The sequence below is a fragment of the Methylobacterium sp. 2A genome (assembly GCF_009806555.1).
Classification (GTDB): Bacteria; Pseudomonadota; Alphaproteobacteria; order Rhizobiales; family Beijerinckiaceae; genus Methylobacterium.
This window is the reverse complement of record NZ_VUOK01000058.1, coordinates 226,006-281,746: the sequence shown is the minus strand read 5'-3', so window position 1 is coordinate 281,746 and position 55,741 is coordinate 226,006. Positions and strand designations below refer to the sequence as shown.

Below are 55,741 nucleotides of genomic sequence, written 5' to 3'. Positions count from 1 at the left end.
TTGCGCGACAGGGCCTGCACGGCCCGCGGCGCGTACATGCCCTTGTCGCGGTAAGCCTGTTGTGTCGCCTCGGGCTGCCGGTCCATGAAGGTGTTGCGTAGCAGCTGAATCGTTGCGCCCGGCTTCCCGAGAAACCGTTTGAATTCCGTCAGATTCCGCAGGACGACCGCCATCGCAGGTCTCCTCGCTTGCCCGGTACGGCCCGCGTCGCCGCGCCCGCACCCACTCGATCCGTCGAGTTGAGCGATTCCCATGACTGATTGCGTGACCGGGCGAGGGGTGCCACGGCACATATCAACAGATTCGGCGACTTATGCCCAGATTCTGCGAATCGAGGGCTCGGAGAGACTCTCTCCGAGATCGGAATCGACTCTGCGTACGGCGCTGAATCCTGTCGGCCATCCGTGAAGATTCGGAATCGATTCCGGAAAGTCCCGCCAAGCTTGGCCCCAGTGAGTCCGATTCGGCTGGACTTGACCCGCTTCGCCAAGTGGCGCGTTCTTCCGGGATGCTGCTGCAGTTCTTCACGGCCCTGCGGGACGCCAAGGTCCCTGTCTCCTTGAAGGAGTACCTGACCCTGCTGGGCGCCCTCGACCGGGGGCTCGCGGAGCACGACGTCGAGGCGTTCTACTTCCTGTCCCGCACGGCGCTCGTGAAGGACGAGGCGCATCTCGACCGGTTCGACCGGGTGTTCGGCACGGTGTTCAAGGGGCTGGAGACCCTCGGCGAGGCGGTGGGGCCGACGCCCATTCCCGAAGAGTGGCTGCGCAAGCTCGCGGAAAAATACCTGACCGAGGCCGAGAAGGCGGAGCTGAAGGCGCTCGGCTGGGACAAGCTGTTCGAGACCCTGAAGCAGCGTCTGGCCGAGCAGAAGGAGCGCCACCAGGGCGGCTCGAAATGGATCGGTACCGGCGGGACCTCACCGTTCGGCGCCTACGGCTACAATCCCGAAGGGATCCGCATCGGCCAGGACGGCAACCGCAACTTCCGGGCCGTGAAGGTCTGGGACAAGCGGGAGTTCAAGGACCTCGACGACGACCGGGAGATCGGCGCGCGCAATATGCGCCTCGCGCTGCGGCGCCTGCGCCGCTTCGCCCGGACGGGGGCGGCCGAGGAGCTCGACCTCGACGGCACGATCCGCGCGAGTGCCCGCCAGGGCTATATCGACGTGAAGCTGCGGCCGGAGCGGCGCAACGCCGTGAAGGTGCTGCTGTTCCTCGATGTCGGCGGCTCGATGGACTGGCACATCGAGCAGGCGGAGGCTTTGTTCTCGGCGGCGCGCTCGGAGTTCAAGCACCTCGCGCATTACTATTTCCACAACTGCCCCTACGAGGCGGTCTGGACCGAGAACCGGCGGCGCCACGAGGCGAAGACGCCGCTGCTCGACGTGATCCGCACCTATGGCAGCGACTATCGCCTCGTCTTCGTTGGGGACGCCTCGATGAGCCCCTACGAGATCGCCACCCCCGGCGGCTCGGTGGAGCACTGGAACGAGGAGGCCGGCGCCGTCTGGATGCAGCGGCTCCTCGACCACTTCCCCAAGGCGGCGTGGCTGAACCCGGTGCCCGAGACGCATTGGGGCTACACGCAGTCGATCGGGATGGTGCAGCGGCTCGTCTCGGGGCGGATGTTTCCGCTCACCCTGGAGGGGATCGACGCGGCGGCGCGGGCGCTGGTGCGGTGAGAGCCAGCAAAAGGAGCTAGGGCGTCAAGGGCTGTCCGGGTTCTGGCCCGGTCCAAACACGCGAAGTCCGTCGACCGTCGCCGTGCCTTCATCGTCTGTGACGGCGTACAGAATACGGTGACCCGCTACGCTGCGAGACCGTATTCCTTCAAACTCGCCTTCTGGCCACCTCAGCGGATGATATCGTAAGTCACGAACGGCTTCGTTGACCCGAGCAAGCCGGTGTGCCGCCTTTTCCCCAGCCCCGGGTTGGCGAAGCCACTGCCGTATATGAACAAGGTCGGCGGCGGCCGCACGGGAGATTCTGACGCGAAACGCCATAGTCCGAAGTCCGCAGGCAGGAGATCAGGGCCTGGGCGAACTCGCTGAAGCCTCAGGTAGCTCGACAGCCTCTCCGCTTTCCCAAGCCGCGAGCCATGCATCCACATCCCCATCCGCGATGTATCGACCATGCTCGATATCCGCCCTGGCGACCGCCAGCATCGACGCCTCAGCTTCGAGGCGCGCCTCACGCTGCTGTGCGGTCTGTCCGGACGGCTCCACATCCCCTTCCCGCCGCACTCTGGCTATCGTCATGCGCAAGCTCCCAGAGCGTCATCCCGAAACATGGCGTCGCCTTTCAGGATATGATGAACCCCACGCTTGAACATAGCGCCGCGCGGATTTCACGGAGAGTCGAATGCGACTTCGCGAGCACCGTGCAAATCGGAAGCGAAGCCGAACTGGGCGAAAGGCGCTTCTCGTGCGCGGCTCAACACAGGATCACCTTCGCGCGTGTCAGACCGAAGGAAATGCCCGTCCCGCTGAGGCAGCGCCTCCTCGCGCTTTAGCCGGATGGCCGGTTGCCTACCCCTGCTGCGACGGCGTCGTCACCCTGAGCCCGTCGAGCGCCGGGGTGATCTTGATCTGGCAGGAGAGGCGGGAATTCTCGCGCACGTCGCTGGCGAAATCGAGCATGTCCTGCTCCATGTCCTGCGCCTTGCCGACCGCCTCGATCCAGTCCTCGGCGACGTAGACGTGGCAGGTGGCGCAGGCACAGGCACCGCCGCATTCCGCGTCGATGCCCGGCACGTTGTTGCGCAAAGCCGTCTCCATCACGGTCGCGCCGACGCTGCCTTCGACGGTCCTCTCCGTCCCGGCGTGGTCGACGTAGGTGATCTTGGGCATGCTGAGGCTCCGGGCTCGCGTCGGGCAAAACCAGTCCAACGGGCGGCGTGACTGCTTGGCGGTTGAACCCACGGAATGCAAGCGCGGCGATTGACGCCCGTCCCGGATCGATCGCCGCATCGCCGCGCGCGCCGTTCCGGAGCGATGCGCGCGGCCTCCGGATACCGGCGACGCCCTCAGGCTCGCCCGGCCGCGACGGCGCGGAGGGCCGCCTCGACCGCATCCACCAGCTCGTCCAGGGGGGCCTGTCCCTCCCCGCGCAGGCGCGTCTCCGCGACAGCCGCCAGCGCATGGACCCGCGCGGCCCCGACGCCCGCGGCCGAGCCCTTGAGCGTGTGGGCGAGGTCGGCGCGCTCGCTCCGCGGCAGAGCGGGATCGGTCAGACGGGGCAGGAGCGACCGGCACTGGCCGGCGAACAGGGCCAGCACCTCGCGGGCGAGATCGATGTCACCGCCGGTCTGCGCGTCGAGGGCTGCACGGTCGATCGGTGACCCGTCGGCGCCCCCGGATTCCGTGTTCTCTGGGGATTGCGGATCTGATCCACACAATTCACCCCCTGATTCGCCCGCGGGGGATCGCGCCGGACCCCTCCCCTGCGGCACGATGTGGAGGCGGTGAGCGGCAGGGTCGGTAACCATTCGGTTAACGTTTTCTGGGGCCGACCGGGGGCTCGGGTATCGGCAATCGCTGCCCAGGTCTAATCTTGTAATGGTAAACGGGGTGTTGCGTCTCCGGCATCAGCCTCCCCCAAGGTGCCGGTGAACCCGTGTCACGAGGCGTTGAATGGCGACCGAGAAGAAGCTGAAGGACCCGGCCGAGGCCGCGCTCTCTGCGATCGAGCAGGCGCTGAACCTCGACGCCCTGACGCCCAACGGCCTCGAAGGCCGCGCCGAGCCGCGCCTGCCCGACGTCGGCGACGCCGATCCGCTGCTCGACGGCGGACTCGACATGGGCGGCCGGACCATGCCGCCGCGCCTCGATCTCGATCCGCCGCTCGCCTCCGACCTGCCTCCGCCCGGCCTTGATCGCCCGCGCCGCGAGGGTGGGCTCCTGCCCCCCGACCGGTCGCTCGTGGCCAATGACGACCGGCGCAACATCGGCATCCTGCAGCAGACCCTGCGGGTGCGCTCCTCGCCCAAGCCCTATCTGTTCGCCCTCGCCGCCGGCCTCGCCTGGATCGGCGCCCTGGTGCTGATCGCCTGGACGAAGTCCGGGGGCGACCTGCGCGGCGTCGTGGCGGGGCTCTCCGCGCTCCAGGCGAGCGTGGGGGCGGCGGCCCTGTTCGGCCCGGTGGTGCTGTTCGTGATCGCCGCCATGCTGGCGGTGCGCGCCCAGGAGATGCGCCTCGTCGCCCGGGCGGTCGGCGAGGTCGCGGTGCGTCTGGCCGAGCCCGAGAGCTTCTCGACCGACGCGGTGCTGACCATGTCGCAGACCGTGCGCCGCGAGGTGGCCGCGGTGGGCGACGGCGTCGAGCGGGCGCTCGCCCGCGCGGGCGAGCTTGAGACTCTGGTGCGCGGCGAGATCGCCACCCTGGAGCGCGCCTATTCCGACAACGAGATCCGCATCCGCTCCCTGGTCGAGGAGCTGGTCGCCCAGCGCGAGGCGATCGTCACCAACGCCGACCGGGTGCGCAACGCCATCACGGGCTCGCACCAGAGCCTGAGCCAGGAGCTCGAAGGCGCCTCCGACCGGATCGTGACCGCCCTGAACGGCGCGGGCGAGCGCGTGACGGGCGCCCTGGAGACCCGCGGCGCGGCCATCACCGCCTCCCTCGGCGAGGCCGGGGACCGGGTGGTCGGCCTGATGACCGCCCGCGGCAGCGACCTGATCGACACGCTGACGGCCACCAGCGAGGCGGTGCGCGGCAGCCTGCAGGAGGTCGGCGCGGACCTGACCCGCGCCTTCGAGAGCCGCGCCGGCGAGGCGACCGGCGCCTTCGAGGCAGCCGGCGCCGCCCTGGCGGGCCGCCTCACCGAGAATGCCGGCACCCTGGCCCGCAGCATCGAGGAGACCGGCGCGCAGGTCGGCGCGGCCTTGGAGCGCCAGGCCGGCGCGGTGCGCGAGAGCTTCGAGCGCTCGGCCACCGGGCTGGAGAGCGTGTTCCTGTCGCGCGGCTCCGAGCTGACCGACCGGTTCGGCGCGATGGGCGCCGAGATCACGGCGCGCTTCGCCGAGACCGGATCGGCCCTCGCCCAGGACATCGCGGGCCGCGGCACGGCGTTGCGGGCCGAGATCGAGACCACGGGTCTGTCGGTCGCCGAGGCGATCGAGGGGCGCGGGCGCGACGCGCAGGCGGCCCTGGCGCTCGCCGCCGGCGGCGCGGGCGAGACCCTGGCGGTCCGGGCCGGCGAAGTCCGCGACGCGCTGATCGGTACCGCCGAGCGGATCGCCGACGCGCTGACGGAGCGCGGCGGCGCGGTCGCCGAGCGCATGGACGGCATCGCGGCACGGCTCGACGAGACCGTGACGGTGCGGGCCGCGGATCTGGAGACCCGCGTCGCCGCCGCGGCCGAGCGCGCCGGGACCGGCATCGCCGAGCGGACCGACACGGTCGCGGCGAACCTGGAGGCCGCCTTCACGGCCCTGGGTCGGGGCTTCGAGACGGGGGCTGCGGCCGCCGTCCAGTCCCTGCGCGGCACGGTCGAGGGCCTGTCGGGCGAGATCGACGGCCGCACCGCCGAAGCGGTCGCGGCGCTCCGGCGCGGCGCCGAGGAGGCCACCACCGCCCTGCACGGGACCACCGAGGCCGCCACGGGCGCGGTCGAGGCCCGGACCCTGGAGGCCGTGCGGATCCTGGAGCGGCGGCTCGCGGAGTCCGCCGCCGCCCTGGGGGCGCGGACCGAGGAGGCCGCCGAGGCGCTGCGCGCCGCCGCCGAGCAGACCGGCACCGCCGCCGAGGCGCAGACCCGGGACGCCGCCGCGCGCCTCGCCGCAACCCTGGAGACCCTGCGCACCGCCTCGACCGAGGTGGCGGGCGCCGTGGAGGCCGAGACCGCCGCCCTCATGGCCCGGTTCCTCGAAGCCGCCGACCGGGCCGGCACGGATCTCGGCACCCGCGGCACCGAGGCGGTCTCGGCCGTCCGCGCCGCCCTCGACGACCTCAACCGCGAGCTCACCGCCCGCACCGGCGACGCCACCGGCAGCCTCGCGGAGGCCGCCCGCGCGATCTCGGCCGACCTCGCCGCCCGGATCGGCGAGATGGAAGCGGCCTTCGGCGAGCACGGCCGGAGCGTCGCAGAGCTGCTCGCCGGCCACGCCGACGAGACCCAGGCCCGGATCAGCGTCACCGGCCGCGACATCGTGCTCGCCGTCGCGAGCCAGGGGGCGCGCATCGCCGACACGCTCAGCCAGACCGGCGCGAGCTTCGCCGAGACCGCCGACGGGCGGGTCCGGGCGATCGACGAGACGCTGGGCAACCGCCTCGCCGCCCTGCAGGAGACCATCGCCCGCGGCGACATCCTGGCCGACCGGATCGGCCGCGACACCGCGGCCCTCGGCGAGACCGTCGGCGCCCGGCTGGAGGAGATGGACCGTCTGCTGACCGGCAAGGGGCAGGCGGTGGCCGAGACGATCTCGGCCCGCGCCCACGAGGCCGGAACCCTGATCGAGACCCATCTGGGCAGCCTGGAGGAGCGTTCCGCACGTCGGGCCGCCGAGATCGGGGCGGCCGTGGCGGAGCTCGTCGGCCATATCGACAGCCATCTCGGCGACCGCGCCCATGCGGTGGACGAGACGCTGCGCGCCCGAACCGACGAGATGGCGCGCATCATGGCCGAAGGGCATCGCGGCTTGGTCGAGATGCTGGAGGGCCGCACCTCCGGGCTCGGGCAGGACATCGCCCGGCACACGGGCGAGATCGCCCGCCGGATCGAGGAGAGCGCCGGCCAGTTCGATTCCGGCGTGGTCAGCCGCCTCCAGGCGATCGCCGAGACGCTGGACGAGCGCGCCCGCCTCGTGGACGAGAGTTTCGGCGTGCAGGCCTTCGAGGCGATCCGCGTGATCGAGGCGCGCACCCGCGCGGTGGATGAGGAACTGGCCGGCCGGACCCGCGACCTCGTGGCGACGATCGCCGACCGGACCGGCGGGCTCGACGGCGCCATGGCCGAGCGCGTCCGCGCCCTCACGGCGACGATCGAGGAGGCCACGCGCGGCCTCGAGACCGCGCTGTCGGCCCGCGGCGAGGCCCTCGTCCGTCTGATGGACGAGCGCACCGAGAGCGCCGACGCGACGTTCGCCGCCCGCGCCGAGGCGGTCCGCACCGCCTTCGCGGAGCGCGCCGATCTGCTGGCGCGCGAGATCGACGAGCGCATCGCCAGCCTGTCGGGCGAGCTCGACGAGAAGGGCCGGGCTGTGTTCGGGGCGATCGGCGGCCGGATCACCGAGCTGGCCCGCCTGTTCGACCGGGGCGGCACGTCGCTCGCGGAGCTGATCGACCAGCGCGGCGAGAGCGTGCTGGCCAAGCTGCAGCAGACCATCGCGGATGCCGAGCGGATGCTCGACGACGGCGAGGGCCGCCTGGGCCACACCCTGTCGAGCCGCACCGCCGACATCAGCGGCCTGCTCGACGACGGCGTGCGCACGGTCCACACCTTGCTGGACGACCGCACCAACCAGATCCGCGTGATGCTGGACGGTCACGCCGGCACCCTGGCCGCCACCCTCGACGGCCGCATGGGCCCGATCAAAGACGCGCTGGACGGCCGCGGCCAGGCGCTCGTCGCCGCCCTGGACGGCGTGTTCGGCACCGCGACCGGCGCCCTGGAGGACCGGACCCGGCAGCTCGGCAGCCTGTTCGACGAGCGGCTCGGCCATCTCGAGACCCTGGTCGAGGGGCGCGGCAACCGCCTCGCCGACACGCTCAGTGCCCGGGCCCAGTCCCTGCGCACCCTGTTCGAGGAGGCTCAAGGCGCCCTCGACGCCCTGGTGGAGGGCGGCGGCGGCCGCTTCGCCGCCACCGTGGATGCCCGCATCCAGTCCCTCCGCACCGTGCTGGAGGAGGCCCCCGCCGCCGTCTCGGCGCTGGTCGAGACCCGCGAGCGCCAGCTCGCCGCCACCCTCGACGCGCGCACGCAGCGGCTCCAGACCCTGTTCGAGGAGGCTCAGGCCGGCCTGCGCGACCTCGTGGATGTCCGCGGCCAGGAAGTCGCCGACGCCATCGCGGCCCGGACCGAGGGCCTGCGCACGACCCTCGACGCGGCGCCGACCCAGATGGCGGACGTGCTCGACAACCGCCTCTCCGACCTTCAGGGCCTGTTCGAGCGGGCGCAGGGCGAGATCGACCGCCTCGTGGATACCCGCGGCCGGCAGATCGCCGGGGCGATCGAGCAGCGGACCCAGGCGCTCCAGGCGACCATCGACCATGCGCACCCCGCCATCGCGGGCCTGCTGGAGGCGCGCGAAGATCAGATCTCCGAGACCCTGCGCGCGCGGACGGGCGAGCTGCAGGCCCTGTTCGACCGGGTCCAGACTCGCCTCGGCGCCGTCGTCGAGGGGACCGGCCGCGACGTGTCCGAGCGGGTCGATGCCCGGATCGCGGCCCTGCAGACCACCTTCGAGGAGGCGCGCGCGGCGATCGAGGGGCTGCTGGACGACCGCAGCCAGGCCCTGATCGACACCGCCCACGGCCGCACCGGCGCCCTGGTCGAGGTGTTCGACACCCGCCTGCGCACCCTCGACGAGGTCGTGCAGGAGCGCGCGGCGTCCCTGGCGCAAGCCGTGGCGGCGCATAGCGAGGCCCTGGCCCAGGACGTCGATGCCCGCGCCGACGCCTTCACCCAGCGCATCGACAGCCGGATGCGGCTGTTCGCGACCCTGGTGGCGCAGCGCGCCGACACCTTGGCCAACGCCTTCGACGACCGCCACGAGGCCTTCGCGAGCCTCGTGGACGAGCGCACCGCGAACCTCGTGGCCGCCCTCGACGAGCGCGCCCGCGCCCATGCCGAGCAGGTCGACGCCCACAACGCGGCCCTGGCCGAGACGCTCGGCCGGCGCGAGGCGATCCTGGGCGGCCTGATCGATGCCCGGATCGAGGCGCTGGGGGCCGCCTTCGAGCGGCGCACCGAGGCCCTGGGTGCCCTGGTGGATGCCCGCGGCGAGGCCCTGTCGCGTCGCCTCGCGGAGAGTGCCGAGGCCCTGGTCCGTGGGATCGAGGAGCGGGGCGGCGCCCTGCTCGCCGGCCTCGACGACAGCGGCCGCAATGTCGGCGACGCCCTGGAGGGGCATGTCGAGCGCCTGCGCGGCGCCATCGACGGGCCGATGCTCGACCTCGCCCGCGCCCTGGCCGACCGGGCCGAGGCGATCGAGCGGGCGCTGTCCGAGACCGGCATGCCGCTGGCCGAGAGCCTGCGGGAGCGGACCGAGGAACTGGCCGTGCAGTCGCGGGCCTCGGCCGAGCTGCTGCGCGCCGCCATCGAGGACGGAGCCGGCCGCACGCTCTCGGAACTGTTCGAGACCAACGACCGGATGGGCCGGGAACTCGGCAGCCTGCTCCAGCGGATCGAGGCTGCCAACCGCGCCCTCAGCGATCTCGTGGCCGGGGCCGACACCAATCTCGGTGCGATCGAGCAGGGTCTGGCGGGCCGGATCGAGCAGGTCCAGACGGCCCTGGAGCGCATCGCGGCCGAGACAGGCCGGGCGAGCGCGGGCGTCTCGTCCCAGGTCGAGGCCCTGCGCGGCGCGGCCGACGGGGCGCTGAGCGAGGCCTCCCGCCTGGCCGAGACCCTCGACGGACGGGGCCGCTCGCTCGCGGAGCAGACCGGCGCACATGTGGCGGCCCTCGATCGGGCCGCCGCCTCGCTCGCCGCCATCGAGGAGCGGCTGGGTTCGGCCCTGTCTGGCCGCGAGACGGCGCTCACCCAGGCGCTCGCCGCCTTCGAGGCCCGCGCCGCCGCCCTGGAGCAGAACGGCAAGGCCCTGGAGCGGACGATCGAGCAGACCCTGCGCGCCGCCGAGGAGCGGGCCCGCAGCGTCGGCGAGACCCTGACCCGGACCGCGGAGGGCGCCGGCGCCTCGGTGACGAGCGCCTTCGCCGACCTGAAGGAGAGCGCCAGCGCCGAGGGCGAGAAGGCCGCCCAGGGCGTGCGACAGGCCCTCGAGGAGGCGGCGCGCGACATGCGCACCGGCTTCCAGGAGGCGCAGGCCAGCTTCGGCGACTCCTTCTCGGCGCTGCGCGAGATGGCGGGCTCGATCCGCGGCGAACTCGACGCGACCCGCGCCGAACTCGCCAAGGGCGTGCTCGAACTGCCCCGCGAGACGCAGGACGCCACGGGCGAGATGCGCCGGGTGGTGGCCGACCAGATCAAGGCGCTCAACGAGCTCTCGTCCCTGGTCTCCCGCTCCGGCCGCACGGTGGATGTCGCGCAGCCGCAGGCGCAGCGGCGGACCGCCGAAGGCGGCGGGCGTTCCGTCGCGGCGCCGGCTGCGGCTCCGTCGGCGCCTCTGGCCTCCTTCGCGCCGGCGCCCTCCGCTGCGCCGCCCGCCCCGGCTCTGCCGGCTCCGGCGATGCCGCGGCCTGCCGCGTCCGGCCAGGCCCGGAGCGAGGCGCCGCGTTCGGCCGCGCCGACCCGCACCGCCGGCCCGGCACGGGCCGGGGACAAGCGGGGCTGGCTGTCCGACCTGCTGACCCGCGCCTCGCTGGACGACGACGAGGAGGTGCCGGCCGCGGACGCGCCGGCCCCCGCCCCCGCATCCTCGGCGCGCCGGCCCGCCGTGGCGGCCGCCGAGACCGGGCGGATCGCCCTCGACACGATCTCGACCGACATCGCCAAGATGATCGAGCACCGGACCGCGGTCGATCTGTGGGAGCGGTACCGCCGCGGCGAGCCGAACCTGTTCGACCCGCGGATCTACACGGCGCAGGGGCGGGCGACCTTCACGGAGATCCAGCGCCGCTACCGGACGGATGCGGAGTTCCGCCGCAGCGTCGACCGCTACGTCAGCGAGTTCGAGCGCCTGCTCGGCGACGTGGTCAAGAACGACAGCGACGCCAAGCGGACCGACGCCTATCTCACCTCGGAGACCGGCAAGGTCTACACGATGCTGGCCCATGCCAGCGGGCGGTTCGACGGCGCATAGGGGCGTGGCATTGGTTGTGGGTGGAGCTGCGGCTCTCCCTCCCCCCTCTGCGGGGGAGGGAGAGCCGCGAAGGGAGTCGGGAGAGGGGAGCGACGGTGCAGAACCGAACGCTGGCCTTCATGAGGGTCGCGCCTCCATCTGAAGCCGGGTTCCCCCTTGCGGGACTTCGTCCCGACCCGACCCCTGCTGACGCAGGGGCCACCCTCCCCCCTTTGCCGGGGAGGCAGAGCGCCTAGCAGGTCTGGATCGCCAGATCTGCCGATCGGCGATGGCCCCAAATTCGATCTGGAAATCCGCCAGCCCCTCTTCAGGGGGAGGCTCGGATCCGCGCCAAAACCAGGACGCGGACCCGGGCTTACCCTTCGTCGCACCGCTGTCACAGCAGCCCGAGGCCGACCAGCTCTCGCCGGAGGGCTTCCGGCATCTCGGCGAGGTCGCCCCAGGCTTCGGCGCCGAGATCGGCCGGCGCGTCGCGGGCCGGGAGGTAGCGCCAGCCCTGGAACGGGCGGTATGGCCGCGGGGCCACCGGAACGAGGCGCGGATCGAAGACCAGCCGGCAGCGCGGAATGCCGTCCTCGCCGGTCAGCGGCTCGATGGCGGTGATCGCCTGCCGGCAGGAGAGGGTCCCGCGGATCACCCAGTAGATCGAGCCCCGCCCGGTAATCTCGCGGTGGCGCTTCGGCAGGGTCCGGGTGACGTGGAACGGTGCGGCGGGCCGCCCGTCGCGCTGCGCCTCGGCAAGGAAGCGGGCCTGCCGGGTCTCAAGGTCGGCGATCGAGGCGGGGCCGACGCAGAGCTTGATCAGGTGCAGGGCCACGGGGCGCGGTCTCGGAGGTCTCGGCGGGGCGCCCGTGATAGAGCATGCCGCGCGAAAGGGGGATCCGGTTTCACCGATCCGTGACGCGCTGGCGGATGTTGGGGCGTCTCGCTCAGGCGAACAGCGCCAGCCGCTGCTCCGGCGGCAGGGCATCGATCTCGGCGAGGCTCAGCACCGACTCCGGCTCCTCCGGCTCCGCCTGAACGCCGTCTGGTTCCGGGGCGTCGGCGTCGAACCCGGCCCGGTCGCGCTCGGGCACGTCGCGGGCCGGCGCGTCGTCCGCGGCGCTCTCGATCACGGCGTTCTCAGTCACGGCGTTCTCGGGGGCGGCCTCGTCGGCCTCGGGTTCGCCCGCGACCGGCAGGAACACGAGATCCTCGTGCAGCGGCAGGCTGCCCGGCCGGGCCACGAGGGCGGCGGCCGTCACGGCCGGGACATCCATGCCGATGTAGCGGTCGATGTCGCTCTGGCAGAGATCGGACGCGCCGATCTCCGCGGACCCGGCTTCCGTCAGCGGCGGGACCGGCTCGGCTTCCTCGCCCCAGATCGCGATCATCGCCGAGAGGCGGTCTTCGAGGTAGCGCAGGGTGTAGACGATCCGGGCGGTGCGCTGCGCCGTGAGGTCCTGGAACGAGCAGGCCGTGTAGATGGCGGTCGCATGGTGATCGAGGGCGTCGCAGGCCGCCTCGTCGGCGCCCCGCTCCCGCAGGGTCCAGGCCGCCTCCTGAATCGCCTCGGCGGAGCCGAGGATGTCGGAGGTCGCCCGCTCGGTCTCGCGCACGATGCTGTCGAGGGCGAGCGAGGCCTCGGTAAGGCGGGTCTGCTCGTGGTTGGCGGCGCTGATCGCGGCGATTTCGGCCTTGGTCCGACTGATCGCGTCGGCCATCTCGACGAGGTTGCCGCGCAGCTGCCCGAACGCCTCGTGGCTGCGATCCTCCGTGACCGTCCGCTCCAGGCGGGCGATCGCCCCGAGCAGCATCTCGGTCTCGGCCCCCCGGTTGCGGCGGGCATGCTCGGCCAGGAACCAGCGCCCCCGCTCGGTGACCGAGATCGCCGCCTCGATGGCCTCGTACTCGGCCGACGCGGTCTGGCTCGGGGTGGCGGGACCGGACATGGGTTTCCCTGAACGCGGGTGCTGTCGTCCCGATCGGTGGGCCGGCCCTCGGAGGACGGCCATGCGGGAGCGCCAATTTGACAGGATCCGTTTAACGGGCGCTTACGGTTGCCGCCCGCCGCCGGGCTCTCGCCCGAAACGCCCTCCCCGCCCCTCCCGCCGAGCCCCGTCTTGTCCCGCCCGTCCGGCCCGGCGCGCCTGTCGCTGCTCTACGCCGTCGTCTTCACCGAGATCGGCATCGCGATGCCCTTCATGCCGCTCTGGCTCGATGCCCTCGGGCTCGATGCCGGGGTGATCGGCGTGCTCCTCGCCCTGCCGATCGCCACCCGGATCGCCGCGACCGCGCCGCTGATGAGCCTGCTCGACCGGGGGCTCGGGCCGCGCCGGATGATCCTCGCTGGCAGCCTCGCTCTCAGCCTGACCTACGCGCTGATGCCCGGAGCCGCGGGGATCGGCTGGCCGCCGCTCGCCCTGTTGATCGTGCTCAACGCGGTGGCCGGGGCGCCGCTCGTGCCCTGCATCGACTACCTGACCCTCGCGGCCGTGCGCCAGGACAGCCGCCTCGCCTATTCCCGGATCCGGATGGCGGGATCCATCGCCTTCCTGCTGGCGAACCTCGCGGGCGGGTTCCTGCTCTCGGCGCTCGGCGGCCGGCTCGCGGTGCCGCTGCTGCTCACCGGCCTCGCCCTCGGGGCGGCTCTGGTGGCGTGGCGCAGCCGCTCGGTGACGGGCCTGCCCCGGGCCGAGGACGGGACCGGGCAGCCGCGGCTACCCGTGAAGCTCTGGCTCTGCATCGGCGCGGCCGCGGCGATCCAGGCGAGCCACGGGGCAATCTACGGATTCGGCAGCATCTACTGGACGAGCGAGGGCATCCCGACCGCCTGGGTCGGGTCGCTCTGGGCGGTCGGCGTGCTCTCCGAGATCGTGCTGTTCGCCGCCATGCCCGCCCTGCCGGCGGCGTGGCGCAGCCCGGTGCGGCTCCTGAGCCTCGGTGCCGCGGCCGCGATCCTGCGGGCTTGCGGCATGTTCCTGATCGGCGACCGCCTCGCCGCCCTGGTGCCGCTGCAGGCCCTGCACGGGCTGACCTTCGGGGCGACCCAGCTCGGCGCCATGGCGGCGGTCTCGGCCTACGCCCCGGACGGGGCGCGGGGCCGGGCGCAGGGCACGCTCAGCGCGGTCAATGCCAGCATCTCCGTGGCCGCCACCCTGGTGAGCGGCCTCGCCTATCGGGCCGGCGGCCCCCTCGCCTTCCTGCTGATGGCGCCGCTGGCCGCCGCCGGGCTCGGGCTCGCCCTCGCCTCCCGCCGTGCGACAGGGGTGACGGTGGACACGGATCGTCAACCGTAATGTCGACATAACCGCCCGGCAGGGTGGTGCCTCGATCGAGGAGAGAGGGTCTTGCTGAGTCAGGGCACTGTTCCCGCCGCCCCGGCGGGCGCATCGGTGCGGGACCGGCCGGAGGACGGCCGGCTGCAGCTCGACGGCCGCTGGACCGCCGACCAGGCGCCCGCCGTCGAGGCCGCGGCCGCGCGCATCGCGGCGTCCGGCCGGACGGGGCCCGTGGCCCTCGACCTGTCGGGGATCGAGCGCCTCGACACGCTCGGCGCCTGGGTGCTGGAGCGGACCCGGGCCGAGATCGAGCAGGCCGGCGGCGCCCTCACCTATCACGAGGTCCGGCCGGAGCACCGCACCCTGCTCGGCGAGGTCCGCCTGCGCGAGCCCGAACAGCCGGCGCCGCGGCGGCACGGCCTGATCGTCGGTGCCCTCGACGCCACCGGCCGCCAGACCGTGCGCGGCGGACAGGAATTCGTCACCGCCCTCGCCTTCCTCGGCGAGCTGATCGCCGCCTGCGGCCGCGTCGTCCTGCGGCCGGGCACGTTCCGGGGCAACGCGCTCGTCAACCAGATCCAGCAGGTGGCGCTCAACGGCACGCCGATCATCGTGCTGATCTCGTTCCTCGTGGGCGGCATCGTCGCCCAGCAGGGCATCTTCCAGCTGCAGCGCTTCGGCGCGCAGACCTTCGTCGTGAACCTGATCGGCCTGCTGATCCTGCGCGAACTCGGTGTGCTGCTCACCTCCATCATGGTGGCGGGCCGCTCCGGTTCGGCGATCACCGCCGAGATCGGCTCCATGCGCATGCGCGAGGAGGTCGATGCCCTGCGCGTCATGGGCCTCGATCCGGTCGAGATCCTGATCGTGCCCCGGGTGCTCGCCCTGATGATCGGCCTGCCGATGCTGACGCTGATCGGCGACCTCGCGGCTTTGGCCGGCGGCGGCCTCACCGCGATGCTCTACGGCGGGCTGACCCTCGACCAGTTCCTCGCCCGGCTCCAGGCGGCGGTGGGCGTCCACCACGTGATGGTCGGCCTGATCAAGGCGCCGTTCATGGCGCTGACCATCGGGGTGATCGCCACGATCGAGGGGTTCGCCGTGGAGGGCTCGGCGGAATCCCTCGGCCGCCACGTCACAGCCTCGGTCGTGAAGTCCATCTTCATGGTCATCGTCCTCGATGGCCTGTTCGCGGTCTTCTTCGCCGCGATCGATTTCTGAGACCGCCCCCGATGTCCGCCTCGCCGAGCGCCCCTGCCCCGATCATCCGCGTGCGCGACCTCGTGGTCGGGTTCCGCGACCGCAACATCCTGAAGGGCCTGAGCCTCGACATCCGGGCCGGCGAGATCCTGGGCTTCGTCGGGCCTTCGGGCCAGGGCAAGTCGGTGCTGACCCGGACGATCCTCGGCCTCAACCCCAAGCGCGCCGGCACGATCGAGGTGTTCGGGCGCGACGTCGATGAGCTCACCTACGCCGAGCGGCGGCGCATGGAGCAGCGCTGGGGCGTGCTGTTCCAGCAGGGCGCCCTGTTCTCGGCGCTCACCGTGAAGCAGAACATCCAGGTGCCGATGCGCGAGCACCTGAACCTGTCCGAGCGCCTGCTCGACGAATTCGCCCGCCTCAAGATCGAGATGGTCGGCCTCAAGCCCGACGCCGCCGACAAGCTGCCCTCGGAGCTGTCGGGCGGCATGATCAAGCGCGCGGCTTTGGCCCGCTCCCTGGCGCTCGACCCCGAGATCCTGTTCCTCGACGAGCCGACCTCGGGCCTCGACCCGATCGGCGCGGGCGAGTTCGACGACCTCGTCTCGACCCTCAAGGAGACGCTGGGGCTGACCGTCTTCATGGTCACCCACGACCTCGACAGCCTCTACACCGCCTGCGACCGCATCGCGGCCTTGGGCGACGGCCAGATCATCGCGGCCGGCACGATCGACGAGATGCTGGCGAGCGACCATCCCTGGCTGCGCTCCTACTTCCACGGCAAGCGCGCCCGCACCATCGCCACGGGCGGCACGGCCCTTCATGCCTGAGCGCCGCCCCACCCCAATCCCACCCTGCTCCCGTCGGGGAGCCGGATCCCGTCCGACGGGCAGACACACAGGCTGACCGCATGGAAACCCGCGCGAACTACGCCCTGATCGGGGCCTTCACCATCGCCGTGATCCTGGCGGGCTTCGGCACCGTGCTGTGGCTCTCCGGCGGCTCGTCCCGGCAGGTCAGCCAGACGGTGCGGATCGTCTTCTCCGGCTCGGTCGGGGGGCTGTCGCGCGGGTCGAGCGTGAACTTCAACGGCATCAAGGTCGGCGAGGTCACCGATATCCGCCTCGCCCCGCAGGATCCGCGGCGGGTGCTCGCCCAGATCAAGGTCGATCCCGCGACCCCGCTCCGGGCCGATACCCGCGCCCGGCTCGATTCGGCGATGCTGACCGGCGTCTCGGTGATCTCGCTGTCGGGCGGCAACGCCGACGCGCCGGTGCTCACCCCGATGGCCAACGGCGAGCCGCCGACGATCTTCGCGGATTCCTCCGACATGCAGGACATGATGGCGCTGGCCCGCCAAGTGGCGCAGCGGGCCGACGACATGCTGGCCCGGCTCGACCGGCTGGTCTCCGCCAACGAGGGCGCGATCAACCGCTCGCTCGCCAATGTCGAGACCTTCTCCAAGACTCTGGCCGATGCCGGTCCGAATATCTCGGCCCTGGTCAAGGCGGTGGACGGGGCGAAGCTCGGCCGCGTGATCGACAACGCCGACCGCATCTCGGAGGCGCTGTCGAAGGCCAGCCCCGACATCGAGGCGGGCCTGCACGATGCGCGGTCGCTCGCAGCCAAGCTCAACGCCTCGGCCGACAAGATCGACGCCGTGCTCAACGGCGCCGAGAGCTTCCTCGGCTCGGCCTCGGGCCAGGAGGGCTCCAGCACCTTCGCGGAAATCCGCGCGGCGGCGATCTCGGTGCGCGACGCCGGCAAGGCATTCCGGGTCATGTCGGAGAATCTCGACAAGCGCACCGCCAGCATCTCGGCCAATTTCGGCCGTCTGAGCGGCACCGGCCGCCGGGAGGTCGAGGCCCTGTCGGGGGACGGCCAGCGGACGCTCAGCACCCTCAACCGCACGGTGCGCAGCCTGGAGCGCGACCCGAGCCAGGTGATCTTCGGCGGCAAGCCATCGTTGCCGGAATACAACGGCGGCCGCTGAAATCGCCCGCCGCCGGGTCGATGTGTCCCGGCGCACGGCACGGATACCGGGGCGGGGTAGTTTTAACCGCATAGCTTATACAGCTCCGCCGTTCGTCGGCGGGGTTTATCAGGTCATGCGTATGGTCCGCTCGTCCCACATCGCCGCCGCCGCGCTGTTCGCCGCCCTTCTGGGCGGCTGCGGCGGCGGTGCGGCGCCCCTTACCTTCGACCTCGCCGCCCTGCCCCCGGCCGGGCGGCCGGTGGCGGCGGCGCGGTCGATCGTGGTGTCGGAGCCGGTGGGCATCCAGCCGTTCGAGGCGGACCGGATCATCGTGCGCGAGCCGGGCGGCGCCCTCTCCTTCCTGGGCGGTGCCCAATGGGCCGACCGGTTGCCGCGCCTGATCCAGACGCGGATCATCCAGAGCCTGGAGAATTCCGGGCGGCTGCGCTCGGTGAGCCGGCCCGGCGACAAGGTCGTGGCCGATTACCAGCTGATCAGCGAGATCCGCGCCTTCGACGTCCAGGCGGGGACGGGCGAGGCGGTGGTCGACCTGTCGCTGAAGCTCGTGGCCGACGGCACCGGCAAGGTGGCGGCGGCGCGGATCTTCACCGCCCGGGTGCCGGTGGCCAAGATCGACGCCGGCACCGGCGCCCACGCCCTCGATCAGGCGCTGATGACCGTGCTGGCCGATGTGGTCCGGTGGGTGAATACCGGGCGGTGATTTTTTTCGGGCTCGCCCGGACGCACCTAACCCAACACCTTCGTGAGCAAGACGTTGAACGGCCGGAAACCGCGCCCCTGGAAGAAGCGGAGGGCCTCCTCGTTCCGCGTCCACGCGTCGAGAACAAGCTGGGTCACGTTCTTGGTGCGGGCGTTGGCTTCGACCGCGTGCAGCAGCGCCGTCGCCACGCCTGAGCGGCGCGCGGACTCACGGACCGCAATGTGTTGGACGTAGATGCGCCTGCGGGCCTGTGTGAGCACTGTTGGGAGCCGCTCCTGCAGATCGAACCAGAGATAGCCGACCGGTTCGGCGGAAATCTCCGCGATCAGGAGGCCGGTATCGGGCTTATCGATCAACGCCGCGAAGAAAGCGCGCAATTCGACCGCGTCGACATCGGTTCGGAACACCTCGGGTTCAAGCCTGACATGCAGGGACTGAACAAAGGCGTTCAACACACTTAAGGCGTCAAGATCCTCTGTTGTTGCGGGACGCACGATGACTTTCGGTTGTTCAGCCACGTAGCACCACGCGTCTTGATGACTGCCATGCTCAGTTCGACGGTAATTTTATTGCAGATGATTCGGCGATAGGAAAACTGCATGGCCAGAGCGATTTTCTGGTAGCCTTTAGGGCTACCCCCATTCTGGCACGAACGCCGGCCTTCCCAAGCTCGGCTTGAAAAGTCGAAGCCGCACCAGTAGCTTTGACGCTGCATCAAGAGTTGGGCCGACGCCCAACGCCAACCTGCCGATCCGGGCAAGGTGGCGCTCCGCAAGGAGGATGTGGCCGACCCGGCAACCAAGCGGATCAAGCCACACGCGTCGGCTCATGTCAGAGGGCTGACGCGCCGTGCCGATCAAAATCCCCGACGATCTTCCTGCCGCCCGTGCCCTTGAGGCCGAAGGTGTCGTGGTGATGCGCGAGACCGACGCCGCCCGTCAGGATATCCGCCCCCTGCGGATCGGCCTGCTCAACCTCATGCCGAACAAGATCAGCACGGAGACACAGCTCGCCCGCCTCATCGGGGCGAGCCCGCTCCAAATCGCGTTGACCCTCGTCCGGATGACCGATCATGTAGCCCGGAACACCTCTGCCGAGCACATGTCCGCCTTCTATCGTCCGTGGAGCGACGTGCGGGAGGAGCGGTTCGATGGGTTTATCATCACGGGCGCGCCGGTCGAACAATTGCCTTTCGAGGCGGTCCGTTACTGGTCCGAGCTGTGTAGCGTCTTCGATTGGACGCGCACGCACGTCCATAGCTGCCTGATGATCTGCTGGGCGGCGCAGGCCGCGCTCTATCACGTCTATGGGGTTCCGAAACGAACACTGCCCGTCAAGGCGTTCGGTGTGTTCCGCCAGAGAAACAGAGCCCCGACTTCACCTTATCTGCGTGGTTTCTCCGACGCATTCTGCGTCCCGGTCTCCCGCTGGACGGAGGTGCGCCGGGAGGACATTCCGGTGGGGAGCAACCTGACCATCCTCGCCGACAGCACGGAGACCGGCCTGTGTCTCCTGAGCGATTCGGACCGCCGATCTCTCTATATGTTCAATCACTTGGAATACGACACCGGTACGCTCGCAGACGAATATGCGCGCGATGCCCACGGTCGCGTGCCGGCGAACTACTTCCCCGAGAATGACCCGACCAAGCCGCCGGCGAACGCGTGGCGGAGCCACGCCCATCTGCTCTTCGGGAACTGGATCAGCGAGATCTATCGCACCACGCCGTTCGACCCGCAGCAAATCGGTCAGTGCGGCTGACTCACTCCATCACGGCGGCCTTCATGATCACCACCATGGTGGCCCGGGCCGGGCCGTCGGTGCAGCGCACGAGGTGGGGGCGGTCGCAGCGATAGCGCAGGGTCTCGCCGGCCCGCGCCCGCTGCACGATGCCGCCGATCTCGACCTCGAACGCCCCCTCGGCGACCGACAGCGATTCCACCGAGCCGCGCTGATGCGGGTCCGAATCGAGGACGCCGCCGGGATCGGCCGTGACCTCGTACCATTGCAGCCATTCGATCGTCTTCAGCCAGCCGATGATGGCGAGCCGCACCTTGCCGTCCTCGGAGACCAGGATCGGCGTATCGGCCCGGGAGGTCTTCTCGATGAACGGCTCCTCGTCGCCCGCCGCCAGGACCCGCTCGATCGACACGTCGAGCGCCTGCGAGAGCCGCCAGATGGTGGCGAGCGTCGGGTTGGTCTCGTTGCGCTCGATCTGGCTGATGATCGACTTGGCCACGCCCGACTGCTCGGCGAGTTCCGAGAGCGAGAGGTTGTAGGCCTTGCGCAGCCGCTGGATGGTCTTGCCGAGCTGCCCGGAGAGCGCCTGCGCCCCCGTCAGCAGGTCGCGCCCGCGCGCCCGGTCTGGCCGTTCCGCCTGATCCTGCATCGTCACCGGCCCGCCTGCGCCGTTCCGTTATCCGAACGATCGTGCGCTTCTTCAAACGCAATCGTCGCCCGGTTGCAAGGCGGTGGAGATCGCCTCAGTGCGCCGATCTACGCCCAATAGCCGTGAAAATGATGGACCGGCCCATGTCCCGAGCCGATCGCAAGCGCATCCGCGGCGCCGAGAGCCGCCGTCAGATAGGTCTTGGCCTCCGCCACGGCAGCCGGCAGCGACAGGCCGCGGGCCAGACCCGCCGCGATGGCGGACGAGAGGGTGCAGCCGGTGCCGTGGGTGTTGGCGGTGGCGATCCGCGGCGCCACCAGGGTCCGCAGCGTCCCGTCCGCCGTGACGAGGTGGTCGATGCTCTCGCGCCCCGTTCCGTGGCCACCCTTGATCAGCACCGCCCGGGCGCCGAGCGCCACGAGACGCCGAGCCTGGGCGGCGGCGGTCGCCGCGTCCTCGGCCACGGCCTCGCCGAGCAGCACCGCCGCCTCCGGCAGGTTGGGGGTGATCAGGTCGGCCCGCGCCAGCAGCCGGTCCCGGAGCGTCGCCACGGCGTCGTCGGCGATCAGGCGGTCGCCGCTGGTAGCCACCATCACGGGGTCGAGGACGACGGGGATTCTGTCGGCATGGCGCGCCAGCCCGTCCGCCACCGCGGCGATCACCTCGGATCGGGACAGCATGCCGATCTTCACCGCCGTCACCGCGAGATCGGAGAAGACGCTGTCCATCTGCCGGGCGACGAAATCCGCCGGCACGTCGTGGATGCCCTGGACGCCCCTTGTGTTCTGCGCGGTGAGCGCCGTGATCACGCTGGCGCCATAGACGCCGAGCGCCGAGAACGTCTTCAGGTCGGCCTGGATGCCGGCACCCCCGCCGGAATCGGAGCCCGCGATCGTCACGGCGATCGGGGTGGGGCCGCTCATCGCGCCGCCCGCTCGGCCAGGGCCGCGTCGATCCGGGCGCGCAGATCGCGGGCGCGCTGGCGCACCGGCTCCGCGCCGAACAGGGCGGTGATCACCGCGACCCCGTCCGCCCCGGCGGCGACCACGGCGGCGGTGTTGTCCAGGCCGATCCCCGCGATCGCGCCGAGCGGCAGGCCCGCGCCCCGGGCGAGCCGGGCCCGGAAGGCGATGCTGGCAAATCCTTCGAGGCCGACCGGCGGATCGGGATTGTCCTTGCTGGTGGTGGCGAACACGCCGCCGATGCAGGCGTAATCCACCGGCAGCCGGTACAACTCGTCGGCCTGCGCGGTGGTCTTCACGGTGAGACCGATGATCGCGCCCGGTCCCAGGAGGCGCCGGGCATCGGCCGGGTGGAGGTCGCTCTGCCCGAGATGCACGCCCTCCGCCCCGGCCGCGAGGGCGAGGTCGACGCGGTCGTTGACGAGGACCGGCACCCGTCCGCCCACCGCCTCGCGGATCGCCCGGATCCGCGCCAGGGCGGCGCGGGCATCGGGGATGTCCTTCTCGCGGTATTGCAGCAGGGTGCAGCCCCCTGCGACAGCCTCGGCGCCGAGCCGTGCCAGCCGGTCGCCGTCGCCGCCGCACACGCCGACATCGAGAAGGCCGTAGAGCCGGAGATCGACCGCCGGACCCCCGGTCGATGCGGCGTTGGCGCTGGCTGGCATCGCTGTCGCTCGGTCCCTGCCATTCGGATGGCCCCTGTTTGGTCAGCCGCCGCCGCCTTGGCAAGCGTCCATGATCCTGCCTCGGCGACCGTGCGATCATCGACCGTCATACGGCGGCGTTGACGCGCGACGATCCTGTCCCCCTATAGACGCGATCCGCCGGTACGCGCTGGATCGTGTGCGACGACGAGCGGTTGACAGGGACATTCGCAGGCGAGGTGGTCGAGGGGCGATGGACGGTGCCGCGGTGCAGACGGATGCGCGCGGGGCGCAGGCCCTGCCGGAGCGCTCCTCCGTAGGCCTCGTGGCGGTGATCGTCGCCGCGACCAGGGGGGAACCGCGCGCCCTGACGATCCGCGTGCCCGATCAGGTCCCGGGCCGCGGCGACGGCCTGCCGGCCGGGCCCCTCGTCCCCGAGCACGCCACCCTGGAGCGCGGCCTGCGCGCCTGGGTGGAGCGGCAGACGCACCAGCGCCTCGGCTACGTGGAGCAGCTCTACACCTTCGGCGACCGCGACCGCTCCGGGGCTGCCGGCCAGTCCGGGGTGCATTCGCTCTCGGTGGCCTATCTGGCGCTGGTGCGCGAGGAGCGGCCGGCCGGCCTCGCGGAGGCCGCGTGGCAGAACTGGTACCGCTACCTGCCCTACGAGGATTTCCGCCAGGGGCGGCCGCGCCAGCTCGACGCGATCGAGGCGCGGCTTGCCGCCTGGGCGGCCGAGCCCGAGGATTGCGCGATCCGCACCCGCCGCCTCGACCGGCTGGGCCTGACCTTCGGCATGAATGGCGGCACCTGGAACGAGGAGCGGGTGCTGGAGCGCTACGAGTTGCTGTTCGAGGCCGGGCTGATCCCGGAGGCCGGCGGCAATGCCGGCCCGGCGCTGCCGAACGACCCGACCGGGGTGCCGATGGCCTTCGACCACCGGCGGGTTCTGGCGACCGCGATCGGCCGGTTGCGCGGCAAGATCAAGTACCGCCCGGTGGTGTTCGAGCTGATGCCGCCGGAATTCACCCTGCTCCAGCTTCAGCGCACCGTGGAGGCGCTCTCGGGCACGCAGCTGCACAAGCAGAATTTTCGGCGTCTCGTGGCGCAGCAGGGGCTGGTGGAGGAGACCGAGAGCGTCACCAGCGGCGCCGCCGGGCGGCCGGCGCGGCTGGTGCGGTTCCGCCGGGAGGTGTTGCTGGAGCGCCCGGCCCCGGGGTTGCGGCTCCCGTCGCGGCGGGTGGGGTGATGGAGGCGCTCGGCTGCGCCCGGTCGACGCTTGCCCTTCAGGCGACGGCTTTCGCCACCATATCGGGATGCTGCCCGATCACCCGCACGTAGGCGATGGCGAAATCCGGGGCCGTGGTCCGCGCTTGCTCCCAGTCGCGCAGCGTGCCGATCGGAACCCGGAAGCGGCTGGCGAACTCGGACTGCGACAGGCCGAGCCCGGTCCGCGTCCTGCGGATCAGGCGGGCGCGCTGGCTGCGGTCCAGTGCCTCGGCCGTCACGTCGAAATCCTCGGCATCGGCCGGGTCAGCCGGCAGCGCGATAGGCTCGCTCTTCACCCGTGTTGCTCCTTCTCACCGCGATGAAACGTGGCTGGTCCGCCCGCCAGACGAACACGCCGGTGAACAGTTTTTCTTCCACCAACCCGACCACCTTGAACCGTTCCTCTCCGTCGATCTCCCGGATGGAGGGGATGAGCGGATGATGGTCGTCCTCGAAGATCCGGTCGCCGAACGCCTGGGACAGGTTGTGCTTCGCACGATTGATCGCATTCTTGGCGGGATCGAACCGGTCGGCCGTCATCGCGCGAGATGATACGGAATTTCCGTGTCATCGATAATGGTAACTCTTTACGCCACCGTTATGGGCGCGGCGTGGGCACGGATCGGCACCCCTCCACCCGGCATCGCAGGAGAACCCGCATGACTGCCAAGATCGAGAAGCAAAACATGCTGTCCGGCGAGCCTTATCGGCCGGGCGACCCGGAACTCGCCGCCGATGCGTAGCGCGCCCGCGCCTGGATGATCCGCTACAACGCCACCCTGGCCGCCGCCTCCCCGACGAGCGGCGCGTTCTCCGGCGCGAGCTCCTCGGCCATGTCGGCGCGGGCGCGGTGATCCGACCGCTGTTCCTCTGCGATTACGGCCCGCACATCGCGGTCGGCGACGGGGTGTTCCTCAACTTCAACTGCGTGATCCGCGACGTCGCCCCCATGTCGATCGGCGCTTTCACCCAGGTTGGCCCCGGGGTGCAGTTCCTGACCGCCGACCACCCGCGCGATCCGGAGCTGCGCCGGGCGGGCGTCGAATCCGGCCGGCCGATCACCGTGGGGGCAAATGTCTGGATCGGCGGCGGCGCGCTGATCCTGCCTGGCGTCACGGTGGGCGACGACGCCATCATCGGCGCGGGCGCGGTCGTCACCCGCGACGTGCCCCGGCGGGGGCGACCGTCGTCGGCAACCCGGCCCGGCTGCTGCCGCGGGGCTGAGGGTGGGCCTATCCGTAGGTATGATCCGCCGCCGGGAACCGCCCGGCCCGAACCTCCTCCGCGTAGGCCTTCACGGCATCCTCGATATGGCCGCGCAGGCTCCCGAACTGGCGCACGAATTTCGGCGTGCGCTCGGACAGGCCGAGCATGTCCTCCAGCACCAGGATCTGCCCGTCGCAGACCGCGGAGGCGCCGATGCCGATCGTGGCTGCCGTCACCCGCGGCGAGGTCGCGATCGCCCGGGCCACCGGCTCGACGATGCCCTCCAGCACAATCGCGAAGGCCCCGGCCTCGGAGATCGCGCGGGCGTCGTCCAAGAGGCGGCGCTCGTCGTCGGGGGCGCGGCCCTGAACCTTGAAGCCGCCCATCGTGTTCACCGCCTGGGGGGTCAGTCCGATATGGCCCATCACCGGCACGCCGCGCTGGACCAGGAACGCCACCGTCTCGGCGAAATGCGCCCCACCCTCCATCTTGATCGCGCCCGCGCCCGTCTCCTTCAGCACCCGGGACGCGTTGAGGAAGGCCTGTTCCCGGCTCGCCTCGTAGGAGCCGAACGGCATGTCGACCACGACGAGGGCCTTCTGCGTGCCGCGGATCACCGCCTGCGCCTGGAGGATCATCATCTCCAGTGTCACCGGGATGGTCGATTCCATCCCGTGCATCACCATGCCGAGGGAATCGCCCACGAGGATGAAGTCGCAATAGGGATCGACGATGCCGGCCGTGTGGGCGTGATAGGCCGTGAGCGCGATGATCTTGCGCCCCTCGGCCTTGCGCTTGCCGATATCGATCGCCCGGAGCCGGCGCGACTGCACGACCTGCGACATGGTTCCGATCCCTTTCTATCGGCGCCGTTTCTCTCCCTCCCCCCTCTGCGGGGGAGGGTGGCCCGCGAAGCGGGTCGGGAGAGGGGAACCCGGCTTCCGGAAAGAGCGCGGCCTTTATGCAGGAAAGCGATCCTTCCTGCACCGTCGCTCCCCTCTCCCGACCCCTGCTGACGCAGGGGCCACCCTCCCCCGCAAAGGGGGGAGGGAGAGGCGCGCGCCCTGCCTCATCGCACTTCTCTTACACCCCACAACGCGCCGGGTCAGCGCCCCGCCTGTGGCTCGGATGCAGCCTTCCAGGCCGGATCGACGCGCAAGTTCGCGGTCTCATGCTTGTCTTGCCAGCCCTCGACGCCCTCGGGAAACCACCGGATGCCGGTATAACCCTTGCGCACCAGCCGCTTGGCGGCGTTCCAGCTGCCCCAGCACTCGACGTGGCAGAACACCACCACGGGCCTGGCCTTGTCGCCTCCGGTCAGCGCGGCGACGCGATCGTAGAACAGGGCCTCGCGCTCCGGCGCCAGGGGCTCGGCCCCGGCCTCCGGCATCCAGACCGCCCCGGGGATCGAGGGATGGACCGGCAGCCAGAGCCGGCCCGCCGGAAAGTTCGACGGCTTGCGGTCCGGGGCCGCCACGTCGATCAGCACCGGCTTGTCCGGCCCCGCCATCAGGCTGGCGAGGGCGTTGGCGTCGATCACCGTCGCGCCCTTGAGGGTCGACGGCGTGTAGCCGTGCGGCGGCCCCGCGTAGAGCCCCTCCGGCTCCGGGACGTTGACCGGGGAGTCGGCCGGGGCGGCGGCGAGGCAGCCCAGGGCCGCCAGCACCGCCGCGATCCGCACGAACATGCGGGCCTGAGTCATGCGTCCCTGACCCATCGCTCAGTTCGTCGGGCTCGGCGGGGTGAAGCTGTGCTGCCAATGGCCGCCCTGGTTGTCGGAGGCTGCCACCTGGATCGGCTTGCCGTCCGGCTTGAACGCGAAATTGATCACCGGATTGGACGAGATCGAGATGTCGCCCGTCAGGGTGAAGACCGTCTGGTCGCCCGCCGAGACGGTGAGCTTGTCGATGTAGCGCGCCGGCGTGAAGTCGCGGGTCACTTGGTTCATCTGCATGCCGGAGAAGTTCGGGTGACGCACCATCAGCGTCGCCTCCACGGGCTTGCCGGCCCCCGTCTCGGCGAACTTCATGCGCATGTCGCCCATGCCCTTCATGGCCTCCTCGTCGCTCATGCCCATCGGGGCCGAGCAGCCGCCGGAGGCCTTCACGAACTGCTTGGCCTCGTAGAGCTTGCCGTCCTGCGTCTCCACCACAGCGTGCATGTCGGTGTAGTTGTTGACCCGCACGCGCAGCTTCAGCTCGGTCGGATCCGCCGCCGGGCCGAACTCGAACTTGGCCGCATAGGGCGCCGGGTTGTCGTCGATGATCAGCGAGACCGCCTTGATCTGCCCGTCATTGGGCATGGTCAGGGTGATCGGCACCAGGGCGGCGTCGAGCGCCCGGGCCGGCGCGTCGATCTTCACGAGGCTGTCGGTCGGGGCGATCTGCCGGTCGCCGAAGATCGACTTGGCGATCTCCTGCCAGCGGGCGGCCCGCTCCTGGTCGGTATCGGAGGCGCCCGCGGCCCAGGCCGCGGGGGGGAGCGCCGTCGTCGCCAGAGCGAGGCCGAGGGCGAGGCTGGAGAGTGTCTGTCCGATCCTGAGCATCATGGCGTACCTCCCGATTGTCTCGGATATGGGGACTTCAAAACCTATTCCCATTCGAGTTCCTGATAGGCCACGGTGACGTTGCGGCCGTTATAGGTGTCGAACAGGACCCATTTGTCCCGCTGGTCCCGGGCGACGCTGTCGACCGCCTTCTCGATCGGGACGTCCTTGGCGATCGCCGCGCGGGTGCCGTCGCGCAGCGCGGTCAGGTAGCCGATCAGATCGGCGAGCGCCGGGGCGAGGTCCACCGCCACCGACCCGTGGCCCGGCACGGCGCGGTGGGGTCCCATGGACTTCAGGCGTTCGGCCTCCTTGAGCCAGCCTTTCAGGCTGCCGTCGAGGGACGGGATCCGGTTCACGAACAGCAGGTCCGCGGGGAACAGCAGGCCGCTGCCGGACTCGATCATCGACAGGTCCGAGGTGGTGTGGGCCGGCCCGTGCGCCGTGAAGGTCAGACGGCGGTCGCCGAGATCGACCTCGGCCGTGTCGGCGACCGTCATGGTCGGGTAGACCACCGGTCCGGTCCGCTCCTCGCCGAGCAGGTCGATCAGACGCTTGCGGTAGAATTCGCCCCGGGCGGCGAGCGCCTCGGTGAGCTTGGCGTGGCCGATGAAGACCGGCTTGTCCTCGACGAAGGCGCCGGCACCGAAGGCATGGTCCGGATGGACGTGGCTCAGGACCACATGGGTGATGGGCTTCTGCGTGCGCTTGAGGATCTCGGCGCGCAGCCACGCACCGTCCGCGAGGCTGCCGCCCGATTCCGTCACAAGCACGCCGTTCTTGCCGATGATGAAGCCGATATTGGCGATGGCGTCGGCATTCTCGGCAGTGGCGTCGGCGATCAGGCCCTTGCGGATGAAGATGCCGGGTCCGACCTCCTCCATCGCGAAGGATTCGGCGGCGCGGCCGAGGTTCGGCATGCAGCACAGGCAGAGGCCGCCGAACAGGGCGCTGCGCCGCGAAAATGCCCTCGGTTGGACGGCGGGGGCCGTCATGCCGAATCCTCCTGATTTTTCTTGTCTACCATTAGGTAGGTAGATTTCCGGCTCGTCAAGTGGCAGATTGGACGGGGCATGGGCGCCGGCCGCACGTTCGCGTGAGCCGCGACCCGGATGAGGCTGCGATGAGGGACACCCGCGCCGAACTGCTGATCCAGGCCGAGACCCTGGTCCGGGGGCGGGGCTATGCCGGGTTCAGCTACGCCGATCTCGCGGCGGCGGTGGGGATCCGTAAGGCGAGCATCCACCACCATTTTCCCAGCAAGGTCGATCTCGGTGCCGCCCTGGTGGCAGCTTACGCGGCCCGCTACGCCGCCGCCCTGGAGACGATCCGGACGGATGTGGCGGACGGGCCCGGGCGGATCGAGGCCTATGGCCGGCTCTATCTCGGCGGGGTCGAGCAGGGGCTCGGCTGCCTCTGTGCGGCGCTGGCCATCGAGGGGGAGGCCCTGCCCGAGCGTCTGCGCCGGGACATCGCGGCCTTCTTCGCGGATCACCTCGCGTGGCTGGAGACAATCCTGCGGGTCGGTCAGGCGGATGGCAGCGTGCGCGCGGACGCCGATCCGGCCGGGCTCGCCCGCTACGTCATCGCCACCCTGGAGGGGGCATTGCTGATGGAGCGCCTGTTCGCGAGCCCCGCTGCCTTCCAGGGAACGCTGACGGTCTTGGTCGAGGGGCTCAGGCCGCGCTGAACCGCGCGAACCCCTCCGCCCGCAGGCGGCAGGCGGGGCAGGTGCCGCAGCCGTAGCCCCAGGGATGGCGCTGCCCGCGCTCGCCGAGGTAGCAGGTGTGGCTCTCCTCGACGATCAGATCGACCAGCGCCCGGCCGCCCAGGGCCTCGGCCAGCCCCCAGGTCTGGGCCTTGTCGAGCCACATCAGGGGCGTGTGCAGCACGAAGCGGCGCTCCATGCCGAGATTCAGCGCCACCTGCAGCGCCTTGATGGTGTCGTCGCGGCAATCGGGATAGCCGGAATAATCGGTCTCGCACATGCCGCCGACCACGTGGCGGATCCCGCGCCGGTAGGCGAGCGCCGCCGCGAAGGTCAGGAACACGATGTTGCGCCCCGGCACGAAGGTGTTGGGCAGGCCCGAGGCCTCGTAGCCGATCGCCGCCTCCCGGGTGAGCGCCGTCTCGGAGATCTTTCCCAGTGCGTCGAGCGCGACCGTGTGGTCCTCGCCGAGGCGGGCCGCCCAGGCCGGGTTGATGCGCGTCGTGCCGGCCCGCAGCGCGGCGCGGCGGTCGAGCTCGACCCGGTGGCGCTGGCCGTAATCGAAGCCCAGCGTCTCGACATGGCCGAACCGGTCGAGCGCCCAGGCGAGGCAGGTCGCCGAATCCTGTCCACCGGAGAACAGAACCAGGGCCGACCGGTCGCCGGCAGTCTCAGTCGCCATCGTATTCCGCCCAGGACATCGGGGTCTCGGCCACCCGCACGCGGGCGAGCCCCGGCAGGTCCGGCCGGAGGCGATGCCAGATCCAGGCCGCGATGTTCTCGGCGGTCGGGTTCTCCAGCCCCTCGATCTCGTTGAGGCAATGGTGGTCGAGCCGGGCGAGCAGGGGCCCGAAGATCTTTTCGATGTCGTAGAAGTCGATCACCCAGCCGGTATGCGGATCCACCGGCCCGGCCACCGTCAGCTCGACCCGGTAGGAATGGCCGTGCATCCGATGGCAGCGGTGGGTCTCGGGCACGTTCGGCAGCCGGTGGGCTGCCTCGAAGGTGAAGGCCTGGGTGATCTTCATGGACGGGGTTCGCGGGCTGAGGACGGTCGCGCCCCCGCCATAACGCCGACGGGCCGTTCCACGCAAAGGCGCGTGGCGCCGGCCCGTGTCGCAGCCCCCGCTCCTGTCGACCGGGGCAGGCTGCCGGATCGACCGGTCAGGCCCGGCCCGTGTCCTGCGCGCGGGCCTCCGACCACTGCGCGTACCACGCCTTGAAGATCCGCAGCTGCGTCTCCGCGTAGTGGCGCTGTCCGGCGCTCAGCGCGTCGGAGGCGTTGAAGTGCAGCGCGTATTCCGGGTTCCCCTCCAGCACCATCAGATGCTTGTAGTAGAGGACGAGGTCGGGCCCCTCGTCGAAGCTCGACAGGATCGCGAGGGCCGCGTCGAGTTCCGTCGCCCGGCGCCGGGCCAGGGCATCGCCCGTGGCCGCCTTCTCGCACAATGCCACGAGGCGCAGCACCTCCTGCGGCAGGACGTTGCCGATGCCCGTGATGGCGCCCCGGGCGCCGCAATTCACGTAACCGTGCAGCACCTGCGTATCGACGCCGACCATCAGGGTGATGTCGGGCGACTGGCCGGTGATGTGCTCGGCCGCGTAGGTGAGCGAGGCCGCGCCGCCGAATTCCTTGAAGCCGACGAGATGCGGATAGCGGGCGCGCAGGCTGAAGAACAGCTCCGCCCGGGTCTCGAAGCCGTAATACGGGCTGTTGTAGATCACCGAGGGCAGGTCCACCGCCGCCTCCAGGATGCCGGCGAAATTGGCCTCCTGCGCCGCGGTGGAACTGCCCCGCGACAGCACCCGCGGGATGATCATTAGGCCGTGGGCGCCGGCCGCCTTGGCGTGGGCGGCGAGCGCCGCGGCCCGCTTCGGGTTCTGGGCGCCGGTCCCGACGATCACCGGGACGCCTTCCGCCAGCAGCCGCTCGACGCCCGCCATCCGTTCCTCGTCGGTGAGCAGCGGCCAGTCGCCCATCGAGCCGCAATAGACCACCGCCGACATCCCCGCCGCGACGAGTTCCTTCCCCTTGCGCGCGAGCGCCTCGAAATCCGGCGTCCGGTCCGGTCGGCAGGGCGTCATGAGGGCCGGGATCGTGCCGGAGAAGATCTGTCGGTCGGAGGCCATCGGCGGTTCGTCCGGTCGGAAGAGGGATCGGGGCCGCGGCGGGGGCGCGCCGGACAGCGGACCTCTCATGGCAGCGCCGGACGATTCGGGCAAGTATTTTATACAATCACGTGCGACGGGGCCGGGGTCTGGGTCGCGTCGGCGGGTTCGCCGAGAAAGGCCATCAGCGCGGTGGCCACATGGTTGATATGGTCGACCAGGAGGGCGCAGGCCGCCGAGACGTGACCGTTCCGGCAGAGCCGGACCATCTCCCGGTGCTCGCGGTCGGCCCGCTCCAGCTCGGCCGGATCCGTCGAGAGCTGCAGGCGGGTGTAGCGGTCGCATTCCGCTAGCAGGGAGCCGACGAGGCCGAGGGCACGGGGGCGATTCGCCCGGCCGTACAGGAGGAGGTGCAGCTCCGTGTTGAGTGTCCCCCAGCGCGCCGTGTCCCCGTCGCGCAGGGCCGCCGCATAATCCTCCAAGATCCCGTGCGCGCGATGGAAATCCGGCTCGGTGAGCAGCGGCGCGGACAGCGCCAGGAGGCGCGGCTCGAGGGCCGCCCGGAGTTCCAGAGCCTCGGCCGCGTCGGCGGGCGAGAGCGGCGCCACCATCGCGCCCCGATGCGGGTGGATCCGCACCAGGCCCTCGGCTTCGAGTTGGAACAACGCCTCCCGGACGGGGATCCGGCTGGCGCCGAACTCCGCGGCGAGCCCGTCCTGGCGCAGTTGCGACCCGGCCGGATAGCGTCCGTCGAGGATGCGCCGCCGGATCTCGGACCCGATCGAACCCGCCATGGTCTGGTTCTTCATCGTCTCGCTCCCTGTCCGGCTCGGGCCTCGGCTGGACCCTTGACGGCGGGCCCAAGGCTTGAAATTGTATAAAATAATTCAGGCCCCGGGGCCCGATCACGAGAGGGGTCGACCGCGATGACGCTCCACCGCCGCCAGTTCCTGGCGGGCACCGCCTCGGCGGTCGCCGCCGGTATCGGCCGCCCGTCCCGCGCCCAGGCCGGCGGCAGCGTGCTGCGCTTCATCCCGTCGACGCCCTTGCCGTCCCTCGATCCGATCGTCGCCACGAGCTACGTCATCCGCAACCACGGCTATCTCGTCTACGACACGCTGTTCGCCACCGACGAGAACTTCCGGATCCAGCCCCAGATGGTGAGCGACTGGCAGACCGCGCCCGACGGCCTGCGCTGGACCTTCCATCTGCGCGACGGCCTCAGCTTCCACGACGGCTCCCCCGTCGAGGCCAAGGACTGCATCGCCTCCATCGCGCGCTGGTCCAAGCGGGACGCGTTCGGCCAGACCCTGGCGGGCTTCGTGGAGGCGTACGGCCAGGAGGACGTGCGGACCTTCACGATCGCCCTGAAGAAGCCGTTCCCCCTGCTCCCGGCGGCTTTGGGCAAACTGTCGTCCAACGTGCCGTTCATCATGCCGGAGCGCGTCGCGCTTCAGGACGCGTCCAAGCCGATCGCCGACGCCACGGGCTCCGGCCCCTGGCGCTTCGAGGCGCGGGAATGGATCCCGGGCCAAAACGCGATCTACACCCGCCATGCCGGCTACCGGCCGCGCGAGGAGGCGCCGTCCTGGGCGGCCGGCGGCAAGGTCGCTAAGGTCGACCGGATCGAGTGGCTCGCCATCACCGAGGCCTCGGCGGCGGTCGGCGCGATGATCCAGGGGGCGGTCGACTGGTACGAGCAGCCGGCGATCGACCTGATCCCCGTCCTCAAGGACAAGCCGGGGATCGAGATCCGCAACGTGCCGCTCGGGCTGATCCTGCTGATGCGGTTCAACCACACGCAGCCGCCGTTCAACAATCCCGAGATCCGGCGGGCCGTGATGATGGCCATGAAGCAGGACGACTACATGCAGGCGGTGGTCGGCAGCCCGGATTTCTACCGGGAGGCCAAGACCTTCTTCACGCCGGGCTCGCCGATGTCGAGCGGCGCGGGCGGGGCCGCCGCCATGCAGGAGGATCTCGCCAAGGCCAAGGCGATGCTGGCCAAGGCCGGCTACAAGGGCGAGCGCGTGGTGCTGCTGGCCCCGGCCGACCAGCCGATCGCCTACAACCAGTCCCTGGTGACCCAGGATCTGCTGAAGCAGCTCGGGATGAACGTCGATCTGGTCTCGACCGACTGGGGCAGCTTCATCGCCCGCCGCGGCAACCGCGGGCCGGTCGATGCCGGGGGCTGGTCGGTGTTCCACACGCTCTGGTCGGGCGCCGACGTGCTGAACCCGGCCCTGCACCCGCTGATCCGGGCCAACGGTCAGGCCGCGTGGTTCGGCTGGCCGGACGATCCGACCCTGGAGAGCCTGCGCAGCGAATGGATCGCCACGAGCGACGAGACGCGCCAGAGGGCGCTGGCCGCGCAGATCGAGGAGCGGGCCTTCGCGGTGGTGCCCTACGCCCCGGCGGGCCTCGTGCAGCAGCCGATGGCCATCAGCACGAAGCTCAAGGGCATGGTCATGGCGCCGGTCCAGTTCTTCTGGAACATCGAGAAGACCGCCTGACCGGGGATTCCAAAGGGACCGGGTCCCTTTGGTGGGGTGTCGGGGTGAAACCCCGACGAACAGCTCTCCGGCCCCTTCCGGGGCTGGAGAGCTGTTTTGCAGGGCTCTGCCCTGCACCCGCCAAAGGACTCATCCTTTGGAATCCGGGGCCTTCGCGATGAGGCGACGCCCTGGCGGATCAAGCGGTGGGCGCCCCCTGCTTTCCGGATACCCCGGCCTGCGCGAAGGTCGCCATGCCGGTGTGGCAGGCGAGCGCGCCCTTGAGCAGGCCCATCGCCATGCCGGCACCGGACGCCTCTCCGAGCCGCATGCCGAGCGCCAGCAGCGGCACGAGGCCGAGCCGCTCCAGCACCTCCGCGTGGGCGCCCTCCGCCGAGACGTGGCCGGCGAGGCAATGGTCGAGGGCGCTTGCATCGGCGGCGTGCAGCACGGCGGCCGCGGCAGTCGCCACGTAGCCGTCGATCACCACCGGGATCCGCTGCAGCCGGGCTGCCAGGATCGCCCCCGCCATGGCGGCGATCTCCCGGCCGCCGAGGCGCGCCAGAACCTGGAGCGGGTCGTCGAGATGTCCGGCATGGTGGGCGAGCGCCGCCTCCACGGCCGCGACCTTCCGTCCGAGCCCGTCCCGATCGACGCCCGTGCCGTGGCCGACCCAGCGGGCGGGATCGCCGCCGAACAGGGCGGCGTAGAGGGCGGCCGCCACCGTGGTGTTGCCGATGCCCATCTCGCCGATGCCGAGGCAGTCGGTGCCCGCCGCCACCGCCTCCATGCCGAACGCCATGGTGGCCACCGTCGCGCGCTCGTCGAGGGCCGGCCCTTCCGTGATGTCGCCGGTCGGCATGTCGAGGGCGAGGTCGAACACCTTGAAGCCGAGCCCGTAGGCCGCGCAGATCTGGTTGATCGCCGCGCCCCCGGCCGCGAAATTGTCGAGCATCTGCCGGTTGACCGCGTCCGGGAAGGCCGAGACGCCCCGGCGCGTCACCCCGTGGCTGCCGGCGAAGACGCAGACCAGCGGCCGGTCGAAACTCGGCGGCGCCTTGCCCTGCCAGGCCGCCAGCCAGGACACGAGACTTTCCAGCCGCCCGAGGGAGCCCGCCGGCTTGGTCAGGGTCGCGTCCCGGGCCGCAACGGCCTCCTGTGCGTCCCGGTCGGGGCCGGGCATGGCTTTCAGCAGGTTGCGGATGTCGTCGAACGGGCCTGGATCGGGCATGGGCCGATGATTTCCTGTGGGTGCCCGCGGACGGGGAGGCGGAGCCGGAGCAGGCCGCGTATACTGGACCGGCTCGCCCCATACGAGCGTGGTGGCGGGCGATGCGGGAGACCGCGATGGACAGGCAGACCGGCGGGGAGGCCGACTGGCCCGGGCGCGGCGCCCTCTACGACCTCGCCGGGTGCCTGCGCTTCTACTCCCGCCTGCCGGTGCCGCAACTGCCCGGCGAGCCGGACCCGCATCGCAGCCCCGACTTCACCACCCTCCCCCGGATGCTGCCGCTGGCCGGCCTCGTTCTCGCCCTGCCGGCCGGACTGGTGATGGCGGCGGCGTGGTGGATCGGGCTCGGGCCGTTCCTGGCCGCGACCCTCGCGGTCGCGACCCTGGTGGTGGCGACCGGCGCGCTGCACGAGGATGGGCTCGCCGACGTGGCCGACGGCTTCGGCGGCGGCGCCACCCGGGAGCGCCGCCTGGAGATCATGCGCGACAGCCGGATCGGCGCCTATGGCGGGGCCGCGCTGGTCCTGGCGCTGGCGCTGCGCATCGGCGCCCTGGCGACGCTCCTCGACCGCACCGGCTACGCCGCCGTCACCGCGCTGATCCTGGGGGCCGCCCTGTCGCGGGTCGCCGCCCTCGCCCCCCTGGTGCTGCTGGCGCCGGCGCGGCCGGACGGCCTCGCGGCCTCGGTCGGACGGCCCAGCCGGGCGAGCCTCACCACGGCCCTCGGACTCGGTCTGGCGCTGGCGCTGGCCGCGTGTCTCCTCGATCTGCCGCTCGGTGGCGTCACGCTGATGATCCTGTGCGCGGGCCTCGCGTCCTGGGGCCTGACCCGGCTGGCCCGGGAAAAGATCGGCGGCCAGACCGGCGACGTGATCGGCGCCTGCCAGCAGGTGGCCGAGATCGCCGCCCTCGTGGCCCTGGTGGCGGCGGTGGCGAATTAGCGCACCGGTGAAGGTCATCACGCGGCCACGATCCGTCCGCCAAGATTTTGCGATGCCGCCCGCGCCAAAACCCTCCTCGCCCTGCACCAAGGTCTGCGTGCTCGATGCTGCCACCGGGCTCTGCTGCGGCTGCGGCCGCACCCGCGACGAGATCGCCGCCTGGGGCGGGATGTCGGAGGGCGAGCGTCGCACGGTCATGGCGGGGCTGGAGGCCCGGATGCGCGCGGCCCGCCTGATCCCGCCGGAGGGGGCGCTGCCGTCATGATCTATGTCGGGCTCGGCGCGATCGCGCTGATCCTCGTCGCCCTCGTGCTCAGCGACGGCAGCGACAGCGTCGGCGGGGTGATCGGGCCCGATCAGTTGGTGAGCCTCGCCTGGACGGGGATGATCCTGATCCTGGTGGTGGCCGGGTTCTGGCGGCAGTTCACGGCACGGCTCGGCGCGAATCTGCGGGCGCTGCTCGCCTGGGCGCTCATCGGCCTCGCCCTCGTGATCGGCTACAGCGAGCGCGACCGGATCCAGGGCGTGACGTCCCAGGTGCTCGGCGCGGTGCGGCCCGGAACCGCGATCCCGGGCTCCGGCGGCCTCGTCACGATCGTCCGGCGCGCCGACGGCGACTTCCGGGTCGAGGCCGAGGTCAACGGCCGCCCGCAGCCATTCCTGTTCGACACGGGCGCGAGCAGCGTCGTCCTGACCGCCGAGAACGCCGCAGCGCTTGGGCTCACGCCCCCGACGTCCGAGTTCACGGCCCGGGTCTCCACCGCCAACGGCATCACCTACGCGGCGCCGGTCCAGCTGGATTCGCTCAGCGTCGGCACGATCACCGAGCGGCGGGTGAACGCCATGGTGGCCAAGCCCGGGGCGCTCTCCGCCAATCTCCTCGGCCAGACCTTCCTGACGCGGCTCTCGGGCTACGAGGTCCGCGGCGACCGCCTGATCCTGAGCCCGCCGTAAGGCGACCGCTCAGGCGGCCCGCGCCTCGGGCGCCACCCGGGAGACGAGCGCGACAGCCTCCCGCAGTGTGCCGAGCCCGGCTTCGGGCCGCATGCCGTGCGTCGAGAGGTGGCGGCGGTAGGCCCGGGCGCCGGGCCGGCCGTTGAACAGCCCCAGCATGTGCCGGGTGACCGCGTGCAGGCGCTCGCCGCCGGCCAGGACAGACGCGATGTAGGGCTCGAACGCCTCAACCGCCGCGAAGGCGTCGCAGGCCGGCGCGGGCACGCCGAACAGGTCGGGATCGACGTTAAGCAGCAGCGCCGGCTCGGTATAGGCGGCGCGCCCGACCATGACGCCGTCGACCTCGGCGAGGCGCGCCTGCACGGCGTCGAGATCGCGCAGGCCACCGTTGACCGCGATCGGCAGGCCGGTCAGCCGCCGCTTCAACCGCGCGGCCCGGCCGTAATCGAGCGGCGGCACGTCGCGGTTCTCCTTGGGCGAGAGGCCCTGGAGCCAGGCCTTGCGGGCATGGACGATCAGCCCATCGACGCCGGCCGCAACCACGGCGTCGGTCAGGGCATCGAGGGCCGCCTCGGGGTCCTGATCGTCGACCCCGATGCGGCACTTCACCGTCACCGGCACGGCGACCGCCGCCTTCATGGCGGCGACGCATTCGGCCACCAGGGCCGGCTCGCGCATGAGGCAGGCGCCGAAGCGGCCCTCCTGCACCCGGTCGGACGGGCATCCGACGTTGAGGTTGATCTCGTCGTAGCCGAAATCCGCGGCGATCCGCGCCGCCTGCGCCAGTTCCGCCGGGTCCGACCCGCCGAGCTGGACCGCGACCGGGTGCTCCACCGCCGAGAAGCCGAGCAGCCGCTCGCGCGGCCCGTGCAGCACGGCGCCGGTCGTCACCATCTCGGTGTAGAGCCGCGCGCGGGCGGACAGCGTCCGATGAAACGCCCGGCAATGGCGATCCGTCCAATCCATCATCGGGGCGACGCTAAAGCGCCAGCCCGGAAGTGCGCTGCAGAGGCCGGTCGCGGTCACGTGTGCCAGATCCGTGTTGTCCCGCGCGCCGCCTGCGTCGGGTGTGGTCCTGCGGGTTGGGATTGGTGGCACCGATATCACGGCAGGGGGCCGGGCGAACAGCGCCCCTCACCGGCCCCGGCTCCCCCGGGGCGGACCGGGATGCGACGCGCTGATCGAGTCGAGACTCGAAGTTGGAATGGCAATTCCAGTAGACTCGTCCAGTCCTTTTGGCGGCGCGCGCGAAAGTTGAAAGCTTGTAAATTGGCTCGACTATCGATGGTCGTTCTCTCGGATTTTGAAAATTGACTTGAAGCCAAGATATGAAATCTGCATATGTGGAATCACAGAAGAGAAAATCTCAGACAAATCGGAACCTTGTTTCAAGGATATCCAAGAATGACGATCGGTAAAAAAATATTCTTTATCCTGGGCGGGATCTTGCTGGCATTCGCGGCGATCTTGGCTGTCGAGTTCCGATCCGTCGAAGGTCTCCTGATGGAGGACCGCCGGGCCGCCATCCGCAATCAGGTCGAGGCGGCGCACAGCATCGTGGTCGCCCTGGCCAAGCAGGCCGAGGCCGGGACCCTGACCCAGGACGAGGCGAAAAAGCGGGCCGGCGATGTCCTGCGGGCGATCCGGTTCAACGGCAACGACTACGTCTTCGTCTACGGCACCGCCCCGGGCCATGTCGGGCGCAACTTCGTCCATCCCGATCCCAAGATCGAGGGCACGAAGAGCCGCAGCGATGAGCAGATGAGGGCGACGTTCGTCGGCCAGATGATCGAGCACGGCATGGCTGGGGGCGGCTTCACCGAGTATCGCTGGCCGCGGCTCGGCGAGGGGGAGCCCGCACCCAAGGTGGGCTATTCCCTGGCCTTCGCGCCGTGGCAATGGTCCATCAACGCGGCGCTCTACGTCGATGACGTCTACGCGGCGAGCCGCCGGCGGATGATCCAGTCCCTGTACTGGCTGGTGCCGCTGTTCCTCGGGATCGCGGCGGCCGGGATCCTGGTCGTCCGCAGCATCACCACGCCGCTGAGCGCCCTCACCAAGGCCATGCGCAGGCTCGCCGAGGGTGAGATCGCGACCGCAATCCCGGGATTGGGCCGACGCGACGAGATCGGTCAGTTGGCCGCGGCGGCGGGGGTGTTCCGCGACAGCATGGCGAAGGAGCGAACCCTCGCCGCCGGCCAGCTGGCCGAGCGGGCCGAGCGCGAGGCACGCGCGCACCGGATGGAGGACCTGACGCGAAGCTTCGACCACACCGCGAGTGCGCTCCTGCAGCAGGTGGACGGCGCCGCGGCCGGGATGCGCGAAGCCTGCCGGGCGATGTCGGAGACCGCCGTGGAGGCGGCGCAGCGGGCCGGATCGGCGGCCGACGCCGCCCAGGAGGCGGCCGCCAACGTGCAGACCGTGGCCGCGGCGACCGAAGAGCTGTCGGCCTCGATCGGGGAGATCGGCGGGCAGGTCACCAAGTCGGCCGAGATTGCCGAACAGGCCGTCAGCGAGGCGGAGCGAACCGACCGGCAGATCCGCGGTCTGGCCGGGGCGGCGGAGAGGATCGGCGAGGTCGTGCGGATCATCTCGGCCATCGCCGAGCAGACGAACCTGCTGGCGCTCAACGCCACGATCGAGGCGGCCCGGGCGGGCGAGGCGGGCCGCGGCTTCGCCGTGGTGGCGGCCGAGGTGAAGGGACTGGCCGGCCAGACCGCCAGGGCTACCGAAGAGATCACCGCGCAGATCGACGCGATCCAGGGAGAAACGACGGAGGCGGTCGCGGCGGTTCGATCGATCGGCGAGACGGTCGATCTGATGAACACCATTTCAAGTGCGATTGCGGCGGCCGTCGAGCAGCAGCGCTTCGCCACCGGGCACATCTCCCAGAACGTCGATGCGGCCTCGCAGGGGACCGGGGCCGTGAGCCAGAACGTGGTCTCGGCCTCGGCGGCGGCCGAGGCGACGCGCCGCGTGGCCGGCGATGTCGGATCGGCCGCCGCCGACGTCTGCCGCAGCGCCGAGGCGTTGCGCGCCGAGGTTCTGCGCTTCCTCACCGCGGTGCGTGCCGCCTGAACCGGGAGAGGGGGGCGCCGGTGGCCCGCCGCCTGCTCGCCCCCTCAGGCCGGGCGGACGCGCCGTGCCCGGCCCCGTCCGTCTCAGAGCACCGGCATCGCCCCCGCCACCGTGACGAGCGCCCCCGAGGTGTAGCTGCTCTCGTCCGAGGCCAGCATCACGTAGGCCGAGGCGAGCTCGGCCGGTTGGCCGGGGCGCCCGAACGGCACTTGGCTGCCGAACGACGTCACCGCGTCCTGGCTCATCCCGGAGGGGATGAACGGGGTCCAGATCGGCCCGGGCAGCACGCCGTTCACGCGCACCCCCTTCTCGGCCAGCAGCTGCGCGAGGCTCAGCACCATGTTGCTGAGGGCGCCCTTGGTGGCGCTGTAGGCCATGAGCGTCGGCATCGGGTGCTTCGAGTTGACCGACGAGGTGAAGATCACCGAGGCACCCGGCTTCAGGTGCGGGAGCGCCGCCTTGGTCACGTAGAACGGCCCGAACACGTTCGTGCGGAAGTGATCCTCGAAGATGGTGTCCTCGATGGCGTCGAGGCCCTGGTTGGGCTGCTGGAACGCGCCGTTGTTGACCAGCACGTCGAGGCGCCCGAACGTCTCCACGGTCCGGGCGACGATCTGGCGCCCGTAGGCGGCGTCCTTGAGGTCGCCGGGCAGGAGCAGGGCGCGCCGTCCCGCCTTCTCGATCCATTGGCCGACCGCCTCGGCATCCGCCTGCTCCTCCGGCAGGTAGGAGATCGCGACATCCGCCCCCTCCCGGGCGAACGCGATCGCGACGGCGCGGCCGATCCCGCTGTCGCCGCCGGTGATCAGCGCCGCCCGCCCGGCGAGCTTGCCGGACCCGGTGTAGCTCGCCTCGCCGTGATCGGGCTCCGGCTCCATCCGGCCGGTCTTGCCGGGGAAGCTCTGCGGCTGTGCCGGGAAGGGCGGGCGGGGATATTTTTGCAGCGGATCCGTGGTCACGCGTGGTCTCCGGTTGGAATGCCGGTCCAACGGTGGGAACTCCGGGGTGTTCCGGGCCGCGTCGCCGCGGCCGGTCCGGCGGGGCGCGGATCCGGTGCCGGACCGGAGCGCGGAATGTGGGCCGCGCTCGCTGCCGACACAGGTCAGCAACAGGGGCGGATCAGTCTTGGAGCCAAGGAGGCACCACGATGATTGAATTGCAGCCTGACGATCCGGCGGCTCGCGTGATCGACCGAGTCCTGCTCTGCGCCGCGATGCTCTCGCTCACCTTCGGCGTGGCCACCGGCCTCTGGGGTCTGCTGCAATGAGCCCGCTGCGGCGTGCGCTTGCGGACCATGACCGGTGATCGGCCTCGGTCGCTCCGGGCGACGCGGCTCCGACGGGACCGCCGGCGCGCTGATCGGTGCGGGGCTCGTGCTGCTCGTGCTGGCGCTCCTGCTCGCGGGCTTCCCGTGACCGGCCGGTTTGGCTCGTGGCGCGATGACGGCGCTCGGCCGTGATGGTGAATCGCGCCCTGGTCGTGCTCGCGCTGCTCGCGGTCGCTGCCTTCCTGATCTACCTGGCCAATCTCGCCCGCGACGCGCTGTCGCCGAACGAGACCTATGCGGCCAGCATCGGGCTGACGCTCGACCAGTGCGTCTCGGCGCAGGATGGCCTCGCGCCGGAGGAGGCGCGCGCCTACTGCCGGCGGCCCGTGCCGAAGCGCCTCTGAAGCGGCGCCGCCAGCCCGGATCCAGGAACGCGAAACGTCCCGGGTGAGGAGTCCCGGGACGTTCGATCGGATCGGGGCTGGGCAGCCCGGGCGAGGGCTGCTGGAAGATCGCCGTACGGCGCCGGGTCGTCTCCGCTCCGGCGCGCTGCGGCTCAGCTGCCGAACTTGTAGTTCAGGCCCACGCGGCCGAGCACACCCTCGTTCTGGAAGCGCGTGACGTAGGCGCCCTGGCCGCGGCCGACCGCCGGCAGCAGCAGCGTGCTGCGGCCGAGGTCGTAATACAGCGCCTCGGCCTTCACCGTGACCGCGTTCGAATGGAAGACGTTCACGAACGAGTCGGTCGGCAGGGCGTATTCGATGCCGCCGCCAACCGCGTAGCCGGTATCGACGCGCGCACGGCTTCCGAAGAAGGTGGGATCCCCCTGGGGCGCCTGGAAGGTGGCCCGGTCCTTGACGGAGGCGTAGGCGAAGCCGCCGGTTCCGTAGACCAGGACGCGATCGAAGGCGTAGCCGACGCGGCCGCGCACGGTGCCCAGGAAGTCGCCCGCCTGCCGATAGGTGCTGATGCCGCCGCGTTGGCCGACGCCGCCGCGGGTGCGGTTCAGGTCCGTGTAATTGGCGTCGGCCTCGGCACCGACCACGAAGCCGGAGCCGGGGGTGAACTGATAATTGTAGCCGAGCTGCCCGCCGCCGGTGAAGCCGTCCTGCGGCAGCGGCAGGGCCGCCGGGCGGTTCCCGACGCTGACGCCGTCGTTGCGCCGGAAGACGCCCGCCGTCTGCACCGTGTCGCGGGTCGTCGTGATGTAGCCGGCGTTGATGCCGAAATACGCGCCCGTCCAGGTGAAGATCGGCACGGGGATCGGCGCAGGCGGGAGCGCGCGGCGGGGCAGATCGGCGGCCGAAGCCGCGACCGTCAAGCTCGCGAAGGCCGCTGCGGAGACGATAACCTTGTTCATGTGGGCCGTTCCAAGAGTAAGAACCTGGAGCGGATGTAACAACGGGGCGTGATCGACGCTGTGATTGAACGGCAACAGTTCAGGCAAGAGCACATTGAGCAAATATCAGCAAAATATACGGCGGACTGAGCCTTACATTGCGGTCGAAGCTCGATTTATGCGCGCGATCCTGTGAGTTATGCGGAGTTTATGACGGAGGCTGATTTCGGAATACTGCCCCTTGATCGCGCCGAGGCCGGCACGCCGCCGAGCCCCTTGCGGGCCGCGCGAGGCACGAGCGGCGCCCGATCGGGCCTTGTTCCCGGCCCTGGGTTTCGACGCGCTGGCGCTGCGCGCCGCATCGTCCCGCCGCGGCGTGCCTCTGGAACGCGCTCCGCCAAGGTGGATCCGGTGCGGCGCAAGGAGGCGCGTCACGACAAGGGCTCAGGGCCGCGACCGATCACGGTGCGCTTTGCAGGTTGCGCTTGGCACGGGGCGCTTGGCACGGGGCGCTTGGGCGCGGCTCTAATGATCGTGTCCGCAACCCGGGCCATGCACGTGACCGTGGTCATGGCCGTGGTCATGGCCGTGATCGTGTGTGTGACCGTGGTGCTGATGGTCGTGCCCATGAGCATGGGCATGACCGTGATCATGGGCTTCGTGGTCATGCCCGTGGTGATCGTGTCCGTGCGCATGCCCGTGATCATGGCCGCAGGTGCTGTGATCGTGGGCCGCGCGCTCGGGCCGGAAGGATCGTGAGACCGGGCTCGCGAGGCAGCCCTGACCGCGCACCAGCTCGGCTGCGGCGGCGGTCGCCGGGATGTAGAGCGCGTCCGCGGCGATCTCGGCGGGCACGTGGTTGCTGCCGAGCTGCCAGGCGAGGCGCATCAGACGGGCCGGATTCTCGGCCCGCACTTCGTACAGATCCTGGGGGGCGGCCCGCACGGCGACGAGCCGGCCGTCGTCGAGGCGCAAGGCGTCGCCGTCGTCGAGGCTCGCGGCCTTGGTGAGCGCCACCGTGAAGCTGAGGCCACCCTCGGCGGTCAGACTCTCGGGAAGCGCGGACCGGCCCTCATGGTCGAGGCTCACCGTGTCGGCGACGCGGTCGGCCCGCACCGCGGCCCGGCGGACGATCGTGGTGGCTTTCGGCAGGGAAGTCGGCATGGGGGTAGGCATGGGGGTAGGCATGGGCGTCGACATGAGAACAGACCCTCGGACATGTTGCCACGGCCCCCGGCCGGAGCGCCGCCATGAGGGGCGAGGCATAGGGCGAGAGGGGAACCGGGCGCAACTCCGGTCCCGCGCGGGTGGAACCTTAGCCGTAGGGTCGCTATTGCATAACTGCTAAGCTCGGGGCGATCCGCCACGATCACGGCCATCGGCCGGACCGGATGCACAAGGGAGTTCTGGGGACCATGAAGAAGCTCACTGCCGCCGCCCTCGCCACCATCGCCGCCCTGTCGCTCGGCGCCTGCAACACGCCTGAGGACCGGGCGCTCGGCGGCGCCGGCCTCGGCGCGCTCACCGGCGCGGCGATCGGCGCGGCCGCGACGGGCCGCGCGGGCGGTGCGCTGGCCGGCGCGGCGATCGGCGGCGCCGGCGGTGCCATCGTGGGCGCCTCGACCGCGCCGCGCTGCCCCTACGGCACCTACCGCGACGCCTACGGCAACATCTACTGCCGCTGAGCCAAAGCGGGGCCGGGCTGCGTCCCGGCCCTTCCGCGGGCTCTGAGGAGCGGTTATCCCGGCGCTCGGCCGGGGCGTCCCGGTGCCGGACGAAAAGCCGCCCGCGATGATCGTACCGCGTCCACGTTTCGCCCCTGAACCGGGTCGCCCATGACGGCGGCCGAATCGCACGGGGTGTGGGGCAAGATCGGCGGGGCCGGCATCGGCCTCGCGATCGGCGGCCCCCTCGGGGCGCTGATCGGCGGCGTCGCGGGCCATCTCCTGATGGACCGGGTCGGCGCGCCCTTCGGCCGGACGCCGCGCGACGTGGTGTTCACCACCGGCCTCGTGGCTTTGGCCGCCAAGATGGCCAAGTCCGACGGTGTCGTGCTCCCCTCCGAGGTCGAGGCCTTCGGCCGGGTCGTGCAGGTGGAGCCCTCGGCGCGGCCGGGGGTCGAGCGCCTGTTCGATCTCGCCAAGCGGACCACCAACGGCTTCGAGGCCTATGCGCGCCAGCTCGCCACGACCTTCGGCGACGAGCCGGCCCTGCTCGAGGACGTGCTCGACGGCCTGTTCCAGATCGCGGGCGCCGACGGGGCGCTCCACGAGGCGGAGGAACGCTATCTCCGCTCGGTCTCCGGCATCTTCGGCTTCGACGAGGCCGCGTTCCAGCGCATCGCCGCCCGGCACGTGCGTCTGCCGGACGATCCCTACGCTGTCCTCGGGCTCGACCGGGACGCCGATGACGCGGCCCTGAAGGCGCGCCACCGGGCGCTCGTGGCCGAGCATCACCCCGACCGGGCGCTGGCCCGCGGCCTGCCCACGGAGGCAGTGGCGATCGCGACCCGGCGGCTCGCCGCGATCAACGCCGCCTACGATCGGATCGTGGCGGAGCGCGGGTTGCGGTGAGCCACCTCACGCCGCCGGATCCGAGCAACTCAGGACGTGTACCGCATAGCGGGCCGCGTGCGGATCCTCGGACACGAAGGTGGCATCCTCGCTGATCGCCTGGGCGATGAGCAGATGATCGAACGGGTCACGATGATCGGGATGCTTCGGCAGTCCGCTCAGCACCGCGAGATGCGAAGGTCGGATGTCGAGCCTAAGGAAGTCGTCCCGTGCGATGGCCTCCTCGATCTCCGCGATGTCGGCCTGAAGCTTGCCGACCCGCACCTTGACGACGATCTCCCAGAGCGACGCGACACTGATCAGCACGGTGTTGCCGGGATCCGAGATCCGACTCCGCGCGTGTTGACCGAGGCGCGCCTCATCGCCCAGCCACCAGAGCAGGGCATGCGTGTCGAGGAGGAGCTTCAAGGCTCCTGGCCATACATCGCCGCCAGCACATCCGGCGGCAGCGTGTCGAAATCGGGCGCCATGTGGATTCGGCCGCGGAGCGCGCCGGGCTTGCGGGCGACGCGGGGAGCCTGCGCGGGTGGGCGGATCTCGGCCAGGATCTCCCCCCGCTCGGTCACGAGGAACGCGGCGCCCGCCCGGGCCTCCCGAAGGATGGCGTCGAGATTTCCGCGGAACGCGCGCACGCCGATGCGCCGCGGTGTCGTGTTGGGTTTTGGATCGGCCATCGGCGGTTTCCGCTTCCGGACTTCATCTGCGTGCATCGTTCGAACGCCGTCAACGGCCGATCTGCGCGATCCGGTGCGTTGCGGCCCCAGCCATGGCACAAGCGCGCCATGACGCTGACCCCAGACAGCCCCCTCGCCCGCCGCGTCGCCCCCTCGCCGAACCACGGCGAGCGCCGAAAGGGGCGGCCCGACATGCTGATCCTGCACTATACCGGCATGGAGAGCGGGGCCGCCGCCCTGGCGCGGCTGCGCGATCCGCTGAGCGAGGTCTCGGCCCATTACCTCGTGTTCGAGGATGGCGGCATCGTCCAGCTGGTGCCGGAGGCGCGCCGGGCCTGGCACGCGGGTGTGGGCACCTGGAAGGGCGAGACCGACATCAATTCCCGGTCCATCGGGATCGAGATCGTCCATCCGGGCCATGCCGGCGGGCTGCCGCCCTACCCCGCGGTGCAGGTCGATGCGGTGATCGCGCTGGCCCGGGACATTCTTGGGCGCTGGCCGATCCCGCCGGAGCGGGTGCTCGCCCATTCCGACATCGCCCCCGAGCGCAAGGAGGATCCCGGCGAGACGTTTCCGTGGGAGCGCCTCGCGGCGGCGGGCATCGGCCATCATGTGCCGCCCGCGACCCTGCGGGACGGCCGCTTCTTCGCCCAGGGCGATGCCGGTCAGCCGGTGGAGGCGCTGCAGGCGATGTTCGCCCTCTACGGTTACGACCTGCCGGTCACCGGGCTGTTCGACGCGCGCACCCGGGCTGTGGTCACCGCGTTCCAGCGCCATTTCCGGCAGGCGCGGGTGGACGGCGTGGCCGACGCCTCGACCATCACCACCCTGCGCGACCTGATCGCCGCCCTGCCGGCGCAGGGCTGACGGGTGCTCAGGCCCGGTGCGCGCGCGCGCCGTGCGGATGCCCGGGCTCCTCCGGGAGCGCCGGCGCGTCGGTGCGGGTCCGCCACAGGCTGTAGGCGACGCCCGCCGCCAGGAAGGTGAGCGTCACCACCAGCGAGACCCAGGGCGGGACCGCGATCAGCCCGAACGTGTCGGCGACCACGATCTTGGTTCCGATGAAGATCAGGATGAAGGCGAGCGCCGTCTTGAGATAGGCGAACCGGTCCACCATCGCGGCGAGCGCGAAATAGAGGGCGCGCAGGCCTAAGATCGCGAAGATGTTGGAGGTGTAGACCACGAAGGTGTCGGTGGTGATCGCGAAGATCGCCGGCACGCTGTCGACCGCGAAGATGACGTCGGCGCCGTTGACCAGCACCAGGGCGAGCGCCAGCGGCGTGAACCACAGGGCCACCTTGCCGGTTTTCGGGTTGGTCTTGCGGATGACGAAGCGCTGGCCGTGCAGGTCGGGGGTGACCCGGAAGGTCCGCTTGAACCAGCGCACCACGGCGCTGTTCTGGAAGTCGCCCTCGTTCTCGTCGCCCGAGATCAGGATCTTCAGGCCGGCATAGATCAGGAAGGCGGCAAACAGCGAGAGCACCCAGTGCACCTGATGCACCAGGGCGGCGCCGAGGCCGATCATCAGGCCGCGCAGCAGCACCGCCGCTAGGATGCCCCAGAGCAGGACCCGGTGCTGGGCGACCCGCGGCACGCCCAAGGCGGTGAGGATCATCGCGATGACGAAGACGTTGTCCATCGACAGCGACTTCTCGACCACGAGGCCGGTGACGTATTCCTCGCCGGCCTGGGGCCCGAGATACCACCAGATCCAGCCGCCGAAGGCGAGGCCGAGGCTGAGATAGAAGCCGGTGAGAGCCAAGCTCTCCCGGACGCCGATCTCGTGCTCCTTGTCGCGGTGCAGGAGGCCGAGGTCGAAGGCGAGCAGGCAGGCGATCAGGACGTGGAAGCCGAGCCACATCCACAACGGCTTGCCGAGCCATGCGATGGTGAGAACGTCCATCATGCGCGGGACCTGATGCTGATTCCGAATGGAAAGCATCGGCTCCGACATCACGGGCGCTGGGAAGCGCCCGCCAGAGGGGCCCGCAGCCGATGGGGTCGAGGTAAGCGGTGATCCGGGCGAATCAAGGGCAGGCGCGCGGCCACGCTTCGCTCAAGGTCTGATCAGCCCTGCGGCGTCTCCGGCGCGCCGCTCATCCTCGGCGTGCCCTGCCCACCCAGCGGCCGCTCCTCCATCAGCGCCAGGAACGCGAAGGCGGCGAGCAGCCCGAGGCAGGCCGCCCCGAACACGAACCGGAAGGTCAGGGCGAGCTGCGCCGGATCGGCGCCGCGGATCAGGCTCTCCACGTCGTGCCCTTCTGCTCCGCCCGAGGCGCCGCCGAGCACGATCGTGCCGAAGGCCGCCACGATCAGCGCGCCGCCCAGCGACCGGAAGAAGTTCATGGAGGCCGTGGCGATGCCGAGCTGGTGGCGCGCCACCGCGTTCTGGATCGCGATGGTCGAGAGCGGCAGGATCGTCCCGATCCCCATGGAGAGCAGCGCGAACAGCGCCTCCATCAGCCAGAAGGGCAGCGCGTGGCCCCGCCACGCGATGACGGCGCAACAGGCGAGGCTGACGCACATCATGGCGAGCGGCACCCGCTTGTAGTGCCGGAAGTAGATCATCGACCGGCCCGACAGGGTGGCGCCCGTCACGGTGCCGACCATCAGCGGCACCAAAGCCACGCCGGACTCGCTCGCCGAGAGGCCGATCACCCCTTCGAGGAAGATCGGCACGTAGATGGTGAGCCCGATGAAGGTGCCCATGGCGAAGCAGGCGGCGAGCGTCGCGCTGTAGACCACTTGGTTGCGCAGCACCTCGGTGGGGATCAGCGGCTCCGGCGCCGTCGCGAGCCGGGCCGCGAAACCGCCGCCGAGCACGAGGGCCAGGGCGAGGAGGCCCAGCACCGGCGCCGAACCCCAGGGATAGCGCACGCCGCCCCAGCTCAGGGCGAGCAGCAGGGCGATCGAGCTTAAGACCATCAGGGCGGCCCCGGGCCAGTCCAGCCGGTGGCGGCGCTCGTGGCGCGGCAGGCGCTTCAGATTGGCGTTCGTCAGCGCGAAGGCGAGGCAGCCGATCGGCAGGTTGATCCAGAAGATCAGCGACCAGTGCAGGTGCTGGGCGAAGAAGCCGCCGAGCAGCGGCCCCGCCACCGAGGCCGCCACGAACACCCCCGCGATCACCACCTGATAGCGCGCCCGCTCCTTAGGCGACATGATGTCGGCGAGGATCGTCTGCGACAGCGCGATCAGCCCGCCGCCGCCGATCCCCTGGAGGCCCCGGGCCAGCGCGAGGGCCACCATCGAGGGGGCGAGCGCACAGGCGACCGAGCCGATCACGAAGGTCGTGATGGCGATCAGCAGCATGATCCGCCGACCGTGGATGTCGGAGAGCTTGCCGTAGAGCGGCGTCACCGCCGTGGAGGCCAGCAGGTAGGCGGTGACGATCCAGGGGAGGTTGGCGGCGTCGCCCAGAGCCAGCCCGATGGTCGGCATCGCGGTCGCCACGATGGTCTGGTCGAGGGCCGCGAGCAGCATCGCGGTCATGAGGCCGTAGACGATTGCGCGGATCTCAGCCTGGCCGAGCTGGGCCTGCGCGGCGGGGATGCTCGGACTCCCGGTGATGGCGGCGGGGCTGGCCACGTGTCTGAGCCTCTGCGGTTCGGGGTGGGCGCGGCCGAGCCTGGCGCGTCGCGTGCGGCAGCTTCGGGATGAAGGAGAATTTTGTTCTGCGGGTCCGGGTTCCGCTGATACGGAGCCGCTTCGCCGCGAGTCCCGTGCTAAGGCCCAGATCAGATTCCGCTGTCGCTTCACCTGTCCGGGACAGGGGTGGTGCCGAAGGAAACGCTTCCCTGTCCCGGGCGCATGCAGCGCCAGCGGAATGCGATCCGGGAGCCGGCGCGGGACGCGCCGCGAAGCGGCTTCCACGTCAGCCCGCTCGCCACGGTCCCGCCCTTGACAGGACCGGCCTGCCTGCCGCTCTCCGGGCGGATGCCGCAGGACAGGGACGAGATCGCCATCGTGGGCGGCGGGCCGGCCGGGCTCGCCGCGGCCGAGGTGCTGGGCGAGGCCGGCTGCGCGGTCACGGTCTACGAGCGTATGCCCTCGGTCGCCCGCAAGCTGCTGATCGCCGGGCGGGGTGGACTCAACATCACGCACAGCGAGACGCGGCCGGACTTCCTCGCCCGCTACCATCCGCCGGGATACCTCGACGCCGCCATCGCGGCCTTCCCGCCCGAGGCCCTGCGGGACTGGTGCGCGGAGCTCGGCGAGCCGACCTTCGTCGGATCGAGCGGGCGCGTCTTCCCGCGGAGCTTCAAGGCCTCGCCCCTGTTGCGGGGATGGCTGGCGCGGCTCGAACGCCTCGGCGTCCGGTTCCGGACCCGGCACCGGCTCACGGCCCTGGGTGCGGCGCTGACGTTCGAGACCCCGGACGGCCCCCTTGAGATCCGGCCCCGGGCGACCCTGCTGGCGCTCGGCGGGGCGAGCTGGCCGCGGCTCGGCTCGGACGGGCGCTGGGTGCCGCTCCTCGAAGGGCTCGGCGTGGCGGTGGCGCCCCTGCGCCCGGCCAATGTCGGCTTCGCGGTGGCGTGGTCCGACCTGTTCCGGCAGCGCTTCGCCGGCGCGCCGCTGAAGCGGATCGCGCTGGCCTGCGACGGCGCCAGCGCGCGGGGCGAGGCCGTGATCACGCAAGACGGCCTCGAGGGCGGCGCGGTCTACGCCCTGTCCCGCACCCTGCGCGAGGCGATCGCCGCCCGGGGCAGCGCCGAGCTCGTCATCGATCTGCGCCCCGACCTGACCCAGGACGCCCTCGCCCGCCGCCTGTCCGGCGCCCGGCCCGGGGACTCGGTCGCGACCCGGCTGCGCAAGGCCGCGGGGCTCCCGCCCGTGGCGGCTAGCCTCCTGCGCGAGGCGGCCGACGCCACACTCCCGGCCGATCCCGGAGCGCTCGCCGGGCTGATCAAGGCCGCGCCGCTGACCCTCACGGCCCCGGTGCCGATCGAGCGGGCGATCTCGACGGCGGGCGGGGTCCGGCTCGACGCGATCGACGGGCGGTCGATGCTACGCGCCCATCCCGGCCTGTTCCTGGCCGGCGAGATGCTCGACTGGGAGGCCCCGACCGGCGGCTACCTGCTCCAGGGCGCCATCGCGGGCGGCCGGGCGGCCGCCGCCGGGATGCTCGACTGGCTGGCCGAGACCGGCGGCTGAGGTCGGTGATCTATGGCCGCGTGCAGAAGCCCACGATCCCCGCCGCCTCTGCCGGGCAGGCGGCGCCCTCCCCGTCATAGCTCGGCGTGCCGGCCTTGAGGCAATGGGCGGTGACCAGCGTCTCGCCGGCCTCGCAGGTCACGGTGCAGCCGCCCGCGCAGCCGGATTTGCGCACCGGCCGCAGGGCGGCGGACGCGCCGGCCTCGCCCCGCACCCCCGTCCCGCCCGCCGGACCGGCCTGACCCCGCGGTCCCGGAATGCCCTGAAGGCCCGGAGCCCCCCTCTCGCCTGGCTCGCCCTTCGGGCCGGGGGCGCCCTGCGGACCGGCCGGACCCTGAGGGCCGGCCTCGCCCTTGGGACCTGCTTCCCCCTTGGGACCTGCTTCCCCTTTGGGACCGGCATCTCCCTTGGGACCCGTCTCACCCTGGGGACCTGGATCACCCTTGGCCCCCGGCTCGCCGGGCGGCCCGGCGGCGCCCTGGGGGCCGGGCGGGCCCGGGGGGCCCTCGGGGGCGCAGTTCGCCACCACCGCCTCGCGCTCGTCCGGCTCGGATTTCAGCGTCACCACGCAGGTCGCGGGCCGGTAGGGCACGCGGAACACGAACCGGCCGCGCCGGTCGGCCTGGATCGAGATGTCGTCGTCCAGCACCACGATGGCGCCGGGCTTGCGGACCGAGCCCGAGACCCGCAGGTCGCCGGCCTCGATGCGGGCGTCGTAGACCATGATCGGCTGGTTCGGCTGCTGGGGAGGCCGGCCCTGTGCCCGATGCGGGCGCCCCGGGGCGGATGGAGCCGCGCCCCCCGGATCCGCCGGTTGCTGGGCCAGAGCCGCCCCCGACAGGGCGAGCAGGAGCGTGAGGGCGAGGGGCGAGCGCATGCGCGGTCCGTATCGACCGCGTCCGGCACGCGGCAGCCGACTTGTGGGCTCGCCCTGCGATTGCGGTCAACCGGGGCCGTTGAAACCGGCAGCGACGGCCGATTCCACAGGCGTCCACACCCGTCCACAGGCCAAGCTGCTGCACGGACGCGCGATTCCAAGACCCCCCGGAAACCGTTTGAATGTGTTCCTGTTATGTTCCTATCGTCCGCCATGACCGGAGCCGACGGAGATGGGGCTGGACCCTGCGGACGAGACGGGGCGCGCGTCTGGGCGGACCCCCGCGCGCGGCGAAGCCCGGGCGCGGCTGGCGGCCCTGCGGGCGCAGCTCGTGCCGCCGGCCGACGGGCGAGTCTCATGCCCGATCCTGCCGCTCGGCCTGCCGGCCCTCGACGCCCACCTGCCCGGCGGGGGCCTCGCCCTCGGGCCGCCGCACGAGATCGCGCCGGCCGGGCCGGCGGACGGGGTCGCGGCCCTCGGCTTTGCCCTCGCGCTCTGCGCCCTCCACCTGTCCCGGGTGTCCGGGGAGGCGCTGATTGCCGCCGCCCCCGGCGAGCCCCTGCCCTACGGCCACGGGCTCATGGGCCTCGGCCTCGATCCCGGCCGCCTGCTCCTCCTGGAGGCGGGCGGCGACGGAGAGGTGTTTCGCGCCCTGGAGGCGGCCCTGCACGCCCGCGCCCTGGCGGCCCTGATCGGCCTCCTGCGGGACGGGCTGCCGCTGAAGCCCGGCCGGCGCCTGCAACTCGCCGCGGAAGGCCCCGACCCGCCGCTGCTGCTGCTCCTGCGGCCCGCGGCGGCTGGGATGCCCAACGGCGCCGCCACCCGCTGGCGGATCGCCGCCGCCCCCGCCTCCCGGGACCGGTTCGGCACCCTCGACAGGCCGCGCTGGCGGGCGCGGCTCGAACGTTGCCGCAATGGGCGCGGCGGTGACTGGCTTCTGGAGTGGGACCATGCCGCGCATCGTCTGCATCTGCCTGAGCCACTGGCCGGTGACGCGGCTGCGTCGGGCCGGTCTCGCGCCTGAGGGCGGCCCGATGGCGGTGGCGGCCGAGGGGCCGGGCGGCCTGCGGCTCCTCGCCCTCGATCCGGCCGCCCAGGCGCTGGGCCTGCGGCCCGGTGAGCCCCTGGGGCGGGTCCGGGCGCGGATCGGCGTGCCGCTCCGGGTCCATCCCGCCGATCCGGATGCCGACCGGGACGCCCTGCTGCGCCTCTGCCGCTGGGCCTCCCGCTACGCGCCCCTCGTGGCGCCGTTCGGGCCGGCCGAGGCCTCGGACGGGCTCTACATCGACGTCGCCTGGGCGAGCCATCTGCGCGGCGGCGAGGCAAATCTCGTCGGCGATCTGGCGGGCCGGCTCGCGCGGGCGAACATCCCGGCGCGGATCGCACTGGCCGACACCCCCGGCGCCGCCTTCGCGCTGGCCCGCCACGGCGGGGCCGACCGGATCGTCGTGCCGCCGGGCGGGGCCGCCGAGGCGCTGCGGGGATTGCCCGTGGAGGCCCTGCGGCTCGATCCCGGCACGGTCGCGGGCCTGAAGCGGCTCGGCCTGCGCCGGATCGGTGCGCTCGACGCCCTGCCCCGCGGCCCCCTCGCCCGCCGGTTCGGCGAAGCGCTGCTGCTGCGGCTCGATCAGGCCCTGGGCCGCCGGCCCGAGCCGCTGGCGCCCCTGACGGAGGCGGCCGACTACGCCGCCGCCCGCGGCTTTCTCGACCCGATCGGCCGGCAATCGGATATCGTCCGGACCGCCCGGGACCTGATGGCGGAGCTCGCCCCCCGGCTGGAGCGGGACGGGCTCGGCGCCTGCGCCCTGCGGCTCACCCTCCACCGGGTCGACGGGGCCTTGCGCGCCCTCGATCTCGGCCTGTCCCGCCCCGAGCGCGATCCGGAGCGGGTCGCCGCCCTGGTGTCGCTGCGCCTCGACCGGCTGGGATCGGGCCTCGATGCCGGCTTCGGCTTCGAAACGGTGGCGCTCGCCGTGACGGTGACCGGGACCATGCCGGCCCGGCAGACGGATCTCGGCGCGGCATCCGTGGGCGACGGGGTCGGGTTCCTGGCCGACGCCCTGGCGCAGCGGCTCGGGCGGGCGCTGCTGCGGCTCGAACCGCGGGCGAGCCACCTGCCGGAGCGGGCGGGCCGGGGTGTTCTTTGGGTGGCCGGAGAGGGGCATGGATCGGTGCCGGGTTTGGGCCGTGGCCGGACACAGGCGCCACTCCCTCCCCCCTCTGCGGGGGAGGGTGGCCCGCGAAGCGGGTCGGGAGAGGGGAGCGCGGGTTCAGGATCTGGCGGAGCAGATGTGAAGGCCGGCGCCCCGTTCTGCACCGCCGCTCCCCTCTTGCGGGACTTCGTCCCGGCCCCCCCTGCTGCGCAGGGTACCCTCCCCCGCAGAGGGGGGAGGGAGAGGCGCGGGTCCGACAGCTCCCTGTCTGCCTCCCCCTGGCCCGATCACCTCCCGCCCCGCCCCCTGGTGCTGTTCCCCCGGGGCGAGGCCGCCTGCGACGTGCTCTCGACCGTGCCCGAGGGGCCGCCCCGGCGCTTCCGCTGGCGGGCGCAGATCCACCGGGTCGCCCATGCCGAGGGGCCGGAGCGGATCGAAGCCGAGTGGTGGCGCGAGCCGGGCGAGCCCCGCGACTATTACCGCGTCGAATGCGAGGCCGGGCACCGGCTCTGGCTCTACCGCGACGGGCCGCACGCCCCCGGCCGCCCGGCCGCGTGGTACGTCCACGGGCTGTTCGCGTGACCGACCTCGCTTACGCCGAACTCGCCGTCACCACGAACTTCTCCTTTCTGCACGGCGCGTCGCACCCGCAGGACTACGTCGTGCAGGCGGCGTCCTACGGCCTGCCGGCGATCGGCATCGCCGACCGCAACACCGTGGCCGGCGTGGTCCGGGCGCATGCGGCGGCGCGGGCGCTGGAGGCGGAGGGGACAAGAATCCGGATCCTGCCGGGGGTGCGCCTCGTCACCGAGGAGGGGTTCGAGGCCGTCACCTACCCGATGGACCGGCCAGCCTGGGGGCGCCTGTGCCGGCTGCTCACCCTCGGCAACCGCCGCGTCCGCAAGGGCGCGTGCCGCTTCGCCTTCGCCGAGATGCTGGAGGCCGCCGAGGGACAGATCTTCGTCGCCATGCCGCCGGCAAGGCGCCTGCCGGAGGGATTCCGGGCGCGGCTGGAGGCGCTCGCCGCCGCGGCGCCGGGCCGGACCTTCCTCGGGGCGAGCCACACGCGCCGGGGCGACGAAAGGCGGCGCCTCGGGCTTCTCGCCGAGCTGGGCGCGGCCGCCGGCGCCCCGATGGTCGCGGTCTCGGACGCGCTCTATCACCATCCCGAAAGGCGCCCGCTGCAGGACGTGGTCACCTGCATCCGCGAGGGCTGCCGGATCGGGGAGGCCGGCTACCGCCTGGAGGCCAATGCCGAGCGCCACCTGAAGCCGCCGCCCGAGATGGCGCGGCTGTTCGCCGACCATCCGGAGGCCCTCTCCCGCACCGTCGAGATCGCCGAGGCCTGCGGTTTCAGCCTGTCGGAGCTGCACTACGAGTACCCGGAAGAGCCCGTGCCCCCCGGACGCACGCCGCAGGAATATCTGGAGGAGAAGACCTGGGAGCGGGCGCGCTGGCGCTATGCCGGCGACATCCCGGATGCCGTCGCGAAGACCCTCCGCGACGAGCTGCGGCTCATCGCCAAGATGGATTACGCCCGCTACTTCCTGACCCTGTTCGACGTGGTCGAATTTGCCCGCAGCAAGGGCATCCTCTGCCAGGGCCGGGGCTCGGCGGCCAATTCCGCCGTGTGCTTCTGCCTCGGCATCACCGCGGTGGACCCGTCGAAGCACCGGCTGCTCTTCGCCCGCTTCATCTCGGAGAACCGGGGCGAGCCCCCCGACATCGACGTCGATTTCGAGCACGAGCGCCGGGAGGAGGTGATCCAGCACCTCTATGCCCGCTACGGCCGGGAGCGCGCCGCCCTCTGCGCCACGGTGATCCACTACCGCCCGCGCATGGCGATCCGCGAGGTCGGCAAGGTCTTAGGGCTGACCGAGGACGTGACCGCGGCGATCGCCGACACGGTCTGGGGCTCCTGGGGTACCGGCATGCCGGACCAGCACGTGCGCGAGGCCGGCCTCGACCCCGCCAACCCCGCGATCCGGCAGGCGCTCGACCTCGCCCACCAGCTGATCGGCTTCCCCCGCCACCTGTCGCAGCATGTCGGCGGCTTCGTGCTGACCCGCGGGCGCCTCGACGAGACCGTGCCGGTGGGC

Annotated in this window: 53 protein-coding genes, 1 pseudogene and 1 riboswitch (2 of these 55 running past the window's edge); of the genes and pseudogenes, 24 read left to right on the top strand and 30 right to left on the bottom strand. The window is 71.5% G+C overall.

All coding sequences use genetic code 11. From position 1 onward, the window contains the following. Positions 1-173: the 5' portion of a hypothetical protein gene (locus FVE89_RS26285; protein WP_161393085.1), read on the bottom strand. 235 nt of this gene lie to the left of the window's left edge; only the first 173 of its 408 coding nucleotides appear in the window; the start codon lies at positions 171-173; its stop codon lies beyond the left edge, outside the window. Positions 174-508: 335 nt separating this feature from the next. On the opposite strand from FVE89_RS26285, the gene FVE89_RS26280 reads away from it, so the two are divergent. Further along, positions 509-1,684 carry a VWA domain-containing protein gene (locus FVE89_RS26280; RefSeq protein ID WP_161393117.1) on the top strand — a complete coding sequence of 392 codons (1,176 nt, stop codon included), beginning with the start codon at positions 509-511 and terminating at the stop codon, positions 1,682-1,684. 345 nt (positions 1,685-2,029) lie between these two features. Here FVE89_RS26280 and FVE89_RS26270 read toward each other — a convergent pair whose 3' ends face one another. The 3 genes from FVE89_RS26270 to FVE89_RS26260 all read right to left on the bottom strand — a co-directional run bounded on the left by FVE89_RS26270 (position 2,030) and on the right by FVE89_RS26260 (position 3,336). After that, on the bottom strand, positions 2,030-2,260 hold the full coding sequence (locus FVE89_RS26270; protein ID WP_161393083.1) for a hypothetical protein: 231 nt from the start codon (positions 2,258-2,260) through the stop codon (positions 2,030-2,032). 270 nt (positions 2,261-2,530) lie between these two features. Further along, the gene (locus tag FVE89_RS26265; protein ID WP_161393082.1) at positions 2,531-2,851 is read right to left on the bottom strand and encodes a 2Fe-2S iron-sulfur cluster-binding protein; all 321 of its coding nucleotides are present in this window, start codon (positions 2,849-2,851) and stop codon (positions 2,531-2,533) included. A gap of 176 nt (positions 2,852-3,027) precedes the next feature. Next, positions 3,028-3,336: an Hpt domain-containing protein gene (locus FVE89_RS26260; RefSeq protein WP_342390041.1), complete on the bottom strand. Its 309-nt coding sequence runs from the start codon at positions 3,334-3,336 to the stop codon at positions 3,028-3,030. 298 nt (positions 3,337-3,634) lie between these two features. Between FVE89_RS26260 and FVE89_RS26255 the strand changes: the two genes are divergently transcribed. Then, positions 3,635-10,924 carry a hypothetical protein gene (locus FVE89_RS26255; RefSeq protein ID WP_161393080.1) on the top strand — a complete coding sequence of 2,430 codons (7,290 nt, stop codon included), beginning with the start codon at positions 3,635-3,637 and terminating at the stop codon, positions 10,922-10,924. Between the two features lie 376 nt (positions 10,925-11,300). On the opposite strand, the gene FVE89_RS26250 is transcribed toward FVE89_RS26255, so the two are convergent. Together FVE89_RS26250 and FVE89_RS26245 are read right to left on the bottom strand one after the other, a co-directional pair. Then, positions 11,301-11,741, bottom strand: a complete 441-nt coding sequence (locus FVE89_RS26250; protein WP_161393079.1) for a DUF1489 domain-containing protein — start codon at positions 11,739-11,741, stop codon at positions 11,301-11,303. A gap of 112 nt (positions 11,742-11,853) precedes the next feature. Beyond that, positions 11,854-12,855, bottom strand: a complete 1,002-nt coding sequence (locus FVE89_RS26245; RefSeq protein WP_161393078.1) for a hypothetical protein — start codon at positions 12,853-12,855, stop codon at positions 11,854-11,856. A 171-nt stretch (positions 12,856-13,026) separates the two neighbouring features. On the opposite strand from FVE89_RS26245, the gene FVE89_RS26240 reads away from it, so the two are divergent. From FVE89_RS26240 to FVE89_RS26220, 5 genes are all read left to right on the top strand, one after another. Beyond that, positions 13,027-14,202 (top strand): MFS transporter, encoded by a 1,176-nt coding sequence (locus FVE89_RS26240; protein ID WP_161393077.1) that lies wholly within the window; start codon positions 13,027-13,029, stop codon positions 14,200-14,202. Between the two features lie 96 nt (positions 14,203-14,298). Further along, a complete protein-coding gene (locus FVE89_RS26235) occupies positions 14,299-15,405 on the top strand; it encodes an MlaE family lipid ABC transporter permease subunit (RefSeq protein ID WP_342390042.1) in 1,107 nt (368 codons plus the stop codon). A gap of 11 nt (positions 15,406-15,416) precedes the next feature. Continuing rightward, entirely contained in the window at positions 15,417-16,214 is a 798-nt protein-coding gene (locus FVE89_RS26230) for an ABC transporter ATP-binding protein (RefSeq protein WP_202131069.1), read from the top strand. An 80-nt stretch (positions 16,215-16,294) separates the two neighbouring features. Continuing rightward, positions 16,295-17,377, top strand: coding sequence for an MlaD family protein (locus FVE89_RS26225; RefSeq protein ID WP_161393075.1), 1,083 nt, complete (start codon positions 16,295-16,297; stop codon positions 17,375-17,377). A 121-nt stretch (positions 17,378-17,498) separates the two neighbouring features. Further along, on the top strand, positions 17,499-18,080 hold the full coding sequence (locus FVE89_RS26220; protein ID WP_161393115.1) for an ABC-type transport auxiliary lipoprotein family protein: 582 nt from the start codon (positions 17,499-17,501) through the stop codon (positions 18,078-18,080). Between the two features lie 26 nt (positions 18,081-18,106). On the opposite strand, the gene FVE89_RS26215 is transcribed toward FVE89_RS26220, so the two are convergent. Next, complete coding sequence (locus FVE89_RS26215) at positions 18,107-18,598, bottom strand: N-acetyltransferase (protein ID WP_161393074.1); 492 nt, start codon at positions 18,596-18,598, stop codon at positions 18,107-18,109. 188 nt (positions 18,599-18,786) lie between these two features. Further along, positions 18,787-18,892: riboswitch (SAM-I-IV-variant riboswitch) on the top strand. Between the two features lie 37 nt (positions 18,893-18,929). On the opposite strand from FVE89_RS26215, the gene metA reads away from it, so the two are divergent. Beyond that, complete coding sequence (gene metA, locus FVE89_RS26210; RefSeq protein ID WP_161393073.1) at positions 18,930-19,841, top strand: homoserine O-succinyltransferase; 912 nt, start codon at positions 18,930-18,932, stop codon at positions 19,839-19,841. A 1-nt stretch (position 19,842) separates the two neighbouring features. On the opposite strand, the gene FVE89_RS26205 is transcribed toward metA, so the two are convergent. The 3 genes from FVE89_RS26205 to thiE all read right to left on the bottom strand — a co-directional run bounded on the left by FVE89_RS26205 (position 19,843) and on the right by thiE (position 22,096). After that, a complete protein-coding gene (locus FVE89_RS26205) occupies positions 19,843-20,469 on the bottom strand; it encodes an XRE family transcriptional regulator (RefSeq protein ID WP_161393114.1) in 627 nt (208 codons plus the stop codon). Between the two features lie 107 nt (positions 20,470-20,576). Then, positions 20,577-21,392 (bottom strand): bifunctional hydroxymethylpyrimidine kinase/phosphomethylpyrimidine kinase, encoded by an 816-nt coding sequence (thiD, locus tag FVE89_RS26200; RefSeq protein ID WP_161393072.1) that lies wholly within the window; start codon positions 21,390-21,392, stop codon positions 20,577-20,579. Beyond that, on the bottom strand, positions 21,389-22,096 hold the full coding sequence (gene thiE, locus FVE89_RS26195) for a thiamine phosphate synthase (protein ID WP_161393071.1): 708 nt from the start codon (positions 22,094-22,096) through the stop codon (positions 21,389-21,391). The genes thiD and thiE overlap by 4 nt, the downstream gene beginning before the upstream one ends. A 232-nt stretch (positions 22,097-22,328) precedes the next feature. On the opposite strand from thiE, the gene FVE89_RS26190 reads away from it, so the two are divergent. Then, positions 22,329-23,324: a hypothetical protein gene (locus FVE89_RS26190; RefSeq protein WP_161393070.1), complete on the top strand. Its 996-nt coding sequence runs from the start codon at positions 22,329-22,331 to the stop codon at positions 23,322-23,324. Positions 23,325-23,361: 37 nt separating this feature from the next. Here the strand turns inward: FVE89_RS26190 and FVE89_RS26185 are convergent, their stop codons facing one another. After that, positions 23,362-23,640 (bottom strand): helix-turn-helix domain-containing protein, encoded by a 279-nt coding sequence (locus tag FVE89_RS26185; RefSeq protein WP_161393069.1) that lies wholly within the window; start codon positions 23,638-23,640, stop codon positions 23,362-23,364. Then, positions 23,609-23,884, bottom strand: a complete 276-nt coding sequence (locus FVE89_RS26180; protein ID WP_161393068.1) for a BrnT family toxin — start codon at positions 23,882-23,884, stop codon at positions 23,609-23,611. The genes FVE89_RS26185 and FVE89_RS26180 overlap by 32 nt, the downstream gene beginning before the upstream one ends. Positions 23,885-24,003: 119 nt before the next feature. Between FVE89_RS26180 and FVE89_RS26175 the strand changes: the two are divergent. Next, a pseudogene (locus FVE89_RS26175) lies at positions 24,004-24,568 on the top strand (sugar O-acetyltransferase). An 8-nt stretch (positions 24,569-24,576) separates the two neighbouring features. Here the strand turns inward: FVE89_RS26175 and panB are convergent. From panB to FVE89_RS26155, 4 genes are all read right to left on the bottom strand, one after another. Continuing rightward, the gene (panB, locus tag FVE89_RS26170) at positions 24,577-25,395 is read right to left on the bottom strand and encodes a 3-methyl-2-oxobutanoate hydroxymethyltransferase (protein ID WP_161393067.1); all 819 of its coding nucleotides are present in this window, start codon (positions 25,393-25,395) and stop codon (positions 24,577-24,579) included. A 260-nt stretch (positions 25,396-25,655) separates the two neighbouring features. Continuing rightward, positions 25,656-26,252 carry a rhodanese-like domain-containing protein gene (locus FVE89_RS26165; protein ID WP_161393066.1) on the bottom strand — a complete coding sequence of 199 codons (597 nt, stop codon included), beginning with the start codon at positions 26,250-26,252 and terminating at the stop codon, positions 25,656-25,658. An 18-nt stretch (positions 26,253-26,270) separates the two neighbouring features. After that, complete coding sequence (locus FVE89_RS26160; RefSeq protein ID WP_161393065.1) at positions 26,271-27,098, bottom strand: quinoprotein dehydrogenase-associated SoxYZ-like carrier; 828 nt, start codon at positions 27,096-27,098, stop codon at positions 26,271-26,273. 41 nt (positions 27,099-27,139) lie between these two features. Continuing rightward, positions 27,140-28,090 (bottom strand): quinoprotein relay system zinc metallohydrolase 2, encoded by a 951-nt coding sequence (locus tag FVE89_RS26155; RefSeq protein WP_161393064.1) that lies wholly within the window; start codon positions 28,088-28,090, stop codon positions 27,140-27,142. A gap of 128 nt (positions 28,091-28,218) precedes the next feature. Between FVE89_RS26155 and FVE89_RS26150 the strand changes: the two genes are divergently transcribed. After that, entirely contained in the window at positions 28,219-28,785 is a 567-nt protein-coding gene (locus tag FVE89_RS26150; protein ID WP_161393063.1) for a TetR/AcrR family transcriptional regulator, read from the top strand. On the opposite strand, the gene queC is transcribed toward FVE89_RS26150, so the two are convergent. From queC to FVE89_RS26130, 4 genes are all read right to left on the bottom strand, one after another. Then, complete coding sequence (gene queC / locus FVE89_RS26145; protein ID WP_161393062.1) at positions 28,772-29,485, bottom strand: 7-cyano-7-deazaguanine synthase QueC; 714 nt, start codon at positions 29,483-29,485, stop codon at positions 28,772-28,774. The two genes, FVE89_RS26150 and queC, sit on opposite strands and share 14 nt — an antisense overlap. Further along, complete coding sequence (gene queD, locus FVE89_RS26140; protein ID WP_161393061.1) at positions 29,475-29,831, bottom strand: 6-carboxytetrahydropterin synthase QueD; 357 nt, start codon at positions 29,829-29,831, stop codon at positions 29,475-29,477. Before queD ends, queC begins: the two co-directional genes overlap by 11 nt. Positions 29,832-29,967: 136 nt before the next feature. Further along, on the bottom strand, positions 29,968-30,933 hold the full coding sequence (locus FVE89_RS26135; protein WP_161393060.1) for a dihydrodipicolinate synthase family protein: 966 nt from the start codon (positions 30,931-30,933) through the stop codon (positions 29,968-29,970). A gap of 98 nt (positions 30,934-31,031) precedes the next feature. Then, on the bottom strand, positions 31,032-31,721 hold the full coding sequence (locus tag FVE89_RS26130; RefSeq protein ID WP_161393059.1) for a GntR family transcriptional regulator: 690 nt from the start codon (positions 31,719-31,721) through the stop codon (positions 31,032-31,034). A 117-nt stretch (positions 31,722-31,838) separates the two neighbouring features. Here FVE89_RS26130 and FVE89_RS26125 point away from each other — a divergent pair, with 117 nt between their 5' ends. Continuing rightward, entirely contained in the window at positions 31,839-33,425 is a 1,587-nt protein-coding gene (locus tag FVE89_RS26125; RefSeq protein WP_161393058.1) for an ABC transporter substrate-binding protein, read from the top strand. A gap of 178 nt (positions 33,426-33,603) precedes the next feature. Here FVE89_RS26125 and cobT read toward each other — a convergent pair whose 3' ends face one another. Then, positions 33,604-34,635 (bottom strand): nicotinate-nucleotide--dimethylbenzimidazole phosphoribosyltransferase, encoded by a 1,032-nt coding sequence (gene cobT / locus FVE89_RS26120; protein WP_161393057.1) that lies wholly within the window; start codon positions 34,633-34,635, stop codon positions 33,604-33,606. A gap of 116 nt (positions 34,636-34,751) precedes the next feature. On the opposite strand from cobT, the gene cobS reads away from it, so the two are divergent. From cobS to FVE89_RS26105, 3 genes are read left to right on the top strand one after another with little or no spacing between them, the layout of a single operon-like run. Beyond that, positions 34,752-35,576, top strand: coding sequence for an adenosylcobinamide-GDP ribazoletransferase (gene cobS, locus FVE89_RS26115; protein ID WP_161393056.1), 825 nt, complete (start codon positions 34,752-34,754; stop codon positions 35,574-35,576). Positions 35,577-35,628: 52 nt separating this feature from the next. Next, positions 35,629-35,841: a DUF1289 domain-containing protein gene (locus tag FVE89_RS26110; RefSeq protein WP_161393055.1), complete on the top strand. Its 213-nt coding sequence runs from the start codon at positions 35,629-35,631 to the stop codon at positions 35,839-35,841. Continuing rightward, positions 35,838-36,530, top strand: a complete 693-nt coding sequence (locus FVE89_RS26105; RefSeq protein ID WP_161393054.1) for a TIGR02281 family clan AA aspartic protease — start codon at positions 35,838-35,840, stop codon at positions 36,528-36,530. The genes FVE89_RS26110 and FVE89_RS26105 overlap by 4 nt, the downstream gene beginning before the upstream one ends. Before the next feature lie 9 nt (positions 36,531-36,539). Here the strand turns inward: FVE89_RS26105 and dusA are convergent, their stop codons facing one another. Continuing rightward, positions 36,540-37,556 carry a tRNA dihydrouridine(20/20a) synthase DusA gene (gene dusA / locus FVE89_RS26100; protein WP_342389475.1) on the bottom strand — a complete coding sequence of 339 codons (1,017 nt, stop codon included), beginning with the start codon at positions 37,554-37,556 and terminating at the stop codon, positions 36,540-36,542. Positions 37,557-37,976: 420 nt separating this feature from the next. Between dusA and FVE89_RS26095 the strand changes: the two genes are divergently transcribed. After that, the gene (locus FVE89_RS26095; protein WP_246731175.1) at positions 37,977-39,608 is read left to right on the top strand and encodes a cache domain-containing protein; all 1,632 of its coding nucleotides are present in this window, start codon (positions 37,977-37,979) and stop codon (positions 39,606-39,608) included. A gap of 83 nt (positions 39,609-39,691) precedes the next feature. Here the strand turns inward: FVE89_RS26095 and FVE89_RS26090 are convergent, their stop codons facing one another. Beyond that, positions 39,692-40,567: an SDR family oxidoreductase gene (locus FVE89_RS26090; protein ID WP_161393052.1), complete on the bottom strand. Its 876-nt coding sequence runs from the start codon at positions 40,565-40,567 to the stop codon at positions 39,692-39,694. Between the two features lie 499 nt (positions 40,568-41,066). Here FVE89_RS26090 and FVE89_RS26085 point away from each other — a divergent pair, with 499 nt between their 5' ends. Continuing rightward, positions 41,067-41,279: a hypothetical protein gene (locus tag FVE89_RS26085; protein ID WP_161393112.1), complete on the top strand. Its 213-nt coding sequence runs from the start codon at positions 41,067-41,069 to the stop codon at positions 41,277-41,279. A 152-nt stretch (positions 41,280-41,431) separates the two neighbouring features. On the opposite strand, the gene FVE89_RS26080 is transcribed toward FVE89_RS26085, so the two are convergent. Together FVE89_RS26080 and FVE89_RS26075 are read right to left on the bottom strand one after the other, a co-directional pair. Next, the gene (locus FVE89_RS26080; protein ID WP_161393051.1) at positions 41,432-42,235 is read right to left on the bottom strand and encodes a porin family protein; all 804 of its coding nucleotides are present in this window, start codon (positions 42,233-42,235) and stop codon (positions 41,432-41,434) included. A gap of 504 nt (positions 42,236-42,739) precedes the next feature. Continuing rightward, entirely contained in the window at positions 42,740-43,366 is a 627-nt protein-coding gene (locus FVE89_RS26075) for an urease accessory protein UreE (protein WP_161393111.1), read from the bottom strand. Positions 43,367-43,629: 263 nt separating this feature from the next. Between FVE89_RS26075 and FVE89_RS26070 the strand changes: the two genes are divergently transcribed. Both FVE89_RS26070 and FVE89_RS26065 read left to right on the top strand, forming a co-directional pair. After that, positions 43,630-43,899 (top strand): hypothetical protein, encoded by a 270-nt coding sequence (locus tag FVE89_RS26070; protein WP_007560631.1) that lies wholly within the window; start codon positions 43,630-43,632, stop codon positions 43,897-43,899. Positions 43,900-44,049: 150 nt separating this feature from the next. Beyond that, positions 44,050-44,787, top strand: a complete 738-nt coding sequence (locus FVE89_RS26065) for a TerB family tellurite resistance protein (RefSeq protein WP_161393050.1) — start codon at positions 44,050-44,052, stop codon at positions 44,785-44,787. Positions 44,788-44,793: 6 nt separating this feature from the next. Here the strand turns inward: FVE89_RS26065 and FVE89_RS26060 are convergent, their stop codons facing one another. Both FVE89_RS26060 and FVE89_RS26055 read right to left on the bottom strand, forming a co-directional pair. Next, positions 44,794-45,195: a type II toxin-antitoxin system VapC family toxin gene (locus FVE89_RS26060; protein ID WP_161393049.1), complete on the bottom strand. Its 402-nt coding sequence runs from the start codon at positions 45,193-45,195 to the stop codon at positions 44,794-44,796. Continuing rightward, entirely contained in the window at positions 45,192-45,461 is a 270-nt protein-coding gene (locus FVE89_RS26055) for a prevent-host-death protein (RefSeq protein ID WP_161393048.1), read from the bottom strand. Before FVE89_RS26055 ends, FVE89_RS26060 begins: the two co-directional genes overlap by 4 nt. 108 nt (positions 45,462-45,569) lie before the next feature. Here FVE89_RS26055 and FVE89_RS26050 point away from each other — a divergent pair, with 108 nt between their 5' ends. After that, positions 45,570-46,328, top strand: a complete 759-nt coding sequence (locus FVE89_RS26050) for an N-acetylmuramoyl-L-alanine amidase (RefSeq protein ID WP_161393047.1) — start codon at positions 45,570-45,572, stop codon at positions 46,326-46,328. A 7-nt stretch (positions 46,329-46,335) separates the two neighbouring features. Here the strand turns inward: FVE89_RS26050 and FVE89_RS26045 are convergent, their stop codons facing one another. Beyond that, on the bottom strand, positions 46,336-47,367 hold the full coding sequence (locus tag FVE89_RS26045; protein WP_161393046.1) for a TerC family protein: 1,032 nt from the start codon (positions 47,365-47,367) through the stop codon (positions 46,336-46,338). A gap of 161 nt (positions 47,368-47,528) precedes the next feature. Continuing rightward, positions 47,529-49,046, bottom strand: coding sequence for an MDR family MFS transporter (locus FVE89_RS26040; RefSeq protein WP_342389476.1), 1,518 nt, complete (start codon positions 49,044-49,046; stop codon positions 47,529-47,531). Between the two features lie 348 nt (positions 49,047-49,394). Here FVE89_RS26040 and FVE89_RS26035 point away from each other — a divergent pair, with 348 nt between their 5' ends. Next, positions 49,395-50,612, top strand: a complete 1,218-nt coding sequence (locus FVE89_RS26035; RefSeq protein WP_161393109.1) for a TIGR03862 family flavoprotein — start codon at positions 49,395-49,397, stop codon at positions 50,610-50,612. 10 nt (positions 50,613-50,622) lie between these two features. Here the strand turns inward: FVE89_RS26035 and FVE89_RS26030 are convergent, their stop codons facing one another. After that, positions 50,623-51,489: a collagen-like protein gene (locus FVE89_RS26030; protein WP_161393045.1), complete on the bottom strand. Its 867-nt coding sequence runs from the start codon at positions 51,487-51,489 to the stop codon at positions 50,623-50,625. Positions 51,490-51,721: 232 nt separating this feature from the next. On the opposite strand from FVE89_RS26030, the gene FVE89_RS26025 reads away from it, so the two are divergent. The 3 genes in view from FVE89_RS26025 to FVE89_RS26015 are tightly spaced (each overlapping or abutting the next) and all read left to right on the top strand, a layout consistent with a single transcriptional unit that may run on beyond the window. Continuing rightward, positions 51,722-52,513 (top strand): ImuA protein, encoded by a 792-nt coding sequence (locus tag FVE89_RS26025; RefSeq protein WP_161393044.1) that lies wholly within the window; start codon positions 51,722-51,724, stop codon positions 52,511-52,513. Then, a complete protein-coding gene (locus FVE89_RS26020; RefSeq protein ID WP_202131068.1) occupies positions 52,440-54,224 on the top strand; it encodes a DNA polymerase Y family protein in 1,785 nt (594 codons plus the stop codon). Before FVE89_RS26025 ends, FVE89_RS26020 begins: the two co-directional genes overlap by 74 nt. Beyond that, positions 54,221-55,741 carry the beginning of an error-prone DNA polymerase gene (locus FVE89_RS26015; protein WP_161393043.1) on the top strand. It continues 1,776 nt past the right edge of the window, so 1,521 of the gene's 3,297 nt are visible here — the first part of the coding sequence; its start codon is at positions 54,221-54,223; the stop codon falls past the right edge of the window. Before FVE89_RS26020 ends, FVE89_RS26015 begins: the two co-directional genes overlap by 4 nt.

Coding starts and splice junctions, on each gene's coding strand:
- FVE89_RS26280 (WP_161393117.1), top strand. CDS start 509: ATGCTGCTGCAGTTCTTCACGGCCCTGCGGGACGCCAAGGTCCCTGTC.
- FVE89_RS26270 (WP_161393083.1), bottom strand. CDS start 2,260: ATGACGATAGCCAGAGTGCGGCGGGAAGGGGATGTGGAGCCGTCCGGA.
- FVE89_RS26265 (WP_161393082.1), bottom strand. CDS start 2,851: ATGCCCAAGATCACCTACGTCGACCACGCCGGGACGGAGAGGACCGTC.
- FVE89_RS26255 (WP_161393080.1), top strand. CDS start 3,635: ATGGCGACCGAGAAGAAGCTGAAGGACCCGGCCGAGGCCGCGCTCTCT.
- FVE89_RS26245 (WP_161393078.1), bottom strand. CDS start 12,855: ATGTCCGGTCCCGCCACCCCGAGCCAGACCGCGTCGGCCGAGTACGAG.
- FVE89_RS26230 (WP_202131069.1), top strand. CDS start 15,417: ATGTCCGCCTCGCCGAGCGCCCCTGCCCCGATCATCCGCGTGCGCGAC.
- FVE89_RS26225 (WP_161393075.1), top strand. CDS start 16,295: ATGGAAACCCGCGCGAACTACGCCCTGATCGGGGCCTTCACCATCGCC.
- FVE89_RS26220 (WP_161393115.1), top strand. CDS start 17,499: ATGGTCCGCTCGTCCCACATCGCCGCCGCCGCGCTGTTCGCCGCCCTT.
- FVE89_RS26205 (WP_161393114.1), bottom strand. CDS start 20,469: ATGCAGGATCAGGCGGAACGGCCAGACCGGGCGCGCGGGCGCGACCTG.
- thiD (WP_161393072.1), bottom strand. CDS start 21,392: ATGAGCGGCCCCACCCCGATCGCCGTGACGATCGCGGGCTCCGATTCC.
- thiE (WP_161393071.1), bottom strand. CDS start 22,096: ATGCCAGCCAGCGCCAACGCCGCATCGACCGGGGGTCCGGCGGTCGAT.
- FVE89_RS26190 (WP_161393070.1), top strand. CDS start 22,329: ATGGACGGTGCCGCGGTGCAGACGGATGCGCGCGGGGCGCAGGCCCTG.
- FVE89_RS26180 (WP_161393068.1), bottom strand. CDS start 23,884: ATGACGGCCGACCGGTTCGATCCCGCCAAGAATGCGATCAATCGTGCG.
- panB (WP_161393067.1), bottom strand. CDS start 25,395: ATGTCGCAGGTCGTGCAGTCGCGCCGGCTCCGGGCGATCGATATCGGC.
- FVE89_RS26165 (WP_161393066.1), bottom strand. CDS start 26,252: ATGACTCAGGCCCGCATGTTCGTGCGGATCGCGGCGGTGCTGGCGGCC.
- FVE89_RS26160 (WP_161393065.1), bottom strand. CDS start 27,098: ATGATGCTCAGGATCGGACAGACACTCTCCAGCCTCGCCCTCGGCCTC.
- FVE89_RS26155 (WP_161393064.1), bottom strand. CDS start 28,090: ATGACGGCCCCCGCCGTCCAACCGAGGGCATTTTCGCGGCGCAGCGCC.
- FVE89_RS26150 (WP_161393063.1), top strand. CDS start 28,219: ATGAGGGACACCCGCGCCGAACTGCTGATCCAGGCCGAGACCCTGGTC.
- queC (WP_161393062.1), bottom strand. CDS start 29,485: ATGGCGACTGAGACTGCCGGCGACCGGTCGGCCCTGGTTCTGTTCTCC.
- queD (WP_161393061.1), bottom strand. CDS start 29,831: ATGAAGATCACCCAGGCCTTCACCTTCGAGGCAGCCCACCGGCTGCCG.
- FVE89_RS26135 (WP_161393060.1), bottom strand. CDS start 30,933: ATGGCCTCCGACCGACAGATCTTCTCCGGCACGATCCCGGCCCTCATG.
- FVE89_RS26130 (WP_161393059.1), bottom strand. CDS start 31,721: ATGAAGAACCAGACCATGGCGGGTTCGATCGGGTCCGAGATCCGGCGG.
- FVE89_RS26125 (WP_161393058.1), top strand. CDS start 31,839: ATGACGCTCCACCGCCGCCAGTTCCTGGCGGGCACCGCCTCGGCGGTC.
- cobT (WP_161393057.1), bottom strand. CDS start 34,635: ATGCCCGATCCAGGCCCGTTCGACGACATCCGCAACCTGCTGAAAGCC.
- cobS (WP_161393056.1), top strand. CDS start 34,752: ATGGACAGGCAGACCGGCGGGGAGGCCGACTGGCCCGGGCGCGGCGCC.
- FVE89_RS26110 (WP_161393055.1), top strand. CDS start 35,629: ATGCCGCCCGCGCCAAAACCCTCCTCGCCCTGCACCAAGGTCTGCGTG.
- FVE89_RS26105 (WP_161393054.1), top strand. CDS start 35,838: ATGATCTATGTCGGGCTCGGCGCGATCGCGCTGATCCTCGTCGCCCTC.
- FVE89_RS26085 (WP_161393112.1), top strand. CDS start 41,067: ATGGTGAATCGCGCCCTGGTCGTGCTCGCGCTGCTCGCGGTCGCTGCC.
- FVE89_RS26080 (WP_161393051.1), bottom strand. CDS start 42,235: ATGAACAAGGTTATCGTCTCCGCAGCGGCCTTCGCGAGCTTGACGGTC.
- FVE89_RS26070 (WP_007560631.1), top strand. CDS start 43,630: ATGAAGAAGCTCACTGCCGCCGCCCTCGCCACCATCGCCGCCCTGTCG.
- FVE89_RS26065 (WP_161393050.1), top strand. CDS start 44,050: ATGACGGCGGCCGAATCGCACGGGGTGTGGGGCAAGATCGGCGGGGCC.
- FVE89_RS26055 (WP_161393048.1), bottom strand. CDS start 45,461: ATGGCCGATCCAAAACCCAACACGACACCGCGGCGCATCGGCGTGCGC.
- FVE89_RS26050 (WP_161393047.1), top strand. CDS start 45,570: ATGACGCTGACCCCAGACAGCCCCCTCGCCCGCCGCGTCGCCCCCTCG.
- FVE89_RS26045 (WP_161393046.1), bottom strand. CDS start 47,367: ATGATGGACGTTCTCACCATCGCATGGCTCGGCAAGCCGTTGTGGATG.
- FVE89_RS26035 (WP_161393109.1), top strand. CDS start 49,395: ATGCCGCAGGACAGGGACGAGATCGCCATCGTGGGCGGCGGGCCGGCC.
- FVE89_RS26030 (WP_161393045.1), bottom strand. CDS start 51,489: ATGCGCTCGCCCCTCGCCCTCACGCTCCTGCTCGCCCTGTCGGGGGCG.
- FVE89_RS26025 (WP_161393044.1), top strand. CDS start 51,722: ATGGGGCTGGACCCTGCGGACGAGACGGGGCGCGCGTCTGGGCGGACC.
- FVE89_RS26020 (WP_202131068.1), top strand. CDS start 52,440: ATGCCGCGCATCGTCTGCATCTGCCTGAGCCACTGGCCGGTGACGCGG.